The organism is Saccharothrix longispora, assembly GCF_030852425.1.
GTDB classification, from domain to species: Bacteria; Actinomycetota; Actinomycetes; order Mycobacteriales; family Pseudonocardiaceae; genus Actinosynnema; species Actinosynnema longispora.
Genome location: NZ_NSDM01000010.1, coordinates 1 through 57,671, shown reverse-complemented (window position 1 = coordinate 57,671; position 57,671 = coordinate 1). Strand labels below are relative to the sequence as shown.

The window sequence follows — 57,671 nt, the reverse complement described above, 5'->3', positions numbered from 1 at the left end:
ACCACGACGGCTGTCGGGAGCGCGGTGGCGGTCCGCTGCACGGGTGACCGGGGTGGCAGGGTCGAAAGTCCCGTTCGCGGCGGACGTTGCCCCCTGCCCGAGGGCGCGCGCGTCGCGCAAGGTGGAAGTCGCGACTGGACCCACTCGGCCCGCCCCGCCTTCGACACCCCAGAAGGACCACACCGTGCTGTCCACTGCTTCCGCCGAGGTGGTGCGCGCGACGCTGCCCGTCGTGCGCGAACACGCCGTCCGGATCACCGGCGAGTTCTACCCGTCCATGTTCGCCGCGCACCCCGAACTGCTCGACCTGTTCAACCAGGGCAACCAGGGCAACCAGGCCGGCGGGCAGCAGCGGGTCGCGCCGGCCTCCGCCGTGGTGGCCTTCGCCGGGCGCCTGCTCGACCCCGGCGACGACCCCGGCTCGTTCGACGCGATCGCCGAGCGCATCGCGCACAAGCACGTCTCGCTGGGCATCCGCGCCGAGCAGTACCCGATCGTCGGCCGCCACCTGATGGCCGCCGTCGGCACGGTGCTCGGTGACGCGGTCACACCGGAGGTCGCCGCCGCGTGGGACGAGGTCTACTGGCTGCTGGCGTGTCGGCTCATCGCCGCCGAGGCCAGGCCCTACCAGCGCGGCGGGATCGACCCGGCGGTGCTCCGGCGGCGGTGGCGGGTCGTCAAGCGCCAGGACGAAGCCGTCGACGCGGTGTCGTTCACGCTCGTGCCGGACGACGGTGGCGCTGTGCCCGACTTCCTTCCCGGCCAGTACGTCTCGGTGGCGGTCGACCCGCCGGACGGCCACCGCCGGCCCCGGCAGTACTCGCTGTCGCAGGGGCCGGTGCGGGGCTCGCTGAGGATCGTCGTGCGCCGCGTGCGCGGAGTCGACGGCGCACCGGACGGCGCGGTGTCCGACCACCTGCACGACCACGTGCACACCGACGACACCCTCCTGGTGGGCCCGCCCGCCGGGGAGAACACCCTTGACCCGGGCACCGGTCCGGTGCTGCTGGTCAGCGCGGGCATCGGCATCACGCCGACGGCCTCGATGCTGGACCACCTCGCCCGGACCCAGCCCACGCGCCGGGTGGTGGTCGTGCACGCGGACCGCTCCGCCGACCACCACGCGCGGCGCCGAGATCCGCCAGACCTCCGCCGGCCTCGCCGACGTCGACCGGCTCACCTGGTACGAGACGGGCGACGACGAGCGTCGGGGCTTCGTCGACGTGGACGCCATCCCGTTGAGCGAGGACACCACCGCCTACCTGTGCGGACCGGTGCCGTTCATGCGCGACGTCCGTGCCGGTCTGCTCCGCCGCGGCCTCGCGGGCGACCGCATCCGCTACGAGGTCTTCGGGCCGGGGATGCTCGACGGCCGGACCGGCTGACGCCCCGCCGGCGTCGCGCACCCGGTAGGACTCCGGGAGTCGGAAGAGCGAGGGGCGCCCGCCGACTTGCGGCACCGCACCCGGCACCGCCGTGACCGTCCGGTTCGGACGGTTCGGCCCGGCCGACCGGCGTCGGCCCGCACCGCGTGACCGACGGCTTCCGGACGGCGGCCGACGTGGACGGCGCGTCCGCGCTCCCCGGGAGCCCGTCGGTCCGGGTGGCGCGCCCGGTGCACCTCGGGCCGCCCGCGGACGACCTCCTCCCCCGGCGGCGGGGCGCTGGTCGCCGGCATCGCCCCGGCGTCGTCGACCGGGGTCGCTGTGGTCGCGCCCGGTCCCGGCGGTCCACCTGTCGGTAGTCGCTCCATTCGGCCCACGAGTTCCCGGCGGCGCGTGGTTACGATCCGGAATCGTGAAAGCTTCCGACGACGAGGTGACACGCTGGGCGCTGGCCGCGCGTTCCGGCGACCACGCCGCCCTGGAGCGGTTCGTCCGCGCCACCCAGCGGGACGTGTGGCGCTTCGTCGCCCACCTGGCCGACGTCGGCCTGGCCGACGACCTCGCCCAGGAGACCTACGCCCGTGCCCTGCCGAGCCTGCGCCGCTTCGCCGGGCGCTCCTCCGCCCGCACCTGGCTGCTGGTCATCGCCCGCCGCGTGGTGGTCGACCACATCCGCATGGCGCAGGCGCGTCCCCGGTTGTCCCCCGGCGCGGACTGGGTGCGGGAGGCCGACCGCAAGGCCGTCGCCCCCGGCTTCGAGAACACCGTCGAGCTGAACGTGCTGCTCGACGCACTGGCCCCGGATCGCCGTGAAGCCCTCGTCCTCACCCAGGTGCTGGGCCTGCCCTACGCCGAGGCGGCGGAGGTCGTGGGCTGCCCGGTCGGCACGATCCGCTCCCGGGTGGCCCGCGCCCGCGACGACCTGCTGCGCGCCACGGACGACGAGGTCACCGACGGCGAGGCCTCCGAAGCCGGCTGACCCGGCACGGCGCGCGGTTCGCGGGTCGCGGTAGCGGAGTGCGGAACCCCGACGTCCGGTCGGGGGTCCCGGGAACCGGACGGCGGTCGCATCCGACCAGTGGACAGGTCTTCCCCTCTTCCCCGCCCGAGGTGCCCCGTGTCCGCTCCCCCCGTCGACGACGTGCACGCGCGGACCGACGAGGCCCCCGGCCCGGTCCGGGTGTCCGTGCTGCCGCTGCTGCGCCGACTGCACTTCTACACCGGCGTGCTGGTGGCACCGTTCCTGCTCGTGGCAGCCTTGTCGGGGCTGCTCTACGCGTTCGCGCCGCAGCTCGACGCCGTGCTCCACGACGACGTGCTGGAGGTGCCGGCGGCCACGGGCGCGCCACGTCCGTTGGCGGAGCAGGTCGCCGCCGCCCAGGCAGCCCTGCCCGGGGGCGCGGTCACCTCCGTGCTGACCGCCGACGCCCCGGAGGCCACGACACGGGTCGTGTTCTCCCTGCCCGGCCTCGCGGAGGGGCACGACCGGACGGTCTACGTCGACCCGTACACCGCGCGGGTGCGGGGCCAGTTGACGACCTCGTTCGACTCCACGCCGGCCACGACCTGGCTGGGCGGCCTGCACCGGCACCTGCACCTCGGCGAGCCGGGCCGGCTCTACTCGGAGCTGGCGGCGAGCTGGCTGTGGGTGATCTCGCTGGGTGGCGTGGCGCTGTGGGTGGCCCGGCAGCGGGCCGCACGTCGCCGCGTCCGGGCCGTGCTCGCGCCGGGGCCGGGAGCCAAGGGCGTGCGCGGGACCCGGTCCTGGCACGGCAGCACCGGCACGTGGGTGCTGCCGGGGGCGCTGTTCCTGTCCGCCACCGGCCTGACCTGGTCCACCTACGCCGGGGAGAACTTCAGCGCGGCACTGACGGCGCTCGACGCCAGGACCCCGTGCTGGACACGAGCCTGACCGGCACCGGGGCACCGCCGGCTCGGACGGCCACGGGGAGCCCCGCGACGCGTCGCGGGGCATCGGGCCGGTGGACCCGGCGGTGTTCGACCGGGTGCTCGTCGCGGCCCGCGACGCCGGCCTGGACGGTCCGGTGAAGCTCGGCGTGGCGAGCGCGCCCGGCACCGCCTGGACCGCCACCCAGAACGACCGGACCTGGCCGGTCCGCCTCGACGCGGTCGCCGTGGACCCCGCGAGCGGGGGCGTCACCGCGCGGGCCGACTTCGCCGACCGCCCCGTGCTCGCCACGCTGTCGACGCTGGGCATCCAGGCCCACATGGGCCGGTTGTTCGGCGTGGCCAACCAGGTCGCCCTGTTCCTGCCGGCGGCGGGCATCCTGGCGCTGGTCGTGCTCGGCTACCGGATGTGGTGGCAGCGCCGCCCGACCCGCGCCGACCGCCGCGCGCCCCTGGGCGGCGCGCCCAAGCGGGGCACGTGGCAGCACTTCCCCCTGTGGTTCGTCGTCCCCGCCCCGCTCGTGCTGATCGCCGTCGGCTGGGCGATCCCGCTGCCGGGGGCGAGCCTGCTCGCCTTCCTCGTCGTGGACGGGCTGCTCGGCCTGGCCCGCCGGCGTGCCGGCGGCCGGACGGCCGGGCAGGGCGGGTGAGCGGTTCGGCCACGTCCCGGTGAGCGCGCCCGTGCCGCGTCGACGCGATCGTCGCACGCGGCACGGGCGGGCCGGCCGGTGTCAGCGGGTGCCGGTGTGGTGCTTGAGCGCGAGGAGCTTGTGCCGGTACATGCGGCACAGGGCGACCAGGACGTGGACCTGCCCGCCGGGTCCCAGCGGGCGCAGCATCTCGACGAGGTCGTCCGGGTGCAGGTCCTCGTCCGCGGCCAGGCGCCGGTTGAGGATGGTGCGGGCGAGGTCGTGCTCGTGGTCGCCGACGGCCAGCCGGTCGACGTCGCGCAGGTCGTAGGTGTCGGGCAGCGGGAACCGGACGAGCGGCTCCGGGTACCGGGCCGCCATGAGCTGCACGGCGATGTTGACCAGGTGCGCCACCATCGCCGCCGCCCGGTCGGGGTCGTCGAGCATCACCGACAGCTCGTTCACCGTCACCGTGTCGGGTTCGAACGCCGGCGGTGAGTCGATGTCGACGTCGAACCGGTGCAGGGCCAGGGTGATGTTGTCCAACACCCGTTCGGGGTCGACGAACACCCGCTCGGGGCGGTCGCCCTCGACGCTGGCCCGCGGGTGCCACGGATCGAGGAACTCCCGCACCGCCGCCTCCCCGAACACGTCGGGATCGGGTAAGGGCCGCCGAGGACGGGGAGACTGCTCCACCACCCTGCCTCCTGCCGTATCGCCACCGGGCGGCCGGCGGCGTCGCCGCCGGCGGACCCCCGTTCCCGGGGTGTCCCCGCCGGTGTACCCACTGCGGGGCGGGTACACGACAACGCGCTGCGGTCGGCCCCGTGCGCCGTCGTCCGCGCGGGCACCGGCGACCCGGGCCGGTTCCCGGACCCGATTGGCCGCCCGAACCAGGCGATCAGCCGATTCCCGCGCCGGGGCCGGGCAACTCGAAACAGTTTTCCGCATATCTGCGGCCCAATTCCATTCGGCATCCCGCACGATCACCCCGGTAACGCGGACACCGCCGGGACGATAGCCCGAGCATTCGGTGACGACAACTCGGAGGGTCGGATGCTCAAACCGGTCGACGGCATGGACGACCTGGTCTTCGCGTTGGAGGACATCATCGGCAACCGACCCGCCGCGCCCTCGCCGGTGGTCGTCGCGACGTCCGACGACCCCGCGTCGAACAGCGAGTTCCTCACCGACGTCGAGCGCCGGTTGTCGGACTTCGACGGCCGGGACCTGGTGCCGCACGCGCACGCGAAGCCGGACCTCGCCGAGGCGTCCGCCGGGAACGACCTGCCGTCGGACGCGGCACTCCTCGACCTGCTCGTGCAGGAGTTGAAGAACACCACTCCCCGCGGTGCCGGCCGGAATTGGAGAACCCCTCGCTTCCAATTGGTCCTCGACGTCCTGGAAGTCGGCCAGGACGTCAACTGGACGTCCGTGGCGACGCAGAAATCCACCCTCCTCACCCTGCTGTACCGGCGTTGGGAGAGCCGCCACTCCCTCCTCACCTGGGCCCGGGAGATGAGCAGCGCGAATTTCCCGATCCAGTGGATCGGCGTGGTGCTCACCGCGATCCTGAGCGGGCCGAGCAGGTGGCTGTTCTCCAGGAGGCTCAACGGGCGGTCGACGCGGCGGCTCCGCGAGCAGTTCGCGAACGCCGGCCGCACGGGCGGGGGTTTCCCGTACCAGGCGTTGCTCCTGCTGCCCGCCGGCAACCCGGACGGCCACACCGACCTGCGCCGCCGACTCCTGGTCGGCTCGATCCTCCAGGACCTGGCCGACGTGATGCGGCGTGGCCGGATCTCACCGCGCCGCCGTCGGCGCCAGTGGACGCCGGTCGTGCTGCTCGACGGCGTGCACCCGCTCACGGCGGCGCTGCTCGACCAGTTCGCCGAGCAGGTGAAGGACCACGAGCCCGCCCCGCTGCTGGTCGTCGGCACGCTGGCTCCCGGGCACGCCGAGCGCGTCGCGAAGACCGTGCACACCGTGCCGGAGGCGGCGAAGGCGCTGCGCCGGTTCCTCAAGGGGGACCGCACCGCGCTGCCCCGGCCGCCGTACCTGGCCGTCCGGCTCCCCCGGGACGAGGTGGTCGACCCCGCTGTCGAGATCCGGCTGACGCCGCACAAGGCGGTCGCGCCGCGGGTGCCCGGCGTGTCGGCCTTCGTGCCGTTGGCCCTGGTGCTCACCGTGGTGGCGGGCGGGCTCGGCGTGGGCGTCCACCACTACCTGCGCGGCGGTTGCGCGGACACGAGGGTGAACGCCACCGGTGAACGGGTCGGCGTGATCGAGAGCGGGTGCAGCTTCGTCAGCGGCAAGACCGGCTTCGGCGACAAGGTGCCGGACCTCGGGCTGCTCGAGCAGCGGGTGGCCGAGAACAACGAGGCCGTGGACCGGCTCAAGGACCGGCAGGGCGAACCGCGCTACTACCGGACCGTGGTGTTCTTCGGGCCGCTGACCCGCGCCGACCAGGCGGAGAGCACGGCGCCGCCGAACGCGATCTGGCAGTTGGCCGGGGTCGTGGACCTGCACCAGGAGCACAACCGGCTCGCCGACAGCGACGACGGGAGGGTCCCGGTCAAGCTGATCCTCGCCAACAGCGGCGACCGCTTCACCGACGGTCGCTGGGTGGCCGAGCGGATCGCCGAGCGCGAGCGGGTGGGGCGGGGTGAACTCGCGGCGGTCATCGGCATCTCGCAGAGCAGGCCGGAGGCGCTGGAGGCGGTCGGCGGCCTCACCGGGATACCGGTGATCGGCGCGGCGATGTACGGCAGCGAAATGGCCCAGAACCCGAACATGTTCCTCTCGTCACCGTTCAACGCGGCCTTCGCCGAGGAGATCGCCACGTGGGTGAGGGGTGAGGGCAAGCAGGGGTCGGCCGTCGTCTACGACCCCGACGACCCGTACTTCAGCAACGAGCTGCGCGACGAGTTGAACGCGCGCGGCGTCGGGTCGGCGGACAGGGACGTCGTGGCGAAGGAGGCTCCCGGCAAGGGCGGCAAGGGCGAACCCACGTTGAAGAAGGAGGACGTGGCGCGGCTGTGCGCGGAGGCCGACACCGTCGTGCCGGTGGTCGCGGGCCGCGGGGACCAGTTGCTCAAGCTGCTCGCGATCGGCGCGACGCTGAAGGCATGCAAGGACCGCGTCGACCGCCCGATCCGGTTGATCGCCGGGCCGGGCGGGGTGGTCGTGGCGGCGCAGGACGTGCTGGACGACTACAAGTGGGCGCGGGTGTGGGTCGCCGGGCTGGCGGACACGGCGGAGCAGAGCGAGCGGACCGCCGGCGCCAACGCCTTCGGCATGGCCACCCAGGCGATCGCGGACGCCCACCTGGCCACCACGCAGTTCCCCGACTGGGACGTCTCGCAGGTGCTGGCCAGCCTGCGCGACCCGGACTTCGACTACGACGGCCTCAGGCCGAACGTCCCCGGCATCGGCGAAGGTCGGGTGCACATCATCCACCCCGAGGTGGTGGGCAGCGGGTGACCGCCCGCCGGGAGGGCGGCGCGGGCGGCGGAGGACCGCCGGGCCGCGCCACGCCCACCCGGCCCACGCCCGCGCCGCGCCCGGCCAGCCGCGGCGCGAACAGCCGGCACGGCAGGACACCGCGGTCAGGGTCAGCACGACCTGGCCGCGGCCGCGAGGGTGACGAGCAGGGCGAGCACCAGGATGTCGCCCACCGCCTGCACCGAGATCACGATGGTCAGGGTCACCATCGCGTGCAGCACCACGTCCAGCCGGAACACCGGCGGGCCGACCGCGCGGAACACCGCGATCAGCAGTGCGGTGATCACGCCCGCGACCGCCCCGCCGAGCACCGGGTCGGTGCCGAGCACGAAGGCGACGGCGATGCCGGGAAGACGGCGGGCGAGACGGCGTCGCCGATGAACGCCATGCCGCTCAGCACGACGTGGCTGCCGATCACGGCGCGGTCAGGAAGTCCAGGAACGCGGTCACCCGGTCACCCCGGCGCCTCGAGCAGCTGCTCGGCCCGGTCCGGGCCGAAGGTGCACGCCCCGTCGACCTGGTGGCGGATGCGCGGAGCACCGGACGGTGGGTCCGGTGCCCGGTGCGCGTCCCCCGACCAGGTCCGCCGACGCCTCGGCCGCAGCACCGGACCGATGCCGGTGACCGGCGTGAGCAGTCCGCCCAGCGCGGGCCAGGACACGTTCGCGCCCGTCGCGGCGAGCCCCGCCGACGTGGTGGCGGTCGGGACCGAGGGCGCCGACGGCCGGCGGCACGTCACCGCGCCGTTCCGGAGCGCGGCCCGTGGAATGGATTCCACGCGGTCGTGAAATAAACGGGATCAGCCCTGCGGTTGCGAAGCCACCACTCGTGGAAGTAGCCTGCGAACAGGTGGCGAAAATGTCGGGAGGGCATTCTCTCCGTCTCCGGGGGTATTCATGCGCATTGTTGCTTTCGTCCTGCTCTCAGCCCTGCTCTTTCCCGTTCCCGTCGCGGCCGCCACGTCGAACACCTGGTTGGCGCAGCGGTTGTCCCATTCGGTGAGCACCCGTGACGCCATGGTCTCGGTGCGTGCCTTCGACGCCGCGGCGCGGGCCGGAGGTGGCAACCGGGCACCGGGTTCACCCGGTTTCGAGATGTCCCGCGAACACCTGGAAGGCGTTCTCGAACGCGCCGGCTACCGGGTGACCACGCAATCCGTGCCTTATCGCGAGTTCACCGTCGTCACCGAATCCCTGATCACCTCGCCCGGCGCCCGGGTGCGGGTCCTCATGGCCCAGTACGCGCCGTCGACACGGGTGGAGGGCTCCATCGCCCGCGTGACCGCGGCCGGGTGCGCCCCCGTCGACTACCCGCCGGGCACCGCCATCGCGGTCGCGCCCAGCGGTGCCTGCACGACCGCGGCGAAGACGATCGCGGCCTCGGAAGCCGGTGTGCGCGCCCTGCTGGTCTACGACCCGTCGCCGGTGGCCGACTCGGTGATCCGCCGCCAGGCCACCGGGGCCGTGCTACCGGTGGCGTTCGTCAGCCGGCGCGACGGGGAGTCGTTGTCCGGCAGCGGTGTCCTGGAGCTGAGCGGGCGGTCCTCCGACGCCACCACCGTCAACGTGTTCGCCGAAACCGCCGGGGGTCGGGCGGACCACGTCGTCATGGCGGGCGCCCACCTGGACAGCGGCGAGGACGGGCCGGGCATCAACGACAACGCCACCAGCGTCTCGGCGCTGGTGGAGACCGCCGTGCGGCTCGCACCGCACCAGCACCGCGTCGAGAACCGGGTGCGCTTCGCGTTCTGGGGCGCGGAGGAGCTGATCAACGTCGGCTCCACCCACTACGTCGCCACCCGCACGCCGGAGGAGCTGGCCGCGATCCGGCTCTACCTGAACTGGGAGCTGATCGCCTCGCCGAACTTCGTGCGGTTCGTGGTGGACGGCGACGACAGCGACCACCCGGACGTCGGCGCGCCGGCGGGGCCGCCCGGCTCCGGTGTGGTGGAGGCCGTGCTGACCCAGGGGTACCGCGTGCAGGGCCTGCCGTTCCGCACCGCCGACCTCGGCGACATCCGCTCCGACCAGGAACCGTTCGCCCGCGCCGGTGTGCCGGTGGGCGGCGCGTTCGGCGGGGTTCGGGGCATCAAGACCGCCGACGAGGCCACCGTGTTCGGCGGCGTCGCCGGTCAGCCCTACGACCCCTGTTACCACCAGCCGTGCGACGACCTGTCCAACGTGCACGTCCGCGCGTTGGGCGAGGCGATGCGCGCCATGGCCTGGGCCGTGGGGCGTTTCGCCGTGGACGACGACCTCGACGGGTGAGAGGAGGTGTCCCCGATGGACTACCCCCACTAGGTGAACCGTGACGCGGTGGGGTGCGGGCGACCGCGCCCCACCGACCCGGGAGGAGAACGGTGAGCAGCATCTTCGCCCCGCTGTCGGACGCCATGCTCGCCGACCCGCACGCCGTGTACGCGCGCCTGCGGGCCGAGGACCCGGTGCACCGGCACGAGCAGCTGGCCGCCTGGGTGCTCACCCGGTACGACGACTGCACCCGCGTCCTCAAGGACACCGGCGCCTTCGGCTCGGACCCGAGGGCACTGGGGAAGCCGATCCCCGAGCAGGTGCTCAGCGTGCAGACCCTCGACCCGCCCGAGCACACCGCCGTGCGGCACCGGTTCGTCGACGCGGTCCGCCGCCAGGAGGTCGCGGGCTGGGCGGACGCCGTGCGGAGGGCGGCGGAGGAGCTGGTCGGCCGGCTCGACGGCGTGGTCGACCTCGTGACGGAGGTGGCCGAACCGCTCGCGCTGCGGGCGGTCTGCGCCCTCTACGGCGTGCCCGTGCCGCACGACCACGAACAGCTGCGGTCGGCCTCGCGCACGCTGGTGCTCGGCATGGACTCCGGCCTGGCCCCCGAGCGGCGGGCGCCCTCGCTGGCCGCCCGGGACGCGCTGAACGCGATGATCGACCGGTGGCGTGCCGCGGCCCGACCGGACGGCGTGCTGGCCGCGGTGCCGCCCGACGAGCGGGTGCTGCGCAACTCGCTGCGCGCAGTGTTCGACGCCGGCTACTCGACCACGGCCAACCTGCTCGGCAACGCGGTGGCGTGGCTGGTCGGGGACGGCCCGTGCCGAGGCGCGGACCTGGCGGCGCTGGACGGCCGCGGCGCCGAGGAGCTGATCCGGCTCGCCGGACCGGTGCAGGTCGTCAGCAGGCACTGCAAGGCGGACGTCGAGCTGCGCGGGCGGCGCCTGGCGCGGGGTGACGTGGTGGTGGTCGTGCTGGCCGGGGCCAACCGCGACCCCGAGGTCTTCCCCGACCCCGACACCGCGGACTTCACCCGCAACCCCAACCCGCACCTGGGGTTGGGCCGGGGCACGCACTCCTGCTTCGGCGGCCACCTGGGCAGGCAGGTGCTGCTGGCGCTGCTGCACGCGCTGGGCGGGGTGACGCGCCTCGAACCCGCCGGCGTCCCGGTGCGACGGCCGACCGCCACCCAGCGGGGGCTGGACCACCTGCCGGTGCGCGTGGTCCGGTGAGCGGGTGGGACCTGTCCGGTCCCGCGATCTTCCCATTTCCACCATAAGACCCAGGTCCAGGGAAAAACATCGGACCGCGGTCCGATTTCCGCGCCGCCCGCCCGGTTTATCGTTGCGGCCATGCCGGAACGAAGAGCGCGGGACGTCGGCCCGTCCCGCATCGAGATCGCGTACGAGCGCCTGGGCGACCCCGGCACGCCGCCCGTCCTGCTGGTCATGGGCGCGGGCGCGCAGCTGGTCGACTGGCCGGACGGGTTCTGCCGGGAACTGGTGGATCGCGGCGTCCAGGTGGTCCGGTTCGACAACCGCGACGCCGGTCGGTCGACGCACTTCCCCGACGCGCCCGTGCCGGACTTCGCGGCCGCCCTGGCCGGCGACCTGTCGACGGCGTCCTACGCGCTGTCGGACATGGCGGCGGACGCCGTCGGGCTGCTCGACGTGCTCGGGTGGGGCGGGGCGCACGTCGTCGGGGCGTCGCTGGGAGGGATGATCGCGCAGGTCCTGGCGATCGAGCACCCCGGGCGGGTGCGGTCGCTGACGTCGATGATGTCGACCACCGGCGAGCCTGGCGTGGGCGAGGCCGACTTCTCGGTGTTCGCCGAGCTGGGCCCGCCGCCGCCGGATCGGGAGGCATTCGTCGAATGGCGGGTGCGTGCCATGCGGATCACCGCGTCACCGGTCTTCGCGTTCGACGAGGCCGAGGTGGCCGCGCTCGCCGGGGTCGTCCACGACCGGGGGTACGACGCCCTGGGCGTCCAGCGACAGGGGCTCGCGGCCGTGGCCACGGGCGACCGCACCGCACGGCTGCGGTCGCTGGAGGTGCCCGCGCTGGTCGTGCACGGCACCTCCGACCGCGTGATCGACCTCGGAGGCGGGCATGCCACGGCGGACGCCATTCCCGACGCGGATCTGGTGCTGGTGAACGGCATGGGCCACACCCTGCCGCGGGAACTGTGGTCCGAACTCGCCGAGCGCGTCGTCGGGCTGGTGGAACGCGCCGAAGCGGCCTCGGCCCGGCAGCCGTCCGACCACCGCGACGGGCGGTGACGCACCTGCCCGCGGGCAGGTCGCACCGACGCCGGTCAACCGGCGTGCCGGTCGCCGAGGGGTGGCGCGGGGGGGCGCGCAGGCCGCGCCGCAACCTCCGCGCCCCGTCCCACCGAGAACCCCGATACAGGCCGGCGACGGTCTACGCCGTGGTGCGGGTGAGTTCCAGGACCGGAATGGTGCGGATACCGGCGGTCTTCTGCGCGTACTCGGCGAAGCCGGGGTAGCGGCGGGCCTGTTCGTCGTACCGCTGGTCGCGCTCGACGCCGGTGACCTCGCGGACGATCACGGGGTGGGTGTCGGTGCCGCGTTCGACGGTGGCGCGACCCGCCGTGGTGAGGTTGTAGTACCAGTCGGGGTTTTCCGGCGCCCCCGCCTTGGAGGCGAAGACGTAGATGACGTCGTCGTCGGTGTCGTGCGGCAGGTACATCATGGGGGTGAGCAGTTCGCGTCCGCTCTTGCGCCCCCGGTGGTGGACCAACACCATGGGTGCCCCGGCGAACGGGCCGCCGACGCGCCCCCCGTTCGCCCTGAACTCCTCGATGACCTTGGCGTTCCAGTCGCTCATGTCCGCGCCCTCGTCCTGTCGGGTCGTGATCGTGCGTGCCGATTATCCGGGCGGCCCGGTGTCGCGGAACGCCGGCGTCCGCGGTGGTGCACCGTGGCGACGGGAAAGGCACCTTCCGGCGGGGTGGGCCCGGCTGTCGCGTCGTCGTGGGGTACGGCTGAGCGGCGGACGGGGTCCGCACGTCGCTGGACGTGCCCGAGCGGCAGCGGCCGGTTCAGAGCCAGTCCGCCTCGATCCCGCGGGCACGCAGCGTCTCCAGCGCCTCCTCGTTGCCCGTGCAGAACAGCGTCATCGACTTCAGGTCGGGGAAGTGCCGCAGGTCGGCGAACTCGTCGACGTCGAACAGTCCGTCCTCGCCGTCCCAGTTCGGCGCGACCTCGAGGTGGATCTCGTTGCCGCCGTCCATCCCGATCCCGGTGACCTTCTCCGCGAGTTCTGCGGGGACCTCGAGCGCCTCGAAGCAGGCCAGGGCTCAGGCACCGCCTCGACGCTCCCGCCGTCGTAGGTGAAGCCCCGCTCGGCGGCGTGCTCGCGCAGGCTGAACCTCGGCAGGAGGTCCTGGTCGTACATCGACTCCTGGACGGCGGCGAGCTTGAAGTTGATGTCGGCGAACTGGATCGGCCGGCTCGTCCCCGAACCGTATAGGCGGCGAAGGCACCGCCGTCCGGGAAGTCGTCCCGTTCTCGACCACCCGGCGGTCGGGGTGGTGACGCGGTGGGTGGTCGGCGTGTCCAGCTCGTCGACGCCATGCGGGTGTCGCGCGGGCGGTGGAGCAGCGGAGCCTGCGCAGCAGTCGCCATGTCCTTGGGGGGAGGACCGACCAGTGGGTCGATCCGGCGGTCGCCACGTGGAGCCGGTCCTCCGCCCTCGACCGGCACAGGTAGACTGCCGGGGTCACCGGCGTGCTCCGTGCCCGCGAGCGGCGACTGCGTGATCCGGGTGGGCGGAGGGGCATGATGACCAAGCTGCGGTCGACCGTGCTGTTGGCACTGGTGGTGTCGTTGTCCGTGGCGTGCGGCGGAGAGGATCTCGAGCCGCCGAGGCGCAACCCCGCGCTGCTCGCCGCGGTGGAGGACTTCATGACGTCCGATCTTGCCCGGAAGCCGTTCAAGGAGTTCACCGACTGGGAATGGGATCGGCTCTTCCTGTTCGACATGGATGACGCCTCCTACGAGCGGATCGACGCGTTGGTCGGCGAAAGGGTGTCGCCACTCCGGGCGTTCGGCGGGCTGTTCGTCTACTTCCGAGGCGACAAGGTCGTACGCGTCGAACTGCTCGAAGAGGGCGGCTACTGCGAGGGCCAGTACACGACCGCCGCCTACGTGCGGAAGGGGTACTCCTGCTGGCTCGCCGACGACGCCTTCACGCCCTTCCCGCCATGAGCGAGGTGTCCGCCAGTCGGCCTTGACGACCTCGTCCGGTATTGGGGCGGAGTGCGGGGGCAGCTCGGGTCAGGTCGGTGGTGCGGGTGGTGGAGCAGCGGAGTCGGCGCGGTAGCCACCGGGTATCGAGGGTGGACGGCGCGTTCGCCGAGGGCTCGGACGCGGGCGTGGGAGCGGTGGACCGCCTGCTGCCCGGGCGAGGGGGTGCGCCACCCGCCCCTGCAGGGACGCGGATCGGACCACCCGCGCCTCGACGGGCAGGTCGCCCGGCGGGATCGGCCAAGACCCGGACGTTCGTGCCGTGGCGCTTGTGTTTCCGAGCAGCACGGCCGGTCGGCGACCAGGCCGACGTCGAACCCCTCGGCCAGGCGGCTGTCGGTGTCGTCGCAGCGCAGGTGGGCCGGCACCAGCAGGGCCCGTCGACCGCGCCGCGACCTGCGCCGTCACGACGACGTGGCTCGATGTACCGACTCCCGACTGGAAGTGGTCGGTGTGGGCGTCACGACCGGCGGGGGATCGATCACGTCCGCCGCCGACGTGCACGACCTGCTGTGCGCCAAGCCCGATCTCGGGCTGCTGTGCGCCAAGCCCGATCTCGGGCCGTGCTCCGGGGCCGGCGGCGCGGCGCTGTGGGATGTGCCGAGTGACGAGGCCGGTGACGTGCGCATCCGCTGGATCGACCCGGAGAAGAGCAGGCGGGTGCCCACCACCGACTCGTGACCTGCCCCCGAGGACGTCGTGAGCGACCGCCGGCACAACGGCGCCCGTGAACACCGCGAGGCCGCACTCACGGCGTTCCGCCGCCACCACCCCGCCTGCGGGCGACGCACCAGGACGGCCTCGCGGACCCCACCGGCAACAGGGCCCCGCGCCGACGCCGGGATCGATCCGGACCGCCGGACCACCCTGTCGGAGCACCCGTTGCGCCGTGCGGGTGGCACCATCGTCCCGATCGACGCGTCGGACGTGGTCACCGGACCGCAGAAAACGGGCACGGGCATTCCCGGCAGGAATTGATTGCACCCATCAGGTGGCCGGTGCGTCCGCGATGCGGATTCCACTTTCGCGTGGACGCGTCCACCGACTCTCCGACGACGGGGAAATGGTGGCGGCGTCGGGCTTCTCCCGTATGGTGTTCACCGGTCGAGGCGTCGTGTCCGACGAACGGGGAAGGACGAGGTCCGTTCTCCGGCCGGTCGGTTCGTCGCCGGGCATCCGGGCCGCGACCTCGACGCCATTCTCGGGATTTCCCGCCGGCCGGGTGCTCGACAACCACCGCGCCGCGTGCCGGATCGAGGGCCGGCGAGGCCTCCCGGACGGCGCCGGTCCGATATCCGAAGGGATTCGTGGATGAACGGGATGAAAGCACTCGCGCGCATCGCCACCGCCTGCCTGGTGGCCTCGGCGGTGCTGTCGGGCGCGGCGCCGGCCGCCAACGCGGACGCCGGTCAGGTGTGCCTGGTCAACGAAGTGGTGTCCTTCAGCCATCCGGTGACGAACACGCCGCAGACCGTCACGGTCACCGTCCAGGGGCAGTTGTTCAACTGCACCAACGGTTCCGTCGCCACCGGCTCCTACACCGAGACGGCCACGCTGCCGGACTACAGCTGCACGCAGCTGTTCTACCAGGGCAGCGGCACGCGGGTCCTCACCTGGACCGACCCGACCGCCGCGCCCAGCACGTACTCCTACAACAGGACCTCCAGCAGGGTGGGTGCGAACATCGTCATCCTGCTGCTGGGGTCGATCACGGGCGGCACGTTCGCCGCCGAGCCGGCCAAGATGCAGCTCACCGGGCTCAACCCCGACCCGATCAGCTGCGCGACCACGGGGATCTCCCAGTTGACGCTGCTGGGCGCCCTGACCGTGGGTCTCTGACCGCGCTTCGTCACCGAAGGCCACCGGTGGCCACGGGAACGCCCGCATCCCGTGGCCGTCGTGGCGGCCCGCTTCCCGGTCGTGGCGCGCCGCGATCCACCCTCATCCGACGAGTGCGAGCGTCCGGCGCATTCCGCGACCGTCGTCGAGGCGGCTGTACGGAGAACACCCGATCGGGCGATATCCGGGTACTCCACGCGCTCGTTGGAGGAGCGCGACTCCCGCAACGTGAGGACATGACGGATGAGAAGGCTCGGAGCCGTGTCGGCCGCTGCCGCACTGGTACTGGCCGGCGGTGTGCCGGCGGGCGCCGTCGACGGGACGCTGCCCGGCGGGATCGGGATCGCGGTGGACATCGAGACCCCGCTGCCCGACACGGTCATCCCCAAGGGCACCACCACGGTGGTCGGCACGGCGTCGATCGGCACGAAGGCGGCGACGTCGACGACGTCGCTGGTGTACGTGCTGGACAGCTCCGGCAGCCTCGACCAGACCGGGTGGGACGCCGAGAAGCAGGCCGTCGGCGAGTTCCACGAGCAGGTGGTGCGGCAGCCGCACCTGGGTGTGGGCACCGTCGGCCTGGTCGCGTTCTCCACCGGGGCGCAGACCGCCTGGACCGGGCCGGCCGGGAGTCCCGGGTTCCGGCAAACGCTGGCGGGCCTGCCGTGGCAGGACGGCAGCACGAACTTCACCGCGGGACTGAGGGCGGGCGCGGGCGTCGCGAACGCGACGACCGAACCCCGGTCGATCGTGGTCTTCCTGTCCGACGGCCGGGACAACCACCCGCTGGAGGACTTCGAGGGCGTCCTGGCCGGGGTGCCGGAGCGGGTGGACGTCCACACCGTGGCGTTCGGGCCGGACGCCACCTGCGGCGACGGCGCGCGAAGCCTGAAGCGGATGTCCGACGCCACCGGCGGCGCCTGCGTCCACGCCCCCGACTTCCGCGACCTGCCCGCCGCGCTGGGGACGCTGTTCCCGTCCGAACTGCACCACCTGACGCTGACCGTGGACGGCGGTCCCGAGCTGCCGATCACCGACATCACCCCGGCACTGCCCCAGCCCGGTCCCCGCCAGGTCCGCTACACCGTCGAGACCCCGCCGCTGGACGTGGGCGACCACCCGCTGTGCGTCACCGCCCACGGCGGCGACCACGTCGGCCAGGGCAAGGTCACCGACTGCACCAACGTGATCATCCTCGAACCCACGCCCAGCGCCACCCCGACCACCGGCACGACCACGGACCCGCCCACGAGCACCACCCCCGGCAGCCCGCCACCGGCCGCGGCCCTTCCCGGCAACCGGCAGGTCAGCGTCATCCCGCGCGGCGGCGTGGACACCGGTGACGGGTCGACGGCGCCGTGACCACCCGCACGCGCGCCATCATCGCCGCCACCGCGGCCGCGCTGCTGATCGCCGGCCTGTCCACCGCGAGGCTGCTCTGGTCGCCGGGCGACGACGGCCCGACCGGTCACACCGTCGGACAGCCCGCCGCGGCGTCACCACCGGCCGTGTCCGACGCGGTACCGGTCGAGGTGCGCATCCCCGCCCTCGGCGCCCGCTCCAGCCTGGTCCCGCTCGGGCTCGACGCCGACGGCACCGCCGAGGTCCCACCGCTGGACCGACCGCTTCAGGCCGGCTGGTACAAGCACGGTCCCGCACCGGGTGACACCGGGCCCGCCGTCCTGCTCGGCCACGTCGACGGCCGGGGAGAACCCGGCATCTTCCACGACCTGGCGAAGCTGGTCCCGGGCGACCGCGTCGAGGTCGTCCGCCACGACCGCACCACCGCCACCTTCACCGTCCGCCGGGTCGACCGCGTGCCCAAGGACCGCTTCCCCACCGACACCGTGTACGGCGAAACCGCCACGCCACAACTGCGCCTGATCACGTGCGGCGGCGCCTTCGACCCCTCGAGCGGCGACTACCGGGACAACGTCATCGCCTACGCCGACCTGGTCTGAGGTCGCGGCGCGGCCTCCGCGCAGGGGTGTCGGCCGACAGTGGGGACGTCCGGCCGCTCCCGGGCCTCGCCGCCCGGTGCGCGGCGAGGCCCGGTTCGTCACGTCGCGGGGAGGATCTCGACGTACCCGTCGGTTCCGTTCACGCGGAGCCGCTGCCCGTCCCGGATCGAGCGCGTGGCGTTCTCCACCCCGACCACGGCCGGCAGGCCGTACTCCCGCGCGATCACCGCGCCGTGGGTCATCAGGCCCCCGACCTCCGTCACCAGGCCCGTGATCGCGACGAACAGGGGCGACCAACCGGGGTCCGTGTGGGCCGTGACCAGGATGTCGCCCGGTTCGAGGTCGGCCTCCGCCACGTCCAGGACGACACGGGCGCGCCCTTCGACCGTCCCGGCGGACACCGGGAGGCCGACCAGCGCACCGGCCGGCAGGTCGTCGCGCCGGTACACCCCGGCGACGGCCTCGCCATCGGACGTGAGCACGCGGGGCGGGGTGAGCGCCTGGTACGACCTGAACGCCACCTCGCGCCGGCGGACGAGCCCGTCGTCGACCCGGTGCGTGCGCACGACGTCGTGGAGTTCCTCGAACCTCAGGAAGAAGACGTCCTCCTCCCGGCGGAGCACACCGGCCCGCACCAGGCGCTCGGCCTCGGCCAGCAAGGCCCGCTTGTAGACGGAGTAGCGACTGACCATGAAGTACTTGGGGTACTCCCGCCACCCGGTGAACGTCCGGACGCGGTCGATCATCCGCTTGGTCTCCTCGGCCTTCCGCTCCCCGTCCGGCAGGGCTCGCAGGCGCTCCAGGATTTCCCGCTCCTTCTCCCACGCCTCCTGCCGCCCTTGTCCGAAGCGGCGTCCGGCGGCGCCCGGCTCGAAGTTCCCGACGTTGGTCAGGATCACGGGCAGGAGCGCGGTGGGGCGTTCGCCCCACCGCGGCCTCGTGATGTCGATCTCGCCGACGCAGCGCATGCCGTACCTGTCGAGGTAGGCCCGGATGGCATCCCGTGCTTCCCGCCCGCCCGCGAGCCCGACGAGCTCGTCGAGGAAGCCCTCGTCGTCGACACCGCGCAGGAAGTCGACGACTTCGGGGTGCGGGCGGATCACGTCCGCGACGTCGAGGAGCGACAACCCCATCTCCGACGTGACGTTGTGGGGGACGGACCGCGTGAGCGCGTCGGCCGCGTTCTTCTCGCCCAGCCAGTCGTGCAGTCGTTCGTTGAGCCACCACGTCGCCTGCATCGCCGCCGTGATCACCCGGGTGCTCAGCGGATCGAACAGCGTCCTCCTCAGCTCCTGGACGTCCGCCAGGATGAAGTCGAGCAGTTCCGGGCCGGACTTCGTCCGGATGTCGCGTTCCACCGCGGCGACGGACGCCTCGCCGCGCCCGATCAGCTCGGTGACGACGGCCGGGTCGGTCTCGATCTCGACCGGCGCGACACCGGGGATCGACTCGGCGGGAGCGTCGTCCGGGAGCGACGGGACGAAGCCGTCGCGTTCGAGGACGGTCCTCAGCGCGTCCCCGATCAGCGGGTCGGACTTCCCCACGACCTCCAGGAAGCCGGCGCGGCTCGTGGGCGACGCCAGCAGCCCGGTGACGTCGACGAACAGCCTGCCACCCGCCTCGGCCATGGGGCGGGGCGTCGTCAGCTGCCACAGGGACAGCCCCAGTGGCTTCATGGCGTCGGTCATCATCTGCTGGTGACCGACGGAGACGTAGACGTGGTTCTCCCCGTCGTCGGTCTCGGGGATGGGGAACAGCGTGGTGATCGGTCGGCTCTGGACGACCAGGAAGTCGTCGTCGACCAGGCACCACTCGATGTCCTGGGGGCGGCCGAAGTGCGCTTCGATCCGTCGGCCGAGCCGCACGAGCCGCACGACCTGCGCGTCCGTCAGTGCCGGCTGGTTTTGCCGCGCGGGCTCGATCGCCTGTTGCCGCGTCCCGCCGGCCGGTGAGGCGCGGAGGGCCAGTTCCTTGGTGGCGACCACCTTGGCGGTGACCTCGTCGTCGCGCACCCGGTAGGCGTCGGCGTTCACCAGGCCGGAGACCAGGGCTTCGCCGAGGCCGAAGCCGGCCTCGACGGAGGCGACCTTCCGGTCGGACGTGACGGGGTCGGCCGTGAACAGGACACCGGCCGCGTGCGGGAAGACCATCCGCTGCACGACCACGGCCATGTGGACCTCGCGGTGGTCGAAGCCGTTGCGCAGCCGGTAGGTCACCGCCCGCTCGGTGAACAGCGAGGCCCAGCACCGGCTGACGTGCCGGAGGACCGCCGCCGGTCCCAGGACGTTCAGGTACGTGTCCTGCTGGCCGGCGAAGGAGGTCCCCGGCAGGTCCTCCGCCGTCGCGCTGGAGCGGACGGCGCAGGCGACTTCCCCGCCGAGCCGGGCGGACGCGCCGCTGATCGCCGCCGCCACGTCGTCGGGGACGGCGATCCCCTCGACGATCCGCCGGACCTCCGCGCTGCGCGAGCGGATCTCCTCCCGGTCGTCGGGGTCCAGGCGGGACAGCAGGTCCAGCCGGTCGCCCATCGACGGCGCGTCCTCCACGACCCGCCGGAAGGCGTCGGTCGTCACGCAGAACCCGGCCGGCACGCGGATGCCTTCGATCCGCGAGAGTTCTCCCAGGTGCGCGGCCTTGCCGCCGACCACGGCGACCTGCGTCCGGTCGACCTCCCGGAGATCGAGCACGTAGCTGCCCACCCCATCCACCTTCCCCTTCGCCCGTCGGGCGTCGGTGGCAGATTCTGCGGCCCACCCCGCGTCTTGCGGCAAGACCCCCCGTGCGCTATATGTTGAAAATGGCAAGAGGCGTCGAACACCTTTGCCTTTCTCTTGTCTTGTTCCCACGAGCGCGGGTAGTCGGTTCGAGGGTCGGCACGACCACTCGTTGCCGCTGACCGCCATGGCCGCTGTTCGATCCGGTGTGCACCGGTCGCGTGGACGACAGCGGAATTCGTCGAGGTGGCCGCGCGAATCGAGTACGTGACCACGCTCGCGTCACGGCTGAACGCCCTGCCCTTCGAGACAAGGCCGGCCGCGCGGCCTGCTGCCCGGGATCGTCGGCAAGCAGGTGCCGGACCCCGTCACCGTCCACCCGCCCTCCTGCACCGACCACGGGGCGGCATCCACCCGGGCGACGGCGTCCTGATCGGCCCGAAGACCACCCTGATCTCCTCCGACCACCCCCTCAGGGCATCGGAACGCGGCGAATTCGCGCGCGAGCACTGGAACGGCTGGACCCGAAAGCCGGGCAGGACGGGGTCGGCCACGTCGCCCGGGGCGCGGCGGCGTCCGCCGCGACCTTCGGCGGCCACACCGGGATCGGTGACAACCTGCAAGCCTCACAGCGGTGTGTGAACGACATCGAAATGGGTAGGCACCCGATATCACCCGCCAGGGTGAAGACGGGGATGTTCACCAGTGGTGTCAGTGGAGTCGGTAGCGGTCGGTGACATCCAGGTCGTCCGGGTCACCGGGGAAATCGGCCTGGCACCAGGGACCTGGTGTGGTCGGAACTCCTGCTCTGGCTCGACAACGCGGAATCGGCCCTCGTGGCGGACCTGACCGGCGTGACCTCCATGGCGGCCGCGGGCGTGCACCTGCTGGACGTGGCCCACAACGCCGGACGCCGCGGCGTCCGGTTCGCCCTGATCGCCGGCGACGACACCGCGCTGTCCACGCTCCACCTCACCGGCGTGGACTCCGCGATCCCCGTGCACCCCGATCCGGACCACGCGATCGCGGTGCTCCGGCAGGCCACCGTGCTCCCGGTGCGCGCACCGTCCGACACCGCCGAGCACCGGAGAGACCCGCACCGGGAGCGCGCGGGCTGACACCCCTGTTCCGCCGGGCGCGGCCGACACCGCCGACACCGGGCAGAATCCCCACGTCACCGCCGGGGTGACCGGTGCGGTTGAGGAGCGATGATGACGCGACCGGGTGAACCGCGACGGGAACCGCTGATCACCGCGGCGGTGCTGTGGGCGTCGGGAGCCGCCTGGTACCTGCTCTCGGAGGCCGTCGCGGCGTCCGCCTTCCCGGGTTACAGCTACGCGCACGACTACATCAGCGACCTCGGCGCCGTGCGGCAGGACCCCCTCGACACGCACCTGCCCGACTCGCCCCTGGCGGAGGTCATGAACCTCGGCTTCCTGCACCAGGGCGTGTTCTTCCTGCTCGGTGCGGTCTTCGCCGCCCGGGCGCTGCCCGGTGGCCGGGGCCGTCCGGCCTTTCTCGCACTGGCGGTCGCGCACGCGGTCGGCAACGCCCTGGTCGCCACCTTCCACAGCGGTCGCCAGGTGGAGGGGGTCGTCGCGGCGCTCCACCCCACCGGCGCGGTGATGGCGATCCTCGGCGGCAACCTGGCGACCGTCGCCGCGGCCCTCCTGCTCCGCCGGCACCCCACGGCCCGCTTCGCCCGCGTCGCCGGCTTCGCGTTGGGCGCCATCGGCCTCATTTCACTGCTGGGGCTGGGGGTCGACACCGTCACCGGGGCGGCCGTGCTGTTCGACGACGGCGCCTGGGAGCGGGGCTCCGTCTACGCGATCACCGCCTGGCAGCTCGTCGCCGCGACGGTCGTCCTCACCGCCAGGTGCTCCGGGACGGGCGAGGTCGCCGCGCGGTAGGCGGTCGGGTCGTCCGCGCCGACCAGCGTGGGACGTCCGGCGGAACCCGGACGACCGACCTGCCCCCTCCCCGACGCCGCCCGCCGGGAGGGGGCCGTTGCGCCGAGCCCGTCGCCGACGGGCGGAAGACCTGTTCGCCCCAGTTCAGGCGAAGCGCCGGCGGGTACCCGGGAGGGGGACACTCTCCGACATCGCGGGCGTGAAGGCCCGTTCACCAGAGTTGGACCGGCATCCCGAGGTGACGCCTTGGCCGATCAAACCCGAAATACTTTCATGTCCGAGTCGCCCGACCGGACGCGCCGCCGCCCGGTGGGAGCACCGTCGCCCGCCCGCGGATCACGCGCCGGGTGGGCGATGATAGCCGTCTTCGTCGTGGCCTCGGTGGTGCTGCTGCTGGTCGCCGCCCTGGTGCTCGCCCCGTTCGCGTTCACCGACCCCGACGTGCTCGACGGCCCCTTGCCGACGCTGCCGCTGCTGGCCCTGCTGATCGTGCCCCTGTCCGTGGCGGCGCTGACCGCGATCGCCGGCACCGCGCTGGTGGGCACCGGCCCGAGGGCCGGGCGCATGCGCCGCGAACTGTCGCTGCGGTGGGACCCCAAGGCCGTCAAGAAGGGGGTCGCGCTGGGATTCGGCGGCCTGCTCCTCGCGCTACCCGCCGCAGCGCTGTGGACCGCCTGGACCGGCGACGAGCGGACCTCCTCCGCCGTGGGAGAGGAGTTCACCGACAGACTGCTCTCCCCCGGCACCGCCCTCGTCGCGTTCGCAGCCCTGTGGCTCCTCGCCCCACTGGCCGAGGAGGTCCTCTTCCGCGGCGTGCTCTGGAGGGCGCTGGAGCACTGGCGCTGGAACCGCTGGCTCATCTTCACCGCCACCACCGCGCTCTTCGCCGTCGCCCACCTGGAACTGCTGCGCACTCCCCTGCTGCTCCTGCTGTCCACCCCCATCGGCCTGGCGCGGGTGTTCACCGGGAACCTGCTCGCCTGCGTGGTGGCCCACCAGGTCAACAACTTCCTCCCCGCGACAGCGCTCCTGCTCACCACCACCGGCGTGTGGTGACCCGCCCGGGAGCCGCTCGCGGTTCCCGTCGATCCCGGTCCGCCGGAATCACGCGATCGCCCCACACCGTTCCGGAGGAACGACCCGATCGACGCGGTCGGGACAGGCGCGTCCGGTGGCCTGCCGTCGGGCGGCGGCGCTATGGTGGTTCGGTGAGTGGTATCTGAGAACTCGGGTGTGAGTGACCCGCGCCGTGGTGGATCGGCGCAGGTTCGCGCCGCCTTCGCGGCGATTCCCCCTCCGCGCGGTGTCCGCGCGTTCCCGAGATCCGGAGTCACTTCCCCATGTCTTCCCCCATTCGCCGTGGGCGCGCGCCCGAAATCGGCCGGTCGCGTCGGCTGGTCCTGGTCTTCCTCGCGTTGTTGCAGTTCCTCATCGCGGTCGACGTGACCGTGGTGAACATCGCCCTGCCCGCCATCGGCGGTGATCTCGGCGTCGACGCGCGCCACCTCACCTGGGTGGTCACCGGCTACACCGTCGTCGGCGGCGGTCTGCTCATGGCGGGCGGGCGGATCGCCGACCTGTTCGGCAGGCGCAGGACGCTGTTGGTCGGCGCGGTGCTGTTCGGCGTGGCCTCGCTGGGCGCCGGTGTCGCCCCGTCGCTGCCGCTGCTGGTGCTCGCCAGGTTCGGGCAGGGGGCCGGCGAGGCGCTCGCCCTGCCCGCCGCCATGTCGCTCCTCGCCCTGCTGTTCCCCGGGGCGCGGGACAGGTCCCGGGCGCTGGGCGTGTGGGCGGCGGTGGCCAGTTCCGGCCTGGTGCTCGGGTTCCTGGTGTCCGGGCTGATCACCGAGCTGCTGCACTGGCGGTGGATCTTCCTGGTCAACCCGCCCCTGGTCGCCGTGGTGGTCGGCGCGTGCCTGCTGCTGCTCCCGCGGGACGGCGCGCCGTCCCGCGCGCCGGTCGACCTGCCCGGCGCGGCGCTGCTCGTCGCCGCTCCGCTGCTGCTCATCTTCGGGGTCATCCGGTTCGGCGACGAGGACCCCGACCCGGCGCTCGCCGGCGTGGTGGTGGTGGCCGGGCTGCTGTGCGTCGCCGCGTTCCCGGTGGTCGAGCGGAGGACCGCGCACCCACTGGTGCCGCTGCCGTTCCTCCGCCACCGCGAGCGCGTCCTGGCCAACGGGGCGACGGCGCTGTTCAGCGCGGCGCTGTCCACGACGTTCTTCCTGATGACGCTGCACCTCCAGGAGGAGCGCGGCCTGACGCCCATCGCGGCGGGCGCGGCGTTCCTGCCACTGGCGGTGACGCTCGTCGTGGCCACCGTGGTCGTGCCCAGCATGATCGCGCGGCTGGGGTTCACCCGGACCGCGCTGCTCGGCATGGCCACCACGGGACTGGGCATCGGCGTGCTCGCCCTGACCCCGGACACCTCCCCGCTCGTGGTCTCGGTGTTCCCCGGCACCGTGCTCGTCGCCTTCGGCATGGGCGTCGGGCTGGTGGCGCTGCAGAACGCGGCCCTGCGCGGGGTCACCGACGCCGACGCGGGCGTCGCCTCGGGGGTGCAGCGCTGCGCCGACCAGCTCGGCGGCGCGAGCGGCATCGCCCTGTACGTCGGGGTCGGCTTCTCCCCGCTGCCGGCACAGGGTACCGACCCGTTCCTGGTCTCCTACGGACTGGCGCTCGTCGGCATCGTCCTGGCCGTCGCCACCGTGCCCCTGCTGTCGCGCCGCACCACGCCCACCGGTGCCTGACCGACACCGCGCAGCCGGGGCGGGCCGCGGCGCGGCCCGACACAGGTCCTAGGGTTCCCGCACCCGGGACCTGAGCACGTCGAACTCGCACCCCGGCGCGTCCGGGTCGAAGCCGTGCTCGATCAACCAGCGCGACGCCGCCAGGCTGCGCAGCGACCACCAGGCGCGGATCACGTCCCGGTCCGCGCCGGGGCCGTAGCCGGCGAGCAGGTCGTCCAGGCGTTCCTCGTGCCCGAGCGTCAAGGTGGCGAGGTCGGACATGGCGTCGCCGGGGGCCGCCTCGGACCGGTCGATGACGCCGGTGACCTCGTCGCCGTCGACGAACACGTGCGTTATCTGCAGGTCGCCGTGGATGAACACCGGTTTCCGCGGCCGGAGCGCGGCCTCGGCGATCTCGCGGTTGCGCCGGACCACCTCGGCGGGCAGGACGGCGCTGGCGAACAGCCACGCGCACTCGCCGTCGAGCTCCGCCGCCACGTCGTCGAGCCCGCGCCCCGGCCACGGCGGCAACGGCGCGTCGTGCAGCCTCCGCACGACGGCGCCCACCGCGGCCCACGCCGCCGAGGACGCGGCCGACGGTTCACCGAGGACGCCGAGCGCCGTGCCGGGCACGGCGGCGATCGCGAGCACGGGCGGCTCGTGCCAGAGGACCGCCGGGGTCGGCACGGGCGCCAGTGCCATCGCCCGCACCCCGACGTCGGCGTGCGCCGGGTCGACGTCGACCTTCAGGAACACCTCGCCGACGCGCAGCGTCGCGCGCTGCCGGTGGGCGACGACGACTTCGACCTCTTCCACACCCGCCATCCTGGCGCGGACGGCCGCCCGCGTCGCCGGATTTGCGGGCTGCGGTGGCGGGACGCCGCCGGTCCCGTTCACCTGACGGGTGCGGACGGGGTCCCGCACCGCAGGACCACCGCCTCCCCCGGGCCCGTGGTCGCGAGTCGCGACCACGGGCCGGTCCACCTCGGCGAGCCGGTCCACCTCGGCGAGCCGGTTCAGCCGCGCAGGCTCCACTGCTGGTTGGCGCCGCCGCCGCACGACCACAGGATGATCCTGGTCCCGTTCGCGGTGGCAGCGCCGTTGGCGTCCAGGCACAGCCCGGACTGCACTCCCGTGATGGTGCCGTCGGCGTTGACGTTCCACTGCTGGTTGGTCTGCCCGTTGCAGTCCCAGATCACCACCGCGGTGCCGTTCGCGGTGCCCTGGTTGTCGGCGTCCAGGCACTTCGTCCCGGACACCTGCAACTGCTTGCCCGGGGTGTGGGTGAAGCGCTGGTTGACGCCGCCGTGGCAGTCCCACAGTTGCGCCTGGCTGCCGTTGGTCGCGGCCGTGCCGGGGATGTCGACGCACCGGCCGGACTGACCACCGACGATGGTGACGCCCTGCTGACCGCCGCCCTGCCGTCGAACGATCGACTTCGACTCGGGCGACCGGTTCCCCTGTGCGTCCACGACGTGGAGCCGGTAGTCACCGGACGCGGACGGCACGTCGATGGTCGTCGCGGTGCCGCTCGCCCTGGTCATCGTCGGGCCGACGGCGAAGGTGGTCGTGCCCGCGGGGGCCAACCAGACCGCCTTGGTCGCGTCGCCGGCGCTCCGGACGGGGATCGACGGACTCCCGGAGCCGACGAACGTACTGGCAGGCAGGACGTGGTCCGGCAGGGAGAGGTTGCCCCGCGGGACGATGTCCCGGTACGAAGCCTCCAAGCCGGAGTTCACGGCGATGGCGTAGGCCGCCGCCGGCCACACGTAGTCGGCGTAGACGAGGATGTCCTGGATGGTGCTGTTCGGCAGGGTCTTCTGGGAGACCTTGTCGATCGGCCCGTAGGTCTGCGTGATGCTCAGGTCGTGCTTGCGCCCGAAGTCGTCGGAGTTGACGAGCCACGTGACGTTCTTGTCCACGCTCAGGACGTTGTCGCGGAAGGTGATGTGGGCCGAGCCCTCGTCGGGGTGGAGCCCGTACTTGTGACCGGCCGGGACGCCTTGCAGGTAGTTGCCGGTGATCGTGGTTCCCGGCTGGCTGCCCAGCGTGTAGATGGGCGCCGTGTCGCCGAGGCGCTGCACCGTGTCGACGATGTGGTTGTGGCTGATGGTGTTGTTCTTCGCCGTGGTCGTCGGCCGGCCGGGGACGATCGAGCCCGCCGATCCGTCGAAGTTCCACCACCCCCAGCCGAGCGTGATGCCCGACCACGGGCTCTTCTCGATCCGGTTGCGCTGCACCGCGAGGCCGTCGACGAAGTACGCCGAGATGGGGCTGTGCCCGTTGAACAGCACGGCGCTGTCGTAGAGGTGGTTGTTCCTGATCTCGATGTTCCTGGGCAGCCCTTCGACCCGGGCGGAGTACTTCTCGCCGTTGGTCGCCGTGTGGTCGCCGATGTAGACGTGCTGGGGATGGCCCACGGTGATGGCGGACCCGGCGATGTCGTTGGTGTGGTTGCCGGTCAACCGCGCGTCCTGCACGTCGTTGACCATGTTGATCCCGTCGGCACCGGTGTGCTGGACCCGGTTGCGCTCGAGGTGGATGCGGTCGGCGTTCTCCACCTGGATGATGCCCGGCGCGACGTCGACGTTGCGGTAGTGGTAGACGTGGAAGTTGCCCTTCACGTACTGGGTGTTGCCGAGGTTGCCCTGCTGGGCCTGCTTGAACGCGGAACCGGCCACGGTGAACAGGTTCCAGTCGGAGTGCTGCACCGTGAGGCCGGAGAACGTGATGTTCCGGACGTGGTCGGTCGTCGAGGTGCCGGCGATCCGGAGCACGGTGGACACGTTGTTCGGCGCGTGGACCGTCGCCGTCGCCATGTTCTCGGAGTCGCCCTTGTGGTAGTACAGCGTCTTCCCGGTCCTGTCGAAGTAGAACTCGCCCGGCGAGTCGAGGAACTCGTAGGCGTTCATGAACTTGTGGCTCCCGCCGACCTGGTGGTTGCCGTTGAACGCGCCCTGGGCGATGGCCGCGCCCGGTTGGTGGAAGAGGGCCACGCGGTTGGCGCCGTCACCGCTCGTGGTGACCTGGCGGACTCCCGCGATGGCGGTCGTCCAGGTCGTCGCCGTCTCGATCTCGATGTCGTCCGGGTTGCGGGAGATGGCGGGGAGGTCGCCCGGGGCGTACTTGGCGCCGTCGCACTGCGAGCCCGATTCCCGCGCCCAGGAGGCCTGCCCGGCGTTGACGGTGTACGTGCCGTGGCACCCCTGCGAGTCCACCGTCTTGGCGGCCATGAACGCGCGCTTGTCGTTGACGTAGAGCGCCCGCAGCTTGTTGGCGCGGTCGAGCGGCGCCTTCCAGATGTTGCCGCCGTGCTGCGTCCACCCGGTCACCCGCACACCGCCGCTCAGCACCGGCGTCTCGGCCCGGTAGGCGGCGTACACGACGCGGTAGCCGTTGGTGCCCGAGTCGCCCGGCGTGAACTCCACGGTGCTGCCCACCGGGTAGTCGCCGCCCCGGAGGTACACGTGGATGTCGCCGGACATGTTCGCGTTCACCGTGCGAACGACGTCACGCGCGCGCCGCAGGGTCCTGAACGGCGCCGTGAGCGTCCCCGGGGCGGCGTCGTCGCCGTCGGGGGCGACGTAGTACGTCGCCTGGGTGGCGGCCGAGGCCCGGAAGCCGTCCCCGGAAGTCGGCAGCAGCGCGGCGGACACGAACACCGCGATCGCCACCAACGACCTCACGACGGTATTGGCTGGTTTCACCTTCTTGCCCCTTCGGCTCGGTTCCGATCGGATGTGCTCGTCGCGCACGCTGTCGTCGCGCGCCTGGCGCGCCGATGGGCGCCTCCTCCGACGGGGCGGGTGCGCCGGCGAGAGCCGCCACGCGCGCTCGGGGTGCCGCAGCAGCGCTCTCCTGCCGATAGGCCGGGTCCAGCCCTCATGGCTCTCCACTTCGCTGTGGCAACCGGGTGACACCCGCGAGTCGATCCGGGCGGGACCGCCCCGGGCGGACGAACGGCACCGGTCCCGGCCCCCGTCGTGGCCGCGACGATCGCGGTCCGACGGCAGTCGCGGCAGCGCCCGGCGGACGGGGTCGAATCCCACCCCGTGACGACGCGACCGGGTGTCACGCCCATGGAACTACGGCCGACCAAGACGGGTCAACGCTAAATGTGAGCGTTAACTTTGAGCAATTCGCCTACGCGGAGCGGAACTGGTCTCCCGGCTCGACACGACAAGACGACTGACGCTCGTGGCCGTGATCGCGCGCCCTGCGCGTTCCCGTCCACCCACGCCGAGCCTGGATGTTAGCGCTAACGCCAGGTGGAACCGGCAGTGGCAGCCGGTCCGCGTCGGCCATCCGGCATCCCGCCGGCGGACACGCGCCCACCGGGTGCGGGGTTCCTCGGCACCGCCGTCGGAACACCCGGTGGGCGCGTGTCCGGTCCTCGGGTCAGGCCGGGGTGCGCAGGGTCCACAGCTGGTCGGACTGCCCGGAACAGGCCCACAGGGCCAGCCTCGTGCCGTTGGCGGTGCCGTGCCCGACCGCGTCCAGGCACAGGCCGGACTGCGCGTTGGTGATCGTCCCGTCGGCGTTGGCGTGCCACTGCTGGTTGGTGCCGCCGTGGCAGTCCCAGATCGCCACCTGCGTGCCGTTGACCGTGCCGCGACCGTAGGCGTCCAGGCACTTGGTGCCGTGGACGGCGAGTCGCCCGGCGGAGTCGTGCGTCCACGTCTGGTTGGGCCCGCCGTGGCAGTCCCACAGCTGGAGCTGCGTGCCGTCGGCGGTCGTCGAGCCCGGCACGTCGGGGCAACGCCCCGATCCCACGCCGACGACCTGCCTGCCCTGCGGGGCAACGGGGTCGCCGATGCTCCCGGGCACGGCGCGCAGCGCGGCGTACCAGGTCGCCGCCATCTTGTCGTAGCCGGTGGCGGTGGGGTGGACGCCGTCGATCAGGTCGGCCGTCGTCAACGCCGCGTGCATGTCCACCAGGCGCACGCGCTTGCCCGCGTCGGCCTTGCTCCGCACCATGCCGGGGATCGTGGCGTTGAAGGCGCGGGCGGCGGCCTCCTGGCCGGGGTTGGCCAGTGGGGTGATCGTCGCGACGAGCACGTCGGCGTTCGGGGCGGTCGCGGTGATGCGGTCGACGAGCGCCGACAGCCGGGCGGGCGCGTTCGCCACGTCGCGGTTCTGGAGGATGTCGTTGGTGCCGATGTGCAGCAGCACGGTGCGCGGGGTCGTGTTCCGCAGCCAGGTGGCCACGTTCGCGTCGATCTGGTCGATGCGCCGGCCCGGGTGGCCCTGGTGGTCGTGGTCGCCGAGCGAGCCGGAGCCGTTGAACTGGGAGCCGACGAAGTCGACCCGGTAGTTGCCCGACGCGAACCGCTGCCACAGCCCGATCCGGTAACCGCCGGGCACCTGCGTCCCCTCGGTGATGGAGTCGCCCAACGGCATCACCCGCACCCCGCCGTTGGACTCCGCGGTGGCGGGACCGGCCGGCAGCAGGGCGGCGGTGATCAGCGCCGCGACACAGGCGGCGAGTCTGCTGAGGTGTTGTCGCACTTGTGCTCCTCGGGTCGGGCCGCGGTCCGACAGGCGTGCCGGACCGCGGCCGGGTCACGAACTCGTGGCGGGATCGGGCGATGCCCCACTGCCGGTCGCCGCCGCCGGCGCCGGGGCACGTGCCATGACGGCACGCGCGCGGTCCGATCAGGTCGGTGCGCGCAGGCGGGGAGGTCGGCCTGCGCGCGGTGGGTCGGGCGCGCGGGCTCCACTGCTGGTTCGTGCCGCCGTGGCGGTCCGGGTGATCGCCGCGGTGCCGTTCGCGGTCCCGTCGCCACTCGCGTCCGGGCACTTGCCGCCCCCACCACCAGTTGCTCGCCCGAGGTGCGGGTCCGCCGCTGGTTGGCGCCGCCGGCGCAGTCCCACAGCCGGGCCCGGGCGCCGGGCGGCCGGTTGCCGTTGGCGACGACGGCGTTGCCGGGCACGACGTCGCCCCGGTCGCCGTCGGTGATGTCCGGGCTGTCGAACGGCCGGACCGGTCGGTCAGGACGGCAGGGCGTGCAGTCGTCCCGGTGGCGTGGCGACGCCCTGCACCACCCCCAGCAGCCGCTGCCCGGCGCGTTCCGGACGGACGTGCGGACCTTCGGTCACCGGGAGGACGGGCCGGCGGGACGCGGTGATCGCCTCCTCGTTCACGCGCACGCCCAGCCCGGGGCTGTCGCCCAGGACGAACGCCCCGTCCTCGACGTGCAGGTCGATCGAGATCCCCGACGGCGGCTGGAGGTCCTGCAACTCGCTGACCAGGTGGTTCGGCACGGAGGTCGCGGCGTGCAGCAACCCGACCGGCGTGTTGCCGATGGGGCTGACGGGCAGGTCGTGGGCGTGGGCGAAGGCCGCGACCCGCAGGAAGTGCGTGACACCCCAGGCCGCCGCCGCCTGCACGACGTCGATCGCCCCCGCCGAGATCAGCGGGCGGTACTGCTCGAGACCGGTGAGGTTCTCGCCGCTGGCGACCGAGGCGCGGACGCCGCGGCTGACGGCCGCGTGCCCGGCCGCGTCCCACCGCCGGACCGGCTCCTCGATCCAGATCAGGTCGAGCACCCGTTCCAGCTCGCCGACGTGGCGCACCGCCTGCTTGCGGGTCAGCGCCTCGTTGACGTCGAGCATCAGGCCCGGTCGCGCGCCGCCACCGGCGTCGGAGAGCACGTCGCGCACCAGGATGAGCCGGTCGCGGTCCCGGTCGACGTCGAGACCCCCCTTGATCTTCGCCACCCGCAGCCCGCGGTCGGCGTAGGTCTCGTACAGGGCGACGAGCTCGTCGTCGCCCAGCCCGATGTCCACGCCCGAGGCGTAGGCGGGCACGCGGCGGTCCCGTCCGCCGAGCAGCCGCCAGAGCGGTTCCCCGGCGGCCTGCGCCTTGATGTCCCACAGCGCGGTGTCGAGCGCGCCGATGGTGCCGAACACCGCGCCCGCGTGACCGGCCTTGAACACCTGGCGCAGCATCCGGTCGTACAGGGCGGTGACGCCGCGGGGGTCCTCGCCCTCCACGGCGGCGAAGACCGAGTCGATCTCGACGTGCGGTCCGAGTCCGACGCCGGTGATGCCCACGTCCGTGTCGACGAGGACGACGGGCACCCGGACGACGCCGTCGGCGAAGACGCCGTTGGCGTCGCCGACCGGGCGGCCCCAGTCCTGGACGGTCGTGAGGGTCCGGTAACCGGTGATGCGCATTGTCACCCCTTCGTGGCCCCTGCGGTGACGCCGTCGGCTGTCCGGCGCCGCAGGAACAGGTAGACGACGAGGACGGGTACGGCGGCGACCAGCCCGAGGACAGGGCCGACCCCGGGACCACGGCAGCCGACCACGTGCGCGCTGCTTCATCGCCGCCCACTCCCCGGACGACGGCCGGGCGACTGGGCGCTCGGCGCGATCGACCCGCGAACCCGATTCGCACGACGTCTCCGCGGGAAGGCGGCGACCGGTCCCACCGAGGCGTGGCCGGCGCGCCGGGCCGGCGACATCACCCCCTCCGCGCGGCCACTCCGCTGAGCGCCGTCGCGCTCGGGGCCGACGACTTCGGGTCACCATACCGATCCATCACTTCCAAGGGAACGATGAGTCGTACTCACCGGTTCGCCCACCGGAACCGCCGGAACCTTCCGGCGGACGGCACGGGTCCCGAGCTCCCCTTGACCGCACGGCCACGCGCGGGTTCCCGGGAGCACCGGGGAACGCGACCGAATGAGTCAGACCCATCGGCGGCGTCCCGGCGGAGGCGGGTCCATCACGTCCCGACGCCCGTCCGCCGGGGCCGCGTGGCGTCGCCCCGGCGGGCCGGTCCGACGACAGCGACAAGACATCGGGTCAATCGATCGAATCGCGTGACCGGCACGCAGCCCATCTCAAGACAGGGAGGATTCACCCTCCCCTGAGATGGGATGTCTTGCTAGCCTTCTGCGGCACACCTGCGCCGGACGTGGGGAGTTCGATGGCAGCGACCGGCACGATCCGGATCGACGCGCACCACCACGTCTGGCGGCTCCTGCCGGACGAACGCGCCCGCACGGGGCCGAGCCCCCGCCCGCACGACTGGCTGAACGCCGCCGACCTCGCCCCGATCCGCCGCGACTTCACCCTGCACGACCTGGCGTCCGCCGCCGAGGTGGCGGAGGTCGACCGGACGGTCCTGGTCCAGGTCGTCCCGGAGGTCGAGGAGACCGCGGACTTCCTGTCGCTGTCGGCCGGCGAGGGCGCGGGCCTGGTGGCGGGTGTCGTCGGGTGGGTCGACCTCACCGATCCGGGCGTCGCCGACGTGCTCGCCGCACTGCGCGCGGGCCCCGGTGGCGACCTGCTCGTCGGTGTGCGGCACCTGGTTCAGGGCGAACCGGACCCGCGGTGGCTGGCGCGGCCCGACGTCCGGCGCGGGCTGCGCGCGGTCGCGGAGGCGGGACTGGCCTACGACCTGCTCACCCTCGTCCACCAGTTGCCCGCGGCGATCGAGACCGTGCGCGCGCTGCCCGGTGCGACGTTCGTCCTGGACCACCTGTCGAAGCCCCCGATCGCCGCCGGCGTCCGCGAGCCGTGGGCGTCCCACCTGCGCGAGCTCGCCGCCGAGCCGAACGTCGCCTGCAAGTTGTCGGGCATGGTCACCGAGGCCGACCGGACCGGGTGGACCGTGGCCGACCTGCGCCCGTACGCCGACGCGGCGCTGGACGCGTTCGGCCCGTCACGGGTGATGTTCGGCTCCGACTGGCCGGTGTGCCTGCTCGCGGGCTCCTACGGGGAGGTCGTCGCGGCGGCCGAGGAGCTGACCGCGGGGCTGACCCGCGCCGAGCGCGACGAGGTGTTCGGCGGCACGGCCGCGCGGGTCTACCGACTGCCGGGCGAACGGCCGTGACGGCGCGTCCCGCCCACCCACCGGGATGTACGCTGGGCGGACAGCGGTGAGCCTTCCACTCCTCAGGCGACCCGTCACTAAGGAGCGGCCTTGACGGATGGCGCACTCGTGCCGGACGGCCCGACCGGGCAGCCGGACACCACCCCGGCGCCCGGTCCGTACCGGCCGGGTTACGAGCTCGTCGCGGAGCAGATCCTCCGGCTGATCGCCGAGCTGGGGTTGCGGCCCGGCGACCGGATGCCGACGGAGAACGAGCTGGCCGCCAGGATGGGGACCAGCCGGACGGTCGTGCGGGAAGCCGTCAAGATCCTCTCGGCGATCGGGCGGGTGCGGGCGCACAAGGGCCGCGGCCTCTACGTCACCGACGACGAGGGCATGCTCGGCTCCTCCCGCTGGGGGGGCTTCTTCCTGCCGACCAACCTCGACCACGTCTACATGCTCTTCGAGTTCCGCCGCGTCCAGGAGACCGCCGCCAGCCGACTGGCCGCGATCCACGCCACCCCCGCCGAGCTGCGCGCCATCGGCGCCGCCGCGGAAGCGTGCCGACAGGGCCACCTCAACGACCAGTCCGCGCTGTTCGAGCGCGGCGACGAGGACTTCCACCTCGCCGTCGCCGCGGCGTCGCACAACCAGTTCCTCGTCGCCGCCGTGCGCGAAGCGCGCCGCCTCCAGCGCCAGTCCAGCACCATCGGGTTCCACGGCACGGTCGGCGGACACGCGGCCGAGGCCGTCGAGGAGCACCTCGCGATCTACCACGCGATCCGCGACGGCGACCCCGACGCCGCCGCCGAGGCCGCCGGCGTCCACATCGACAACACCCTGCAGGACTACCGCAGCGAGATCCAGCGCCGCCTCTTCGGCTGACGCCCGAGCGCTGATCGGCCACGCGGCACCCGCTCGCCCGGCGACGGGCGGAGCACCCGAGCGGCGATCGCGCGTCTGGACCCGCCCGCCGGATGTGTGTTACAAATCATAGCGGCTCTACGAGCACGTGTATGACATCAAGCCCTCGGGCAACGACGCACCGGTCCAGCACGCGCACAGCCGCCACCGGTGCTCGGCGACACCCGCCGGACGCCGTTGATCTTCCCGCACGCCGCCGCGTAATCCAGTCAGTCGCCTTCATCTGCCCCAGAGGAGTGGCAATGCGGCACAGATGCGCGCGCCTCTCGTCGATCGTGGGATGCGCGTTGGTGATGACGGGGCTGGCTTCCGCGCCGGCGCCCGCGCACCCCGAGGGGTTCCACGTCCTGCTGTTCAGCAAGACGGCCGCCGGGGCCTACCGGCACGACTCGATCCCCGCCGGCATCGCGATGTTCGAGCAGCTGGCCGCCCGGAACGACTGGGAGCTGACCAGGAGCGAGGACTCGGCGGTCTTCAACGACGCCGCCCTCGCCACCTTCGACGTGGTCGTCATGCTCCAGACCTCCGGCATGGTGTGGGACAACGACGCGCAGCGCGCCGCCACGCAGAAGTACCTGCGCGGCGGCGGGGGCTTCGTCGCCATCCACAACGCGACGGACATGAACGTCGAGCAGCAGTTCCCGTGGTGGGACCAGATGCCGGGCGCCACCATGACGCAGCACTCGGCGACCGTGTCCGGCACCGCGAAGGTCGCCGACCGCGTCCACCGGTCCGGCACGGCGCTGCCGGACCGGTGGACGCGCACCGAGGAGTGGTACAACTTCACCCGCTCGGTCCGCGGCAACGCGCACGTGCTGGTGACCGCGGACGAGACGACCTACGACCCGGGTTCGAGCCGCATGGTCGCCACGTTCGCGCTCGGGTTCGCCGTCGCGTTCGCGTCCGGCTCGCGGACGTCGGGACCGGACGCGACGCAACGCCGGATCACCGAGCTCGAACAGGCCTAGGCACGATGCGACGTCGAGCAGGTCGGGACGTTGATCGAGCTCGCCAGGGGTGGCCGGGAACGCCTGGCACCGGTGCTGGAGGCGATGGCGAAAGCCCCTCCCCCGCACGACGCGGCGCCGCCGGCCGCGCCCGCGATCGACGAGGTGCGCGGCTGGCGCGACGTGGTGTCCGCGGAGGTGCGGCGGTACGCGGAGACCCCGTCCGCCGGCAACGGGGTGAACGTCGCCCGCACCGGGATGCGCACCGCCGTCGAGCAGCTCGCCGCCGCGGTCGACGGCTTCGCCGCCGCCGTCACCGCTCCCCCGCCACTGGCGGGCGAGCTGCTGACGCTGGCCGGCGCACAGCGCACCTTGGCGCTGCGGACCTGGTCGGTCGCCGCGCTCCAGCTCGACGTGATCAGCATCCACGCAGGCCAGGGGCACGTGCACGTGTACCTGCCCTCCGGTCCGGGCTCCGGCACCATCCCGGCCGACACGGCGCCGGAAGGCGGCGGGTGACCGCCGGACCGCCCCACCACGCAGGACCCTTGTTCGAGGACAACCGCCCCACCGGCATCGGGCGTCGATCGGCGCCGCCACCGCGCTGCTCCGCCACACCTCCATCGATCGACGAGGTGGTCCCGGAGTTCCGGCGCGTGGCGGACCTGGTGGGCACGACTCGCCGCCGCGCGGCCCACTACGCCGAATTGGACTGGACCATGATGCCGATCGGCGGTGCCCCGGACCGGCGCCGACAGGCAGCATGGCGTCGAACCTCGACCTCAGGGAGCCCCATGCGCACCGTTGCCGCCTTCCTCACCGCCGTCGCCTTCGCCGCCCTCGCCCCCGGTTCCGCGCAGGCCACGAACTGGATCACCATGGGCCCGTACCCGACGAAGGAGTCGTGCGAGGTCGACAAGAACCGCTATCACGTGATCTACCCCGCCTGGGGCTGCTACCAGAACGGCACCGACTGGTACTTCCAGTACAACAAGGTCTGATCAAGGCGTCCGCACGGCCGCCCGCCTTCTGCTCCTCCCCGCCCCCACGGCCTTCCCGACCCGTGCACCCGATCCCCACCGGCCCGAACCGCTCCCGCGGCGAACGTGGCCGCAAAAATCGGCCGCCCCGCGCCCGCGAAGACCGCCGCTCACACCCTCGGTGTCGCGACACGGTGTCGCGTCCCACCGTCGGCGGCTTGGCCCGGACGCGCGAGGCGACGACGCTTGTCACGTCCCACCACGGGACGACACCTCGTGCCTGTCGGACCGTCGCCACCCGACAGGTCCACCGAGTCGCACTCCGGACGCGCACACGACCCACATCGACGCGGACGCCACCCACAGCGGTCGCCCCGGCAGGCCGGTGACGACCGGACCGCGGCCGTCACCACCCCGGCAGCACCTGGCGCACCCGACCGGTGTGACCGAAAGGGGACCCCTCATGTCGCGCATCGCCACCCTGCTCGCCGCAGCACTGATCGCCGCCGCGTCCACGACGCTGGCCGTGCCCGGCAGCGCCGGCGCCGGCGGACTCGACCTCACGTGCGCGCCACCCAGCAGCGCCGGTCTGCGGTTCGACCCACCGGCGACCAACACGCCGCAGACCCTGACGCTCACAGCGTCCAGGCGGTACGGCCCCTGCGTCTCCCCCGCGCACCCGGACATCACCTCCGGCACCTCCGACGCCTCCGGCACGTTCCCGGGGGCCACCTGCCTGAGCCTGTTCGGCGCGAATTCGATCACCATCCACATCACCTGGAACAACGGGGAGACGTCGACCCTGTCCGGCAACAACGTCTCCAGCATGGCCGGCGCCACCCTGACGGTCGTCACGACCGGCACGGTCACCGCAGGCGCGTTCGCCGGCGGGACGTTCGTCCACACCGTCGTCTACCCCAGCCCGGAACTGCTCTTGTGCAATGTCGGACTGGGAACGCTGCCCAGCCTGTACGGCCAGGTCGTCCTGGAGATCCTCACGCCGTGAGCCGTGAGCCGTGAGTCGAGCGGTGCGTCCATCCCTTCGCGGATGATGCATATTTGTCCACACTGAAGGTATGAAGCGCACAAGCGTCAGAGCGACACGACGGGGACGGCGGTCGTCGGTGCTGCCGGGCCCCGCCACGAGGGGCCGGTCAGTCGCGCCCGCAGCGCGCGTCGATGACGGCCTGCGCGTCGTCCGGCAGCGTCTTCGGGTCGTCCAGGAAGCGTCCGGACTGGCAGATCCGGACGAGGGCGTCCCACACCTCGCGGTACAGGAGCGGATCTGCCCGCAGGTCCTCGGCCTGACGCGGTGTGAGGGGGAACTTGTAGTTGCCGTCCCAGTGGCCCTGCCCGACGTCGAGGTCGAGCAGGTGCACCGTCCCGCGCCGGACGATCGCGGGGGCCCAGTTCCAGTCGGAACCCCCCGGCCGGAAGACCTCCTCGTCGCCGTGGGGAGGCCGGAGGAAGACCGCCTGGTCGCTGATCACCCGTCGACGAGCGCCGAAGACAGGGTGATCCACACGACCGTGTCGTCCCGGACCCCCAGGTGCGTGGCCACCCGGCCGTTCGCGGGAGGCGCGGCGGGGAAGTCCCACGCCGCGGTCCGCGCGACGTCGGGGTCGTAGCGCGCGGCCGAGGGTTCGAGGGCACGCACCTCGTAGGCGCCGCCCAACGCGTCGACCACCACCTGGACCTCGACGCTGTCGACCGGTTTGCCCAGCGCGTTCGCGAAGGTCTCGTACGGAGCCGCTGCGAGCGGCGTGGACTTCGTGCGCCTCGACTTCGTCACGGCCCCATCCTCCCAGGGATGAGCACGACACCACGACGGGCTCCGGGTGTCGTCGCGGCGGGCGGGTGCCGACGCGGCACTCCTCGCGCGGGCCCTGCCCGGAGGAGGACTCCAGGGGCAACTGGATCTTCGGGCCCATCGCGGCCTGACCCGGCCCGGGGAGGGAGGGCGCACGGGCGCGTCCTCCCCTTCGTGGAGGTGGTGGCGTGGTGGCCCCCGCGGAGGCGGCGGTGGACGGCGGTCGACGCCGACCGGGATTGCGGGCGGACCTGAGGACGGCAGTGTTCGACGCCGCGGCCGCTCTGCTGATCACCGTCGCGGTGATGCCGTTCCTCGCCGACGCGGACGCCTACCTCATGTGCTGGCTGTGCCAGGCGTTCGACTGGACGGCGCTGCCGTGGACGTGGCTGACGACGATCCCGGGACCGGTCCGGTCCACTGCTCGGCCGGGTGAACCGCATCGACGAGTTCGGACCGCTCAACCTCCAACCCGGCAAGGGCAACCTGGCGGCCGACCGGCTCACCACTGCCATCACGGGTCCGGCGTGCCGAGCGCGCCGGACGGCGCCGGCGGCTTCGTGACCCGGAGCGGCACGGCCGGCACACGGGTGGAAGGGCCGACCGGCCGGCGGTCGCACGGCAACGGCATCACCACCGGAACGAGGTCGGGCCCGCCGAAGCCGGCTCGGCACCCGCGAACACGGTGCCGAGCCGGACCGGGAACCGCCTCGGGCCGCCGAGGACGGCCGCGGATGCGCTCCGCGAACCCCGGTTCAGCGGGCGATGGAGTACACGTTCGCGACCAGGGCGGCGTTCTGGGCGCCCGTGGCGGTCGCGAACCCGCTCTGGGCGAACATCAGGTCGGAGATCCCGGAGGTGTTGTGCCCGAGGCCGGTCACGTGGCCCACCTCGTGCCTGACGACGGTGTCGCGGGAGAAGGCCCCGTAACCCGCCCCACCGGCCGGGTTGTACCAGTCGTTCAGCCTCACCTGCTGCGGGTAGGTGCTGTTCGGTTCGTACAGCTTCCGCGTGTCGGAGGCGTTGAGCAGGTAGGAGAACTCCCCGATCCAGCCGGTGTTGCCGTAGTTCGCGTTCCACACGTCCACGCAGCGGGCGCCGGCCATGAACGGGCAGGAGTTCCAGATGTAGTTGAACTGGATGTTCGGGACGGCGTTCCACAGGGACGTGGCGTCGGCGGTCTTCCACGCCGCGCTGGTGTGGTCGTTCATCCGGATGATCGGGTCGGTGTACCCGTTGTTCGTCCAGTACGCCGGCAGGCACGTCCACCAGACCGCGTTGCCGTTGGTGCAGTCGTCCGGCCCGGCGAAAGCCGCGGTGCCGGCTTCGTCGCCGGTCGACGGGGCCTCGGGCGACGGGCCGTTCGGCGAGGTCGCCGGCACCCGGGAGTGGTCGTCCCTGGTGACCTTCGCCGAGGACTTGCCGCTCGCCTTGAGCCGTTCGACCAGTTCCGCGGGTGTGACCCCCGGGACCGGTTCGTAGATCGTGACCTCGATGGCCTTGCCGCCGAGCGCGGGCTCCTCGGTGGTGACCGTCATGCCGGCGTGGGCCTCGTCCGACTCGTGGGCGCCTTGCGCGACCTCGGCGCGGGCCTCGGCCTCGGCCTCCTCGGCGACCTGGGCCTCGGACTTCTCCGGAAACCTGACGAGGTCGTGCGGAGGGGCGTTGCGCTTCTCGCCGGGGTCCTGCAGGCCGGGCGCGACACCATGGGCGTCGGTGACCTGCGTGTCGGGATCCGTCAGCGGACCGATCGGTTGACCGATCGAGTCGAGGGCGACGGCCGGAGGAGCGGGTGGCGCACCGGTCGCGGCCGCGCCGCCCATGACCAGTGTCGTTGCGGCCGCGAGGGCGACCGTCGCCAGACGACGCGAAAACATCACGCAGTGCCTTTCACTCGGAGGTGCTACCTGGAGAACCACGACTCGCCGGTCGGCACAGGCGACAGGACAGGCCCCGATCCGCACGTTCACGAAATATTTCGAATGACGGTAGAAGTTCAGCACGGCTCACCGCGCCCGATGTCGGAAATCGGCCACGGATCACGATTGAACGGATGCCGCCCCCACCACCAGCCTCGATGCGCTCCCCGGACCACCAGCGCCGCGACGCGCGCCACAAGAACACTTCTGCTGTCCGCGCTGCGCCGCCGCCCTCCAACCCGAATGGTCCAGAACCCGACAGGAAATCAATCAACTCTGACGACACCACAGTCAACCAGGTGTCAAGATCATTGAAAAGTACCATTAAATTTGATTGTTGCACCGGTCGGAGCAGCCATTGTCGCCAATAAGGGCCGAATGGCCGAAGAAGTCGACCCGGCGTGGATTCGCGCGCCACCTCGGCCGGGCGGTCGCGACGTGCGGCACGGACCGCCCGGGGGCGGGAGCAGTCCGCCGCGGCGGGCGGGCGGCTGTCGCGGCCGGGAGGGCTCGCGGCCGATCGCCCCGGACTCCGGCGCCGCGGGGTTCGTGATACCGCAGCGATAACGGATTCTGATCGGGGGAGGGAATGGTGGGCCGGACTAACGACTACGGAGGGACGTGGACATGTCGGTGGAGAGACCGGAGGGGTATCCGACTCGCGACGTGGTCACGGCGGTGGGGGTCGAGCACGTCCGTTTGAGTTACGAGTACCTCGATCGGCGTGACCTGGACGGGTACGGATCGTTGTTCGAGGTTCCGGCGGAGTCCCGGTCGGCCGAGGTGGACGCGTCCCACGTGCGGGCGGAGGACGGACCTCACCTGGTCGGCGAGGGCGACGGGGAGTGCTCGCACGTGCTGGAGCAGGTGTTCTGCTGCTCCGGGCGGGTGGTCGTGGTCGGGCGACTGGTGCGCGGGGAGCGGAACGTCGAATTCGTCGATCTGTTCACCCTCACGGAGCACGGCTTGTTGCGCTCGCGGAAGTCGTACTTCTTCGTCGAATCCGGCGTCGCGGGCATTTAGAGGGGGTGCCGGCGCGCGGTTTCGCCATTGGCCGGTCTGATCGGTGGGTGCGTTCCCGCGCAATGCGGGATACCGTCCGTTCGGGGATCTATGCAAGTGGAGCAGCCGATGGACTTAGGACCGGTCGCGCCGCGACCTGCCCCTGTGTACCGGGTGTTGGGGCCATTGCACGTCGCCGACGGCCCCGACCGGGTGAGCCGGGTGCCCCCCGGACGGCAGCAGGTGGTGCTCGGCGCCCTGCTGCTCGACGCGAACCGGGTGGTGGGCATCGACCACCTCATCGACGCGGTGTGGGACGACGCGCCGCCGGTCACCGCTCGTCGGCAGATCCAGATCTGCGTGTCGGCGCTGCGCGCGAACCTCACGTCGATCGGGCGCGGCGAGGCGATCGTGACCCGGCCGCCGGGGTACCTGCTGCGGGTCGCGGACGGCGAGTCGGACGTGCAGCTGTTCGCCGCCCTCACCGCCGAGGGCGAGGCCTTGGTCCGGTCCGGCGATCCCAGGGGCGGGCTCGCGCTGCTCCGCCAGGCGCTCGCGCTGTGGCGCGGACCGGCGTTGGGCGGCACGGCGGGCAGCCGGTTGACGGCCAAGGCCGCGAAACTGGAGGAAGACCGGATCGCGGTGCTGGAGACCTGCTTCGACCTGGAGCTCAACGCGGGGCGGCACCGGCAGGTCGTGGGTGAGATCAGCGCGTTGGTGGCGCAGCACCCGTTGCGGGAGCGGTTGCGGTCGCAGTTGATGCTGGCGCTGTACCGGTCCGGGCGGCAGGCCGAGGCGTTGGAGGCGTACCGGGCGACGCGCGAGCTGCTGGTCGACGAGCTGGGGTTGGAGCCCGGCGAGGACCTGCGCCGGTTGGAGGCGGCGATCCTCGCGGGCGATCCCTCGTTGGTGGTGGAGGCGGAGGGCGTCCCGGCGCGGCAGGGGCGGGAGCGGCAGGCTCCGACCGCCCCTCCCCCGGTCGAGACCGTCGTGCCGCTCCAGCTCCCCGCGGACATCGGCGAGTTCACCGGGCGGGCGGGGCTGGTCGCGCAGGCGCGGGAGTTGTTGGCGCAGGGTGGCCGGGCGACGCGGGTGGTGGCGCTGGTCGGCAAGCCGGGCATCGGCAAGAGCGCGGTGGCCGTGCACGTCGCGCACCTGCTGGTCGAGGAGCACTTCCCGGACGGCCAGCTGTACTGCGACCTGGGCGGCACGCGGGAGCACCCGGCGAACGCCGCGGACGTGCTGGGCCGGTTCCTGCGCGCGATGGGCATCCCGGGGACGTCCATCCCGGACGCCGAGGACGAGCGGGCCGAGATGTACCGGCAGCTGGTGGCGCGCAAGCGGATGCTGGTGGTGCTGGACGACGCGGCGACCGAGAGCCAGGTGCGGGCCCTGTTGCCGGGCAGCAGTTCGTGCTCGGTGGTCGTGACGAGCCGGACGCGGCTCACCGGCCTGCCGGGGGTGCGGGTGCTGGAGGTCGAGGTGCCCTCCCAGGACGAGGCCCTGGAGATGCTGGCCACGGTCGTCGGCCACGACCGGGTGGGCGCGGAACCGGCCGCCGCGGCGGCGTTGATCCGGTTGGTCGGCTCGCTGCCGCTGGCGCTGCGCATCGTCGCCGCCCGCCTGTCGGCCCGGCCGAGCTGGTCGCTGGCGTGGATGCTGGAGCGGTTGTCCGACGAGCGGCGGCGGCTCGACGAGCTGGCGCACGGTGACATGATGGTGCGCGCGAGCCTCGCCCTCACCTACGACGGGTTGCAGGTCGAGTCGCGCCGGCTGCTCCGGCTGCTCGGTGCGCTGGACGGGCTGAGCTTCCCGACGTGGGTCGCGGCGGCCCTGCTCGACGAGGACGTGTTCGTGGCGGCCGACCTGCTGGAGGGCCTGGTCGACGCGCAGATGCTGGAGATCGTGGCGGTCGACGCCACGGGCGGCCCGCGGTACAGGTTCCACGACCTCATCCGGTTGTTCTCGCGGGAGCAGCTGGAGCGCAACGAGGGCGAGGGGCCGCGCGCGGCGGCGGTGCGGCGCGTCGTCGGCGGTTGGCTGGCGCTGGCGGGTGAGGCGCACGTGCGCGTCTACGGTGGCGACTTCACGTCGTTGCACGGCGACGCGCCGCGCTGGCGTCCGTCGGCGTCCCACGTGGACAGGTTGCTGGCCGATCCGCTGCTGTGGCTGGAGGCCGAGCAGCAGAACCTGTGCTCCGCGGTCGAGACGAGCGCCGAGGAGGGGTTGCACGAGGCGTGCTGGGACCTGGCGGTGACGCTGGTGACGCTGTTCGAGGCGCGGTGCTACTTCGCCGACTGGGACCGGACGCACCAGCGGGCGCTGGCCGCGGTGCGGGCGGCGGGCAACAGCCGGGGCGAGGCGGCGCTGCTGTGCTCGTTGGCGTCGTTGCAGCTCTCGTGGTCTCGGGCGCGGGCGGCGCGCGACCTGGTGGAACCCGCGCTGCGGACGTTCGAGGCGCTGGCCGACGGGCAGGGCGTGGCGCTGGCCCGGCGCAACCTGGCGCTGGCGCACCACCGCCTCGGCGACCTGGACGCCGCCGCGCCGCTGTACCTGGCCGCGTTGGAGGGGTTCCACGCGTCCGGGGACCCGGTCGGGCAGGCGTGGGTGCTGACGCAGGTCGCGCAGATCGAGCTGGAGAGCGGGGAGCAGGAGTCGGCCGCCAACCGGTTGTACGAGGCGCTGGACATCTGCCGGCGGTTCGGCAACCACCGGGTGGAGGTGCAGGTCCGGTACCGGTTGAGCGACCTGATGATCCGGCAGGGTCGGCACGACGAGGCCGCGGAGGCGCTGACCGAACTGCTGGCGGGGGTGCGCGCGTCCGGCGACACGGTCGGTGAGGCGCGGGTGCTGCACAAGTTGGCGGTGGTGAGGGGCGCCCTGGGGGACGCGGGGGGCGCGGAAGCGCTGTTGCGCGAGGCGCTGGAGGTCCGGGAGCGGGCGATGGACCACGGCGGTGCGGCGGAGACGCGGGCCGAGCTGGCGGTCGTGCTGGCCGATCGTGGTGACCGGGCCGCGGCGGTGAGCCTGCTGGGCCGGGCGATCTCGACGTTCGCGGAGCGGAACATGGGTGCGGCGAGGCTGCGCGCGCAACAGGTCCTGGAGCGGATCAGGACCACCTGACCGGTCGACCGGCGGGGTCGCCGGGTCAGATCGCGGTCGGCCCCCACGGGGTGTCGTCGCCGGTCGGCCCCCAGGGGGTGTCGTCGTCGGCGGTGACCGCGGTCGGACCCCAGGGAGTGTCGTCGCCCGTCGGGCCCCACGGGGTGTCGTCGCCCGTCGGGCCCCACGGGGTGTCGTCGGCGGCGGTGACCGCGGCCGGGGCGGGGGCGGCGGCCGGGGCGGGGGCGGCGGTCGCGGCGGTCGCGGCGAAGACCGGCGCGAGGATGATCGCGGCGCTGACGGCGGTGGCGGCGAGGATGCGGTCGATGCGCATTGGGGGGCTCCCTGTTCCTGGTGGTCGGTGTTCCGGCCCGTGCTGCTGGAACCGACATTAGGAATGCGCGACATTGCCGAATTATCGCGCGGCGAACGCCCGCGAAACCGGTGCTTCGCGGGGCGCGCACCGCCGCGATAACGGCGCGATACCGGCGTGACGATGCTGGAGCGCAGACCACGAGGATTTCACCTCTGCGCAGGTCGAGGCGGGTTCACCGGAACACCGCCTGGAGGGCCGCACGACCTCATCGTCACGGAGTGGGCATGGACGGGAATTTGACGCACTGGCAATTCGGCGATCTCCTCAAGAAATACCGCATGAAGCAGGGGGCCACGCAGCGGCAATTGGCCGACCTGTCCACGGTCAGCGTCCGGGCGATCCGCGACCTGGAGGCGGGGCGGGCGAGCCGGCCGCGCCGCGACACGGTGCGGCTCATCGCCGAGGGGCTGCGGCTCAGCGGGCGGGAGCTGACCACGTTCGAGGCGGCGGCCATGCGGTCGCGCGGCGGTGTGGAGATCGACTTCGTGCCCGACCTGGCCGCCGTGCCGCCGCCCGCCGCGCTCGACGTGCTGGTCGGCCGGGACGCCGAGGTGTCGTCGTTGCTCGCGCTGCTCGGCGAGGGCGGTTCGCGGCTGGTGGCGGTGACCGGCCTGCCCGGTGTCGGCAAGACGCGCCTGGTCGTGGAGGTCGCGGGGCGGTTGCACGACTCGGGCGCGGCCCGCGTGCTGTGGGACGCGGCCACCGCGCAGGCCCCCGGCGGCGCCGCGGGCCGCCTGCGGCTGCTGGTTCACTCCGCGCTGGCCGTGGCGGAGGACGGCGAGGGCTGGGAGGCGCTGGCGACCCTCATCGGCGACCGGGAGGCGGTGCTGGTGCTCGACGGCCACGACCCCGCGTGGCCCGACCCGGACCGGGCGCTGGCGCTGGCGCACCGCTGCCGGCGGTTGCGGCTGCTGCGCACCACGCGTGGCTCCCACCCGATCCCCGGCGAGCGCGTCGTCGCGCTGGCCCCGCTGGCCCACGGGCACGCCGTGCGCCTGCTCGGCCGCCTCGCCGGTCACGGCGCGACCGGCGCGACCGGCGCCGCGCCGACCGCGCTGACCGAGGTGGCCGCACGCCTGGACGGGCTGCCCGGGGCGTTGGAGGCGGCGGCGTCCTGGCTGGTGGTGTACCGCCCGGACGAACTGCTGGACCTGGTGCGGGCCGATCCGCTGGGGGTCGTCGCGGACCGGCTGCCGGACCTGCGCGACGCCCTCCGGCGGGCGTTGTCGGGCGTGGACGGTGCGGCCGTGGGGGCGCTCGCGGCGGCGCGCGGCGACTGGTCGGTGGCGGACGCGGCCCGGCTGACGGGGATCGCACCGGTGGCGTGCGCGCGGCTGGTGCGGCACCTGCTGCTGCTCGGCCTCGTGCGCCCGGTCGGCGACGACCGGTTCCGCGTGCTGGCCCTCGCCGGCGCCCTAACTGCCTCCGTGCTGCCGGTCGGGCTGCCCCTCGACGCCGCGCGCGACTCCTAGTTTCGGCTTCCAAGACCGTTCCGCGAGCGAAGGAGTGCCATGGACCTGGTGGAAACCGACGTCGGGCTCGACATCGTGGTGACGAGCCTCGCGTCCGACGCCCACACCTGGAACCTCGTGTTCCTCCAGCTCGTGCTGGAGGAGATGGGACACCGGGTGCTGAACCTCGGCGCGTGCGTGCCCGACGGGCTGCTGGTGTCCGAGTGCGCCCGGCACGCGCCGGACCTGGTGGTCGTGAGCAGCGTCAACGGGCACGGCTTCCACGAGGCCAAGCGCGTCATCGGCCTGCTGCGCGCCGAACCCGGTCTCGCCGCGACGCCCGTGGTGGTCGGCGGCAAGCTGGGCATCGACGGTCCCGGCGGGCGGGAGCGCACCTCCGCCCTGGTCGGGGCCGGCTACGACGCGGTGTTCGAGGACGCCGGGAGCCTGGCCGCGTTCCGCGCCTTCCTCGACCGGCTGCCCGTCGGCGTGCGGTCATGAGCGACGGGTCGTTCGGCGGGTTCGTGGCGCGGGCCGCGGCGGAGGGCGAGCTGGTCGTCCAGCCACGCATGGGCCTGGGCGACCCGGCGGCCATGCGCGCCGGGCTGGCCGCGGTCCGCGGGTCCGGGGTGCGGGCGGTCGGCACGATCACCCTCGACAGCTTCACCCGCGTGGGCGACCACGACGCGGTGCGCGCCGCGCTGGCCGCCGGTGACGCCCTCAACGGCTACCCGATCGTCGCCTACCCGCCGGGGACCACCCGGGAGGTGCTGCGCGGCCTGGCAGGCGACGCGTTCCCGGTGCAGGTGCGGCACGGCTCGGCCCGGCCGCAGGACATCGTCGTGGCGCTGCTGGAGGCGGGGCTGCACGCGACCGAGGGCGGTCCCCTGTCGTACTGCCTGCCCTACAGCCGGGTGCCGGTGGCCGAGGCGGTGCGGGCGTGGGCCGAGTCGTGCCTGCTGCTCGCCGAGCTGCGGGACCGCGGCGGCGAGCCGCACCTGGAGTCGTTCGGCGGCTGCATGATGGGCCAGTTGTGCCCGCCGGGGCTGCTGGTGGCGATCAGCGTGCTGGAGGGCGTGTTCTTCCGCCGGCACGGCCTGGGCAGCATGTCCCTGAGCTACGCCCAGCAGACCCACCCCGGACAGGACGCGGAGGCGGTGCGGGCGTTGCGGGTGCTCGCCGCCGAGCACCTGTCCGACGTGGACTGGCACGTCGTGCTCTACACCTACATGGGGGTCTTCCCCCGCACCCGGCGCGGCGCGTCGGCGCTGCTGGAGCAGGCCGCCGAGCTGGCCGTGCGCACCGGCGCGGAACGCCTGATCGTCAAGACCACCGCGGAGGCGCACCGCATCCCCACGGTCGCGGAGAACGTGGCGGCGCTGCGCGCGGCGAGCGCCGCGGCGGCCCGCGCGGAACCCGGCGGGCCGGTGGAGGACACCGGGGTGCTCGCCGAGGCCCGCGCGATCGTGGAGGCCGTGCTGGACCTCGCCCCCGATCCCGGCGTGGCGCTGGTCCGCGCCGTCGAGCGCGGCTACCTGGACGTGCCGTACTGCCTGCACCCGGACAACGCCGGCCGCACCAGGGCGGTCGTCGACCGCACCGGGCGGTTGCGCTGGTCCCGCACCGGCTCGCTGCCGCTGGCCGGGCTCGTGGAGGCGACCACGGGCGCGGAGATCACCTCGACCGAGCTGCTGCGCTCGCTGTCGCACGTCGAGCGGACGTTCGACGACGCCGCCCTGGACCGGGTCGGCGCCCACCCGGTCGGCTCCGGCTGACCACCACCGCCCCACCGCACACCGCCAGCCCCCACACCGAAGGAGCCAGAGCGACATGGACCCCATCAGCGCCGACGCGGCGACCCCGTTGCCGGCGAGCCCCCGCGAGCACCTGTCGTCACCCACGACCCGCGCGGTCCTGCGGCTCCAGCACACCGTGTTGGACGCGGCCCGGGAACACCTGGGCTCGGCGGGCTTCACCGAGATGCTGCCGCCGATCATCGGTCCCGTCACCGACCCGGGCGCGCGCGGCGCCAAGCAGGTCGACGTCGACTTCTACGGCCACCGGTACAAGCTGATGACCAGCGCGATCCTCTACAAGCAGGCGTCGCTGACCGCGTTCGACCGGATCTTCTGCATCGCGCCGAACGTGCGGCTCGAACCGCTGGAGACCAGTTCGACCAGCCGCCACCTCGCCGAGTTCCACCAGATCGACGTGGAGGTCGCGGGCGCGTCCCGCGACGACGCGATGGCGGTGGCCGAGGGGCTGGTCACGCACGTCGTGCGGCGCGTCGTCGAGCGGTCGGCCGGGGAGCTGGAGGTCCTCGGCCGCGACCCCGACGCGTTCGCCGACCTGCTGTCCGACGAGCCGTTCGAGCGGCGCACGCACATCTCGGCCGTCACCGACCTGCACGCGCTCGGGCACGACCAGAACCCCGACGCCGAGATCGACTGGGCGGGCGAGGCGGTGCTGTCGGCGAAGTCCAGCAGGCCGTTCTTCCTCACCGACTACCCGAAGGGCTCGCGCGGCTTCTACGACAAGGAGAACCCGGCCCGGCCGGGGCGGCTGCTGAACTTCGACCTGCTGGCCCCCGAGGGGTACGGCGAGCTGTGCAGCGGCAGCGAGCGGGAGCACGAGTACGGCACGATCATCGCCCGGATGCGGGAGACCGGCGAGAACCCCGCCAAGTACGGCTGGTACCTGAAGATGGTGCGCGAGGGCATCCCGGGCAGCGCGGGCTTCGGCATCGGCCTGGAGCGGCTGGTCCGGTACATCGCGGGCCTGGACTCGGTGTGGCAGGCCAGCGCCTACCCCAAGCTGCCCGGGGTGGTGTCGCCGTGAGCGGGCTGAGCGCGGGGTCGTTCCCGGAGGCGGCGGTGCGCGAGCGGGCCCGGCGCGGCACGGGCGCGGCGTTCCCGGCGCTGGAGGACTACGGACGGGTGCTGTTCGGCGCGCCCGAGGCCGGGCCCCCGGGCGACGAGCTGGACGCGGCGCGGCTCGTGCCGCCGGTGTTCGTGCCGGAACGCCTGGAGAAGCTGATCGACCTGGCCCGCGAGCCGCTGCACGGCGACGTGGACCTGGGCGCGGAGGTCGGCGGCTTCGCGTCGCCGCTGCCGCTGTACCTGTCGGCGTTCGGGTCCACCCAGGTGGCCAGCGCCGACCTGGGCCGGGCGGCGAGCGCGCAGGCCGGCGCGCTGGGCGTGCCGATGGTGGTGGGCGAGAACGTCGTCCCCGTCAACGGCTACGGCCGGCTCTCCGGCGGTGGTGGGAAGTCGCTGCTGGGGCGCATCGAGGCGTACGCGGAGGCCGTGCCCGACGGGCTGGGCGGCGTGGTCGTGCAGCAGAGCACGGAGGACGCCGACGCCGAGGTGTGGAACCTCGTCTACAGCGACCCGTCGGCGCTGCCCCTGCTGGAGTCGGGGCGGCTCGGGTTCGAGCTGAAGGTGGGCCAGGGCGCGAAACCCGGCCTGGGCGGCCTGACCGTGGTGGGCGCGGCGGACGCCGACCGGTTGTCCGAGCAGTTCGCCCTGGAACCCGTGTTCGGCGCGGGGACCGGGCGGGTGCTGCGCTGCGCGAGCCCCGGCACGTTCACCGAGGAGATCCTGCGCCAGCAGATCCGCTTGATGCGCAACAACTTCCCGCGCGCCCGCGTGTGGGTGAAGCTGCCCCCGGGCCGGGACGTCGCGCTCGCGGCCGCGGTGGCGTGGGAGGCGGGCGCGGACGCGGTGACCGTGGACGGCGCGGAGGGCGGCAGCGGCTGGGCGCCCACGTCGTTCCTGTCGGGCGTCGGCCTGCCGCTCGCCGAGTGCCTTCGCCGCATCGGCGGCCCCACCGGCTGCCTGCTGGTGTCCGGTCGCGTGTGGGAGGGCCTGCGCGCGGCGAAGTGCCTCGCGGCCGGCGCCCGCGCGACCGGGTTGGGGCGGGCGGCGCTGATCGCCGTGGACGAGGACCCGGTGGCCGGGCTGACCCGGCTGGTGGAGTGCCTGGCGCTGGAGCTGCGGCTCATCGCCGGTGCCCTGGGCAAGTACCACGCGGCGGCCCTGTCCCCCGACGACCTGTGGTCGCCCACCGGCTGGGCCGTCCCCGCGCGCACCCCCGTCGGGGCGGTGGCGCGGTGACCGCCCCCGCCCGGCTCCGGCGCGGTCCGCTGTCGACGTCCTACCTGGCGTTCGTGTCCGCCACCGGTCTGTCCTCGCTGGGCGACGCCGCGTGGATGCTCGCCCTCACCACCACGCTCGTCGGCGTGGCCAGCGCGACCACCGCCGGCCTCCTGCTGGCGCTGGCCGGCGTGCCGCGGGTGATCGCGCTGCTCGGCGGCGGGGTCGCGGCCGACCGGTACGGGCCGGTGCGGGTGATGGTGTGGACGGACCTGCTGCGCTGCGCGGTGATGGTCGTCGCGGCGGGCGTCGTGCTGGCGGTCGAGCCGACGGCGGGCGTGCTGGCGGCGGTGGCCGCGGCGATGACGGTGCTGGGCGCGTTCTTCGTGCCCGCGTCGGGCGCGCTGCGGCCGTTGCTGCTGCCGGAGGAGCACCTGGTGCGCGGCAACGCGCTGTACCTGATCGGGCTGCGCGCCGGTCAGGCCGCGGGTGGTCCGGTCGGTGCGGCGCTGCTGGGCCTGGGCGGGGTGGTGGCGGTGGCGGTGGCCAACGCCGCGAGTTTCCTGGTGTCGGCGGCGGCCGTCGCGCGCAGTCGGCCGGAGGTCCCCGGGCCCGTCCCGGTCCCGCGCGACCGCGTGTCGGTGCGCGAGGGGATCGCGGGAGGGCTGCGGCACGTCGCCGGGGACCGCGCGCTGCGCGGCCTCGTCCTGGTGGTGGGGTTGTTGGAGCTGTCCGCGGCGGGCCCGGTGAACATCGGGCTCGTGCTGCTGGCCCACTCCACCGGCGCGGGCGACGTGGGGGCCGGTCTCCTGCTCACCGCGTTCACGCTGGGCGCGGCGCTGGCGTTCGTCCTCACCCTGGTGCGCCCGGTGGGTCGCCGCGCGGGTCCCGTGCTCGTGCTGGGCGCGTGCGCGCAGGCGGTGGTGCTGTCCTCGCTGGGCGTGCTGGGCGCACTGCCCGCGCTCCTCGCCGGCTACGGCGTGCTCGGCCTGGCCGGCGCGCTGTGCGGGGTGGTCCTGGTGTCCCTGGTCCAACGCCGCACACCCGCCCCGGTGCGCGGCCGGGTCATGTCGATCATGTCGTTGGTGGTGTTCGGCGCGCCCCTGCTGGGCAACGCCGTCATCGGGATCTCCGTCGACGCGCTCGGCCTGACCACCACGATGGTGCTGCACGGCCTCTCGGCCGTCGCGGCGGTGTGCGTGTACGCGTCCTCACCTGCCCTGAGGGGAGCCCGCCTTGACTGAGACGACCGCGGCGGAGTGGCCGTCGTTGACCGACCTGCGCTCGCGCCTGACCGGGGGTCTGCTGACCGCGGCCGACCTGCTGTCGGCGTGCCTGCGCCGGATCGAGGAGGTCGACCCGCTGGTGCGGGCGGTCCTGGCGCTCGACCCGACGGCGCGTGAGCAGGCGCGTGAGAGCGACCGGAGGATCGCCGCCGGGCTGGCCCGCCCGCTGGAGGGCGTCCCCGTGCTGCTGAAGGACAACATCGGCACGGCGGGCTTGGCGACCACCGCCGGGTCGCGCCTGCTGGCCGGCACGCCACCCCGGGACGACGCGGACGTGGTGGTCCGGTTGCGGCGGACCGGCGCGGTGGTGCTGGGCAAGGCGAACATGTCGGAGTGGGGCAACTTCCGCTCCACCGGCGCGGTCGAGGGCTGGTCGGCGGTCGGCGGTCAGACCCGCAACCCGCACGTGCTCGACCACAGCCCGGGCGGGTCGTCGTCCGGGTCCGCGGTGGCGGTGGCGGCGGGCATGGCGCCGTTGGCGCTGGGCACGGAGACCGACGGTTCGGTCGTCGTGCCCGCCGCGCTGAACGGGGTGGTGGGCGTGAAGCCCGCCCTGGGCCTGCTGCCGGGACGCGGGATCGTGCCCGTGTCGCGCGTGCAGGACGCGGTGGGCGTGCTGGCGCCGAGCGTCGCCGACGCGGCGGCGTGCCTCGCGGCGCTGGCCGGCGGACCCGCGGTGCGCCCCGCGCCGGCGCGGGGGCTGCGGCTCGGCCTGTGGCACGGGCGGCGGATGCCCGGGACCGTGCTCGCCGAGGTGGAGCGCGTCGCCGGGCTGCTGCGGGCCGCCGGGGCCGTCGTGGTGCCGGTCGAACTGCCCTGGGAGGCCCCGCCGCTGATCGCCGGGATGGAGGCGCTGATGGCGGAGTTCCGGGTCGGCCTCGACGGGTACCTGGCGGCGCGCGGCGGACCGGTGACCTCGCTCGCCGACGTGCTCGCGGGCAACCGGGACGACCCCGTCGAGCTGGAGCTGTTCGGCCAGGAGCTGCTGGAGCAGGCCGCCGGGGTCACCGACGAGCAGATCGCGGGCGCGGCGGCGAACCGCGCCCGGGCGCGGTGGTGGGCGCAGGACGCCATCGCCGCGGTGCTGGCGGAGCACTCGCTGGCGGGGATCGTCGCGCCGACGAGCGAACCGGCGTGGCGGCTCTCCGACGACGGCGACCCGCCGACCCGCAACACCTCCACGATCCCGGCGATGGCCGGCGTGCCGAACGTGACGGTGCCGGCGGGGTTCCTGGGCGACCTGCCGTTCGGGGTGTCGGTGTTCGGTCCCCGCGACACGTTCGTCGCCCTGGGCCTCGCCGCGACGGTGGAGGAGGTGTGCGGGGACCGCAGGGCTCCCCGCTTCCCAGGGGCGTGACAGGCCGGTCCCGGACGGGGCCGGGTCGGCACGACGGGTCTTCCCGGTCGTGTACCGACCCGGCCCCGTCGCCGTTCCCGGGAGCGGGCGGCTCCCCGGGGCGGATCTGCCGCCCAACTGCCTCCCGCACTGCCGGAACCGCGGCCCCGCCGCCCCTAGCGTTCCCGGTACACGAACCCGTTGTCCCGCAACGAGAAGGAGCCCACGATGACGAACCCCTTCGACAACCAGGACGGCGAGTTCCTCGTCCTCGTGAACGACGAGGGCCAGCACTCCCTGTGGCCCGGCGACATCGCCGTCCCCGCCGGCTGGGAGGTCACCCACGGGCCCGCCGGCCGCGCCGACTGCCTGGAGCACGTCGAGGCCACCTGGACCGACCTGCGCCCGGCGAGCCTCGCCGCCCTGCGCGGCTGAACCGACGACACGCGACGACGGACGACTGGGGAGCTGGTTAGCGGTGACCACGACACACCCGATCGACACGGCCCTCCCGGCCGTGCACGAGCTGTTCGCCCGCCAGGCCGGGCGGGCCCCCGACGCCACGGCACTGGTGAGCGGGCAGGTCCGGGTGACCTACGGCGCGCTCGACGTCCGGGCCAACCGGCTCGCGCACCACCTGGTGGGCCTGGGGGTGCGACCGGGCGACGTCGTCGGCGTGCGCCTGCCGCGCGGGGTGGACCTGGTCGTCGCGGTCCTCGCCGCGCTGAAGGCGGGCGCGGCCTACACGGTCCTCGACCCGCGCTTCCCCGCCGCCCGGCTGATCTCGGTGTGCGACCGGGCCGACGTCGCGGTGGTCGTCACGGCGGACGACGCGCTCGCCGGCGGCCGCACCGCCGTGGACCCGGCCGCGCCCGGGATCGCCGGGCGCCCCGCCACCGCGCCGGCCGTCACCACCTCGCCGGAGGACGTCGCGTGCGTCATGTTCACCTCCGGCTCCACCGGTGAGCCCAAGGGCGTCGTGGCGCCGCACCGGGCCCTCGTCGGCACCCTGACCGGCCAGGGCTACGCCCGCTTCACGGCGGACGAGGTGTGGCTCCAGTGCTCCCCCGTCTCCTGGGACGCGTTCGCCCTGGAGCTGTTCGGCCCCCTGCTGCACGGCGCGACGTGCGTGCTCCAGGACGGCGAGGCGCCCGACCCGTCGCTGATCGCCGACCTCGTCGCCGAGCACCGGGTCACGACCGCGCACTTCTCGGCCAGCCTGCTGAACTTCCTGCTCGACGAGCACCCCGGCGCGTTCGCGGGGCTGCGGGTGCTGATGACGGGCGGCGAGGCCGCGTCGACCCGGCACGTGGCCACCCTGCTGGACCTGCGCCCCGACCTGCGGCTGGTCAACGGCTACTCGCCCGTCGAGAACATGATCTTCACCCTGTGCCACGACGTCACCCGCGACGACGCGCGCCGCACGTCCGTGCCGGTCGGCCGGCAGCTGGCCGGCAAGACCGCCGTCGTCCTCGGCCCGGACCTGCGCCCCGTCGCGGACGGCGCGACCGGCGAGATCTACATGAGCGGCGTCGGCCTGGCGCACGGCTACCTCAAGCAGCCGGGGACGACCGCGCAGCGCTTCGTGGCCGACCCCTCGACGCCCGGCGCGCGGATGTACCGCACGGGCGACCTGGGCAGGGTGCGCGAGGACGGCGCGGTGGAGTTCCTGGGCCGTGCCGACGAACAGGTCAAGATCCGGGGCTTCCGGGTGGAGCCCGGCGAGGTCCGGGCCGCGCTGACCGGTCACCCGGCGGTGCGGCAGGCCGCGGTCGTGGTCCGCGAGGACCGGCCCGGCGACAAGCGCCTGGTCGCCTACGCGGTGACCGACGGCTCCGCCGGCGCGCGGGAACTGCGCGCCCACGTCGCCGACCTGCTGCCGGAGCACCTGGTCCCCTCCGCCGTCGTCCTGCTCGACGCGCTGCCCCGCACCGCGACCGGCAAGCTGGACCGCGCCGCGCTCCCCGCGCCGTCCGCCGCCACCTCCTCGGAGGCGCCGCGCACCGCCCACGAGGAGGTGCTGTGCGGCCTGTTCGCGGACGTGCTGGGCCTGCCCGAGGTCGGCGCGCTGGACGACTTCCTCGACCTGGGCGGGCACTCGCTGCTGGTCGCGACCCTGGTGAGCAGGGTCCGCGCCGCGCTCGGCGTGGAGCTGCGCATCGCCGACGTGTTCGCCGCCCGCACACCCAGGGCGCTGGCGACGGCGCTGCCGTCCGCCGCCGCGGCACGCCCCCGGGTGGTCGCGACCGCCCGGCCCGACGTCCTCCCGCTGTCGTTCGCCCAGTCCCGGCTGTGGTTCCTCGACCAGGTCGAGGGCGGTGCGACGTACACGATCCCGGTGACCGTGCGGCTGCGCGGCGACCTGCGCCCGGACGCCCTGCGCGCCGCCGTGGGCGACGTGGTGGCGCGGCACGAGCCGCTGCGCACCGTGTTCCCGACCGTGGACGGCTCCCCCGTCCAGCGGGTCCTCGACACCGCCGCGCCGAGCTGGGCCGAACACGCGTGCGCCGACCCGGACGCGCTGGTGCGGGTCCTGGCGGCGGAGCCGTTCGACCTCGCCGCCGAACCGCCGCTGCGCGCCCACCTGCTGCGCCTCGCCGACGACGACCACGTGCTGCTGCTGGTGCTGCACCACATCGCGGGCGACGGCTGGTCGACCGCGCCGCTGCTGCGCGACCTGGCCGCCGCCTACCGGGCCCGCCTGGCCGGCGACGCGCCCGACTGGCCCGCGCTGCCGGTGCGGTACGCGGACCACGCGCTGTGGGAGCGGGCGGTGGGCACGCCCGACGCCGGGTTCTGGCGCACCACCCTCGCGGGCCTGCCGGAGGAGTCGTCCCCGCCCGCCGACCGACCCCGCCGCACCGTCCGGGGCGCGCACGGCGACACCGTCCCGCTGGCGCTGGCCGCGGGTCCGCACGCCGCGCTGAAGGCCCTCGCCGGGCGGACCGGCAGCACCGTGTTCATGGTGCTGCACGCCGCCGTGGCCACCCTGCTCACCCGGCTGGGCGCGGGCACGGACCTGGCGATCGGCACGCCCGTGGCGGGCCGTCCGGACGAGGCGCTCGACGAGCTGGTCGGGTTCTTCGTCAACACCCTCGTGCTGCGCACCGACACCTCCGGCGACCCCACGTTCGCCGAACTGCTGGACCGGGTCCGCGAGGCCGACCTCGCCGCCTACGACCACCAGGACGTGCCCTTCGAGCAGGTCGTGGAGGAGCTGAACCCGCCGCGCTCGCTGTCGCGGCACCCGCTGTTCCAGGTCATGCTGGTCCTCCAGAACACGCCACCGGCGGCGGCCGACTTCGCCGGGCTGCACGCGGAGCACCGGGTCGTGGACCTGGACGTGGCGAAGTTCGACCTCACCCTCGACCTCACCGAGACCCGCGACCACGGCCTCACCGGCACGCTCAAGTACGCGACCGACCTGTTCGACCGCGCCACCGCCGAGCGCTTCGCCGCGGCGCTCACCCGCCTGCTCACGGCCGTGGTCGCGGCCCCCGGCACGCCGATCACCGCCGTGGACCTGCTGGACGCGGAGGACCGCGCCCTCCTGCTGACGACCTGGAACGGCGCCCCGGCGCGGGGCGACGACCGGCCGGCGCACGTCGTGTTCGCCGAGCGGGCCCGGCGCACCCCGGACGCGGTCGCCCTGGTCTCGGGCGGCGACGGCGTCACCTACGCCGAGCTGGACGCGGCGGCGAACCGCCTGGCGCACCACCTGGTCGACGCCGGGGTGGCCCCCGGTGACGTCGTCGGCGTGCTGCTGGACCGCGACCGGACGCTGGTCGCAGCCGTGCTGGCGGTGCTCAAGGCCGGCGCGGCGTACACCGTGCTGGACCCGGGGTTCCCGGCCGGCCGGCTCGCCGCGGTGGCGCGCCGCGCGGGCCTGCGGCACCTGGTGTCCTCGGCGGGTTCCGGCCTGCCGGGCGTGACGACCCTGGACGTGGCCGGCGCGGCCTCCCGCCCCGCCACCGCACCGGACGTCGTGGTGCACCCGGACGACCTGGCGTGCGTCATGTTCACGTCGGGCTCCACGGGCGAGCCGAAGGGCGTGCTGTCCACCCACCGGGCGCTGGTGGGCACCCTCACCGGGCAGGACTACGTCGACTTCGCGGCCGACGACGTGTGGTTGCAGTGCTCCCCCGTCTCCTGGGACGCCTTCGCGCTGGAGCTGTTCGGCCCGTTGCTGCACGGTGCGACGTGCGTCCTCCAGGACGGGCACGTCACCGACCCCGCCGCCATCGCCGACCTGCTCACCCGGCACGGTGTGACCACGGCGCACTTCTCCGCGAGCCTGCTCAACCACCTGCTCGACGAGCACCCCGACGCCCTGCGCGGCCTGCGGCAGCTGATGACCGGCGGCGAACCGGCCTCCGTCGCCCACCTCGGTCGCCTGCTGGCCGACCGGCCGGACCTGCGGCTGGTCAACGGGTACTCGCCCGTCGAGAACATGATCTTCACCCTGTGCCACCACGTCCGGCCCGAGGACACCGCGCGGGCCACCATCCCCGTCGGCTCGCCGATCGCGGG

47 protein-coding genes and 1 pseudogene are annotated in these 57,671 nt (G+C 73.5%); 34 read left to right on the top strand and 14 right to left on the bottom strand.

What is annotated here, in order from left to right:
• Positions 1 to 184: 184 nt before the first annotated feature.
• The 4 genes and pseudogenes from CKY47_RS22535 to CKY47_RS22520 all read left to right on the top strand — a co-directional run bounded on the left by CKY47_RS22535 (position 185) and on the right by CKY47_RS22520 (position 3,943).
• A pseudogene (locus CKY47_RS22535) lies at positions 185 to 1,385 on the top strand (globin domain-containing protein).
• Between the two features lie 409 nt (positions 1,386 to 1,794).
• Positions 1,795 to 2,364, top strand: coding sequence for an RNA polymerase sigma factor SigC (gene sigC / locus CKY47_RS22530; protein ID WP_371320726.1), 570 nt, complete (start codon positions 1,795 to 1,797; stop codon positions 2,362 to 2,364).
• Between the two features lie 138 nt (positions 2,365 to 2,502).
• The gene (locus CKY47_RS22525; protein WP_306747947.1) at positions 2,503 to 3,297 is read left to right on the top strand and encodes a PepSY-associated TM helix domain-containing protein; all 795 of its coding nucleotides are present in this window, start codon (positions 2,503 to 2,505) and stop codon (positions 3,295 to 3,297) included.
• 70 nt (positions 3,298 to 3,367) lie between these two features.
• Complete coding sequence (locus tag CKY47_RS22520; protein WP_306747946.1) at positions 3,368 to 3,943, top strand: PepSY domain-containing protein; 576 nt, start codon at positions 3,368 to 3,370, stop codon at positions 3,941 to 3,943.
• Positions 3,944 to 4,024: 81 nt separating this feature from the next.
• Here CKY47_RS22520 and CKY47_RS22515 read toward each other — a convergent pair whose 3' ends face one another.
• A complete protein-coding gene (locus CKY47_RS22515) occupies positions 4,025 to 4,573 on the bottom strand; it encodes a hypothetical protein (protein WP_306747945.1) in 549 nt (182 codons plus the stop codon).
• Between the two features lie 405 nt (positions 4,574 to 4,978).
• On the opposite strand from CKY47_RS22515, the gene CKY47_RS22510 reads away from it, so the two are divergent.
• Positions 4,979 to 7,402, top strand: coding sequence for a type 1 periplasmic-binding domain-containing protein (locus CKY47_RS22510; RefSeq protein WP_306747944.1), 2,424 nt, complete (start codon positions 4,979 to 4,981; stop codon positions 7,400 to 7,402).
• A gap of 131 nt (positions 7,403 to 7,533) precedes the next feature.
• On the opposite strand, the gene CKY47_RS22505 is transcribed toward CKY47_RS22510, so the two are convergent.
• Together CKY47_RS22505 and CKY47_RS22500 are read right to left on the bottom strand one after the other, a co-directional pair.
• Complete coding sequence (locus tag CKY47_RS22505) at positions 7,534 to 7,752, bottom strand: metal ABC transporter permease (protein ID WP_306747943.1); 219 nt, start codon at positions 7,750 to 7,752, stop codon at positions 7,534 to 7,536.
• Between the two features lie 125 nt (positions 7,753 to 7,877).
• Complete coding sequence (locus tag CKY47_RS22500; RefSeq protein ID WP_306747942.1) at positions 7,878 to 8,201, bottom strand: hypothetical protein; 324 nt, start codon at positions 8,199 to 8,201, stop codon at positions 7,878 to 7,880.
• A 118-nt stretch (positions 8,202 to 8,319) separates the two neighbouring features.
• Here CKY47_RS22500 and CKY47_RS22495 point away from each other — a divergent pair, with 118 nt between their 5' ends.
• The 3 genes from CKY47_RS22495 to CKY47_RS22485 all read left to right on the top strand — a co-directional run bounded on the left by CKY47_RS22495 (position 8,320) and on the right by CKY47_RS22485 (position 11,954).
• Entirely contained in the window at positions 8,320 to 9,690 is a 1,371-nt protein-coding gene (locus CKY47_RS22495) for a M28 family peptidase (protein ID WP_306747939.1), read from the top strand.
• A 92-nt stretch (positions 9,691 to 9,782) separates the two neighbouring features.
• Positions 9,783 to 10,907: a cytochrome P450 gene (locus CKY47_RS22490; protein ID WP_306747938.1), complete on the top strand. Its 1,125-nt coding sequence runs from the start codon at positions 9,783 to 9,785 to the stop codon at positions 10,905 to 10,907.
• 120 nt (positions 10,908 to 11,027) lie between these two features.
• Positions 11,028 to 11,954 (top strand): alpha/beta fold hydrolase, encoded by a 927-nt coding sequence (locus CKY47_RS22485; protein WP_306747937.1) that lies wholly within the window; start codon positions 11,028 to 11,030, stop codon positions 11,952 to 11,954.
• Positions 11,955 to 12,096: 142 nt separating this feature from the next.
• On the opposite strand, the gene CKY47_RS22480 is transcribed toward CKY47_RS22485, so the two are convergent.
• Entirely contained in the window at positions 12,097 to 12,522 is a 426-nt protein-coding gene (locus CKY47_RS22480) for a nitroreductase family deazaflavin-dependent oxidoreductase (RefSeq protein ID WP_306747936.1), read from the bottom strand.
• Positions 12,523 to 12,736: 214 nt separating this feature from the next.
• On the bottom strand, positions 12,737 to 12,934 hold the full coding sequence (locus CKY47_RS22475; protein ID WP_371320725.1) for a DUF6892 domain-containing protein: 198 nt from the start codon (positions 12,932 to 12,934) through the stop codon (positions 12,737 to 12,739).
• 544 nt (positions 12,935 to 13,478) lie between these two features.
• On the opposite strand from CKY47_RS22475, the gene CKY47_RS22470 reads away from it, so the two are divergent.
• The 5 genes from CKY47_RS22470 to CKY47_RS22445 all read left to right on the top strand — a co-directional run bounded on the left by CKY47_RS22470 (position 13,479) and on the right by CKY47_RS22445 (position 17,743).
• Positions 13,479 to 13,904: a hypothetical protein gene (locus tag CKY47_RS22470; RefSeq protein ID WP_306747934.1), complete on the top strand. Its 426-nt coding sequence runs from the start codon at positions 13,479 to 13,481 to the stop codon at positions 13,902 to 13,904.
• Positions 13,905 to 14,396: 492 nt separating this feature from the next.
• Positions 14,397 to 14,624, top strand: coding sequence for a hypothetical protein (locus tag CKY47_RS22460; protein ID WP_306747933.1), 228 nt, complete (start codon positions 14,397 to 14,399; stop codon positions 14,622 to 14,624).
• A gap of 639 nt (positions 14,625 to 15,263) precedes the next feature.
• Positions 15,264 to 15,782: a hypothetical protein gene (locus tag CKY47_RS22455; protein WP_306747932.1), complete on the top strand. Its 519-nt coding sequence runs from the start codon at positions 15,264 to 15,266 to the stop codon at positions 15,780 to 15,782.
• Between the two features lie 243 nt (positions 15,783 to 16,025).
• Entirely contained in the window at positions 16,026 to 17,144 is a 1,119-nt protein-coding gene (locus tag CKY47_RS22450; RefSeq protein WP_306747931.1) for a vWA domain-containing protein, read from the top strand.
• Positions 17,141 to 17,743 carry a class F sortase gene (locus CKY47_RS22445; RefSeq protein WP_306747930.1) on the top strand — a complete coding sequence of 201 codons (603 nt, stop codon included), beginning with the start codon at positions 17,141 to 17,143 and terminating at the stop codon, positions 17,741 to 17,743. Before CKY47_RS22450 ends, CKY47_RS22445 begins: the two co-directional genes overlap by 4 nt.
• 98 nt (positions 17,744 to 17,841) lie before the next feature.
• On the opposite strand, the gene rph is transcribed toward CKY47_RS22445, so the two are convergent.
• Positions 17,842 to 20,442 carry a rifamycin-inactivating phosphotransferase gene (gene rph, locus CKY47_RS22440; RefSeq protein WP_306747929.1) on the bottom strand — a complete coding sequence of 867 codons (2,601 nt, stop codon included), beginning with the start codon at positions 20,440 to 20,442 and terminating at the stop codon, positions 17,842 to 17,844.
• Positions 20,443 to 21,245: 803 nt separating this feature from the next.
• Between rph and CKY47_RS22435 the strand changes: the two genes are divergently transcribed.
• The 4 genes from CKY47_RS22435 (at position 21,246) to CKY47_RS22420 (ending at position 25,111) form a co-directional block, all read left to right on the top strand.
• Positions 21,246 to 21,575, top strand: coding sequence for an STAS domain-containing protein (locus tag CKY47_RS22435; protein ID WP_306747928.1), 330 nt, complete (start codon positions 21,246 to 21,248; stop codon positions 21,573 to 21,575).
• A 93-nt stretch (positions 21,576 to 21,668) separates the two neighbouring features.
• Complete coding sequence (locus CKY47_RS22430) at positions 21,669 to 22,367, top strand: DUF998 domain-containing protein (protein ID WP_306747927.1); 699 nt, start codon at positions 21,669 to 21,671, stop codon at positions 22,365 to 22,367.
• Positions 22,368 to 22,721: 354 nt separating this feature from the next.
• Positions 22,722 to 23,423, top strand: a complete 702-nt coding sequence (locus CKY47_RS22425) for a CPBP family intramembrane glutamic endopeptidase (protein ID WP_306747926.1) — start codon at positions 22,722 to 22,724, stop codon at positions 23,421 to 23,423.
• A 284-nt stretch (positions 23,424 to 23,707) separates the two neighbouring features.
• Positions 23,708 to 25,111 (top strand): MFS transporter, encoded by a 1,404-nt coding sequence (locus CKY47_RS22420; RefSeq protein ID WP_306747925.1) that lies wholly within the window; start codon positions 23,708 to 23,710, stop codon positions 25,109 to 25,111.
• A gap of 48 nt (positions 25,112 to 25,159) precedes the next feature.
• Here CKY47_RS22420 and CKY47_RS22415 read toward each other — a convergent pair whose 3' ends face one another.
• The 4 genes from CKY47_RS22415 to CKY47_RS22400 all read right to left on the bottom strand — a co-directional run bounded on the left by CKY47_RS22415 (position 25,160) and on the right by CKY47_RS22400 (position 32,269).
• On the bottom strand, positions 25,160 to 25,915 hold the full coding sequence (locus CKY47_RS22415; protein WP_371320724.1) for a phosphotransferase family protein: 756 nt from the start codon (positions 25,913 to 25,915) through the stop codon (positions 25,160 to 25,162).
• A gap of 191 nt (positions 25,916 to 26,106) precedes the next feature.
• The gene (locus CKY47_RS22410) at positions 26,107 to 28,776 is read right to left on the bottom strand and encodes an RICIN domain-containing protein (protein WP_306747923.1); all 2,670 of its coding nucleotides are present in this window, start codon (positions 28,774 to 28,776) and stop codon (positions 26,107 to 26,109) included.
• Between the two features lie 712 nt (positions 28,777 to 29,488).
• A complete protein-coding gene (locus CKY47_RS22405) occupies positions 29,489 to 30,598 on the bottom strand; it encodes an RICIN domain-containing protein (RefSeq protein ID WP_306747922.1) in 1,110 nt (369 codons plus the stop codon).
• Between the two features lie 483 nt (positions 30,599 to 31,081).
• The gene (locus CKY47_RS22400; RefSeq protein WP_306747921.1) at positions 31,082 to 32,269 is read right to left on the bottom strand and encodes a mandelate racemase/muconate lactonizing enzyme family protein; all 1,188 of its coding nucleotides are present in this window, start codon (positions 32,267 to 32,269) and stop codon (positions 31,082 to 31,084) included.
• Positions 32,270 to 33,026: 757 nt separating this feature from the next.
• On the opposite strand from CKY47_RS22400, the gene CKY47_RS22395 reads away from it, so the two are divergent.
• The 6 genes from CKY47_RS22395 (at position 33,027) to CKY47_RS22370 (ending at position 37,771) form a co-directional block, all read left to right on the top strand.
• Positions 33,027 to 33,935: an amidohydrolase family protein gene (locus CKY47_RS22395; protein ID WP_306747920.1), complete on the top strand. Its 909-nt coding sequence runs from the start codon at positions 33,027 to 33,029 to the stop codon at positions 33,933 to 33,935.
• Between the two features lie 90 nt (positions 33,936 to 34,025).
• Positions 34,026 to 34,799 carry a FadR/GntR family transcriptional regulator gene (locus CKY47_RS22390; protein ID WP_306747919.1) on the top strand — a complete coding sequence of 258 codons (774 nt, stop codon included), beginning with the start codon at positions 34,026 to 34,028 and terminating at the stop codon, positions 34,797 to 34,799.
• Between the two features lie 332 nt (positions 34,800 to 35,131).
• Positions 35,132 to 35,806 carry a ThuA domain-containing protein gene (locus tag CKY47_RS22385; protein WP_306747918.1) on the top strand — a complete coding sequence of 225 codons (675 nt, stop codon included), beginning with the start codon at positions 35,132 to 35,134 and terminating at the stop codon, positions 35,804 to 35,806.
• A gap of 30 nt (positions 35,807 to 35,836) precedes the next feature.
• Entirely contained in the window at positions 35,837 to 36,304 is a 468-nt protein-coding gene (locus tag CKY47_RS22380) for a hypothetical protein (RefSeq protein ID WP_306747917.1), read from the top strand.
• Between the two features lie 275 nt (positions 36,305 to 36,579).
• The gene (locus CKY47_RS22375; RefSeq protein ID WP_306747916.1) at positions 36,580 to 36,786 is read left to right on the top strand and encodes a hypothetical protein; all 207 of its coding nucleotides are present in this window, start codon (positions 36,580 to 36,582) and stop codon (positions 36,784 to 36,786) included.
• Between the two features lie 442 nt (positions 36,787 to 37,228).
• Entirely contained in the window at positions 37,229 to 37,771 is a 543-nt protein-coding gene (locus CKY47_RS22370; RefSeq protein WP_306747915.1) for a hypothetical protein, read from the top strand.
• Positions 37,772 to 37,919: 148 nt separating this feature from the next.
• Here CKY47_RS22370 and CKY47_RS22365 read toward each other — a convergent pair whose 3' ends face one another.
• The 3 genes from CKY47_RS22365 to CKY47_RS22355 all read right to left on the bottom strand — a co-directional run bounded on the left by CKY47_RS22365 (position 37,920) and on the right by CKY47_RS22355 (position 40,452).
• Positions 37,920 to 38,255 carry a hypothetical protein gene (locus CKY47_RS22365; protein WP_306747914.1) on the bottom strand — a complete coding sequence of 112 codons (336 nt, stop codon included), beginning with the start codon at positions 38,253 to 38,255 and terminating at the stop codon, positions 37,920 to 37,922.
• The gene (locus tag CKY47_RS22360) at positions 38,252 to 38,557 is read right to left on the bottom strand and encodes a hypothetical protein (protein ID WP_306747913.1); all 306 of its coding nucleotides are present in this window, start codon (positions 38,555 to 38,557) and stop codon (positions 38,252 to 38,254) included. The genes CKY47_RS22365 and CKY47_RS22360 overlap by 4 nt, the downstream gene beginning before the upstream one ends.
• Positions 38,558 to 39,330: 773 nt before the next feature.
• Complete coding sequence (locus tag CKY47_RS22355) at positions 39,331 to 40,452, bottom strand: zinc metalloprotease (RefSeq protein ID WP_306747911.1); 1,122 nt, start codon at positions 40,450 to 40,452, stop codon at positions 39,331 to 39,333.
• A gap of 789 nt (positions 40,453 to 41,241) precedes the next feature.
• Here CKY47_RS22355 and CKY47_RS22350 point away from each other — a divergent pair.
• Positions 41,242 to 41,517 (top strand): hypothetical protein, encoded by a 276-nt coding sequence (locus tag CKY47_RS22350; protein ID WP_306747910.1) that lies wholly within the window; start codon positions 41,242 to 41,244, stop codon positions 41,515 to 41,517.
• A gap of 201 nt (positions 41,518 to 41,718) precedes the next feature.
• Positions 41,719 to 44,619: an AfsR/SARP family transcriptional regulator gene (locus CKY47_RS22345; RefSeq protein WP_306747909.1), complete on the top strand. Its 2,901-nt coding sequence runs from the start codon at positions 41,719 to 41,721 to the stop codon at positions 44,617 to 44,619.
• 25 nt (positions 44,620 to 44,644) lie between these two features.
• Here the strand turns inward: CKY47_RS22345 and CKY47_RS22340 are convergent, their stop codons facing one another.
• A complete protein-coding gene (locus CKY47_RS22340; RefSeq protein ID WP_306747908.1) occupies positions 44,645 to 44,932 on the bottom strand; it encodes a hypothetical protein in 288 nt (95 codons plus the stop codon).
• 266 nt (positions 44,933 to 45,198) lie between these two features.
• On the opposite strand from CKY47_RS22340, the gene CKY47_RS22335 reads away from it, so the two are divergent.
• The 9 genes from CKY47_RS22335 to CKY47_RS22295 all read left to right on the top strand — a co-directional run.
• Positions 45,199 to 46,446: a helix-turn-helix domain-containing protein gene (locus tag CKY47_RS22335; protein ID WP_306747907.1), complete on the top strand. Its 1,248-nt coding sequence runs from the start codon at positions 45,199 to 45,201 to the stop codon at positions 46,444 to 46,446.
• A 39-nt stretch (positions 46,447 to 46,485) separates the two neighbouring features.
• Positions 46,486 to 46,926, top strand: a complete 441-nt coding sequence (locus tag CKY47_RS22330) for a cobalamin B12-binding domain-containing protein (RefSeq protein ID WP_306747905.1) — start codon at positions 46,486 to 46,488, stop codon at positions 46,924 to 46,926.
• Entirely contained in the window at positions 46,923 to 48,200 is a 1,278-nt protein-coding gene (locus CKY47_RS22325; RefSeq protein ID WP_306747904.1) for a methylaspartate mutase, read from the top strand. The genes CKY47_RS22330 and CKY47_RS22325 overlap by 4 nt, the downstream gene beginning before the upstream one ends.
• Positions 48,201 to 48,255: 55 nt before the next feature.
• Positions 48,256 to 49,263 carry an asparagine synthetase A gene (locus CKY47_RS22320; protein WP_306747903.1) on the top strand — a complete coding sequence of 336 codons (1,008 nt, stop codon included), beginning with the start codon at positions 48,256 to 48,258 and terminating at the stop codon, positions 49,261 to 49,263.
• Positions 49,260 to 50,540 (top strand): glutamate synthase-related protein, encoded by a 1,281-nt coding sequence (locus CKY47_RS22315; RefSeq protein WP_306747902.1) that lies wholly within the window; start codon positions 49,260 to 49,262, stop codon positions 50,538 to 50,540. Before CKY47_RS22320 ends, CKY47_RS22315 begins: the two co-directional genes overlap by 4 nt.
• The gene (locus CKY47_RS22310; RefSeq protein ID WP_306747901.1) at positions 50,537 to 51,763 is read left to right on the top strand and encodes an MFS transporter; all 1,227 of its coding nucleotides are present in this window, start codon (positions 50,537 to 50,539) and stop codon (positions 51,761 to 51,763) included. Before CKY47_RS22315 ends, CKY47_RS22310 begins: the two co-directional genes overlap by 4 nt.
• A complete protein-coding gene (locus CKY47_RS22305; protein WP_306747900.1) occupies positions 51,756 to 53,162 on the top strand; it encodes an amidase family protein in 1,407 nt (468 codons plus the stop codon). The genes CKY47_RS22310 and CKY47_RS22305 overlap by 8 nt, the downstream gene beginning before the upstream one ends.
• 207 nt (positions 53,163 to 53,369) lie before the next feature.
• A complete protein-coding gene (locus tag CKY47_RS22300) occupies positions 53,370 to 53,576 on the top strand; it encodes an MbtH family protein (RefSeq protein WP_306747899.1) in 207 nt (68 codons plus the stop codon).
• A 43-nt stretch (positions 53,577 to 53,619) separates the two neighbouring features.
• On the top strand, positions 53,620 to 57,671 hold a 4,052-nt coding region (locus tag CKY47_RS22295; RefSeq protein WP_306747898.1), incomplete at its 3' end, for a non-ribosomal peptide synthetase.

Coding starts and splice junctions, on each gene's coding strand:
- CKY47_RS22300 (WP_306747899.1), top strand. CDS start 53,370: ATGACGAACCCCTTCGACAACCAGGACGGCGAGTTCCTCGTCCTCGTG.
- CKY47_RS22335 (WP_306747907.1), top strand. CDS start 45,199: ATGGACGGGAATTTGACGCACTGGCAATTCGGCGATCTCCTCAAGAAA.
- CKY47_RS22385 (WP_306747918.1), top strand. CDS start 35,132: ATGACGGGGCTGGCTTCCGCGCCGGCGCCCGCGCACCCCGAGGGGTTC.
- CKY47_RS22430 (WP_306747927.1), top strand. CDS start 21,669: ATGACGCGACCGGGTGAACCGCGACGGGAACCGCTGATCACCGCGGCG.
- CKY47_RS22455 (WP_306747932.1), top strand. CDS start 15,264: ATGAAAGCACTCGCGCGCATCGCCACCGCCTGCCTGGTGGCCTCGGCG.
- CKY47_RS22325 (WP_306747904.1), top strand. CDS start 46,923: ATGAGCGACGGGTCGTTCGGCGGGTTCGTGGCGCGGGCCGCGGCGGAG.
- CKY47_RS22450 (WP_306747931.1), top strand. CDS start 16,026: ATGAGAAGGCTCGGAGCCGTGTCGGCCGCTGCCGCACTGGTACTGGCC.
- CKY47_RS22470 (WP_306747934.1), top strand. CDS start 13,479: ATGACCAAGCTGCGGTCGACCGTGCTGTTGGCACTGGTGGTGTCGTTG.
- CKY47_RS22415 (WP_371320724.1), bottom strand. CDS start 25,915: ATGGCGGGTGTGGAAGAGGTCGAAGTCGTCGTCGCCCACCGGCAGCGC.
- CKY47_RS22400 (WP_306747921.1), bottom strand. CDS start 32,269: ATGCGCATCACCGGTTACCGGACCCTCACGACCGTCCAGGACTGGGGC.
- CKY47_RS22395 (WP_306747920.1), top strand. CDS start 33,027: ATGGCAGCGACCGGCACGATCCGGATCGACGCGCACCACCACGTCTGG.
- CKY47_RS22320 (WP_306747903.1), top strand. CDS start 48,256: ATGGACCCCATCAGCGCCGACGCGGCGACCCCGTTGCCGGCGAGCCCC.
- CKY47_RS22375 (WP_306747916.1), top strand. CDS start 36,580: ATGCGCACCGTTGCCGCCTTCCTCACCGCCGTCGCCTTCGCCGCCCTC.
- CKY47_RS22370 (WP_306747915.1), top strand. CDS start 37,229: ATGTCGCGCATCGCCACCCTGCTCGCCGCAGCACTGATCGCCGCCGCG.
- CKY47_RS22330 (WP_306747905.1), top strand. CDS start 46,486: ATGGACCTGGTGGAAACCGACGTCGGGCTCGACATCGTGGTGACGAGC.
- CKY47_RS22495 (WP_306747939.1), top strand. CDS start 8,320: ATGCGCATTGTTGCTTTCGTCCTGCTCTCAGCCCTGCTCTTTCCCGTT.
- CKY47_RS22355 (WP_306747911.1), bottom strand. CDS start 40,452: ATGTTTTCGCGTCGTCTGGCGACGGTCGCCCTCGCGGCCGCAACGACA.
- CKY47_RS22340 (WP_306747908.1), bottom strand. CDS start 44,932: ATGCGCATCGACCGCATCCTCGCCGCCACCGCCGTCAGCGCCGCGATC.
- CKY47_RS22480 (WP_306747936.1), bottom strand. CDS start 12,522: ATGAGCGACTGGAACGCCAAGGTCATCGAGGAGTTCAGGGCGAACGGG.
- CKY47_RS22425 (WP_306747926.1), top strand. CDS start 22,722: ATGATAGCCGTCTTCGTCGTGGCCTCGGTGGTGCTGCTGCTGGTCGCC.
- CKY47_RS22510 (WP_306747944.1), top strand. CDS start 4,979: ATGCTCAAACCGGTCGACGGCATGGACGACCTGGTCTTCGCGTTGGAG.
- CKY47_RS22420 (WP_306747925.1), top strand. CDS start 23,708: ATGTCTTCCCCCATTCGCCGTGGGCGCGCGCCCGAAATCGGCCGGTCG.
- CKY47_RS22485 (WP_306747937.1), top strand. CDS start 11,028: ATGCCGGAACGAAGAGCGCGGGACGTCGGCCCGTCCCGCATCGAGATC.